Here is a 57,671-nt window from a genome sequence, read left to right on the forward strand (position 1 = left end):
GTTCCATCAAGCGGATTTCTGCGCCGTTTTTCAAACCCACGCGTGGGCAGCTGGGCGGCATGACCGGGCCCTGCTGGCAAGCCTGCAATACGGCCTCGGTGTTTGCAAAATCCGCCAAACGCTCCAAAGTGCGAATCGTTGGATAGACCAGCAGCAATTGGCCTTGCTGGTGTTGCTGCAAGGCGTCTTGCGGGCTGATCCACAAAGCATCGAATTGCTCAAACCCATCGGCTTGGGCATCTTGCTCAGCCGGTGCTCGCGCAATCAAAAACGGAACATCAAAGCGGCGCGGGTAGTCACGGTCGGTGGTCCAATGCGCAAAGGGCAACACCGCTTCCAGCGCCAGCTGCCAGCCCTGAGCCTGCAACTGCGCTGCCAATGGCGCGTGGCGCTGCATACCGGCAGCGGCAAGCATGGCTCCAGTGGGCATCTGGCCTTGCGCATCGCGCGCCAATAGCAAACCCAGCTCTTCATAACACTCGCGCAGCGCCGCCGCGGCCAGTTGTGCTTGCTGGGGCGTCTGGCCAGCTGCCTGCGTGGCCTGCTGCGCCAGCAGCGCATCATCGGGCTCCAAGCGACCGCCTGGAAACACATAGGCGTTGGGCACAAAGCGGGCTTGGGCGTTGCGGCGCGAGAGCAGCACCTGCAGGCCTTGCGCAGTATCGCGCACCACCAGCAAAGTCACAGCCGCGTCGGGCTCAGCGGGGGCAATTGCGGGGTAGACAAAAGAATCGGGGCGGATCATGGCTCATCTCCATACGCTCAAGCGGCGCTCTGGCTGGTTATACCAGCATTCATGCCGCGGCGCAGTCGCTGGCGTTGGCCGTTTTGCCCATACGGGCGTATGCGCTGCAACCGGCGTCTCGCACTGCGTCTTTTTTGTGCCTTGCGCAACTGCGCTGAGATGGTGAACAGGCTCTGAGGGCGCGGTGTTCGCACACCGCCAAACCGCGATTGTCAAACAGCGGGCATGCAGCTCTCATAGAATCATGGCATCTCTGCTTTTACACCTAGGGCCTCTGCATGACCGAACCCCTATTAATTGCCAAAAATGCCGACATCGATTGCCTGCTGCTACCAGCGCTGGCCAATCGCCATGGTTTGATAACAGGCGCCACCGGCACCGGAAAAACCGTGACATTGCAAGCCATGGCCGAGCAGTTCTCGCGCCTGGGCGTACCCGTGTTCTTGGCCGATGTGAAAGGCGATCTCGCTGGCATTAGCCAAACGGGCAGCATCGGTGAAAAGATGGCCGGCATCCTGGCCGGGCGTGGCATTGAGGCGCCCGAGCCCTTTGCCGCACCGACCATGCTCTGGGATGTGTTTGGCAAAAAAGGCCATCCGGTGCGCGCCACGGTCTCTGACATGGGCCCACTGCTGCTGGCGCGCATGATGGGTTTGAACGAAACCCAAAGCGGCATTCTCAATATTGTCTTCAAGGTCGCCGATGACAGCGGCTTGCTGATTCTGGACATGAAGGACTTGCGCGCCATGCTGCAGCATGTGGCCGACCACGCGTCCGAGTACCGCACCAGTTACGGCAATATCAGCGCCGCCAGTGTCGGCGCGATTCAGCGCGCCTTGCTGCAAATTGAGCAAGAAGGCGGCGACCAGTTTTTTGGCGAACCGATGCTCGATATCGCCGACTTCATGCAAACCGATGCCAAGGGCCACGGCTACATCAATATTCTGGCGGCCGACCAGCTGATGAATGCCCCGCGCCTGTATGCGACCTTCCTGCTGTGGATGTTGTCGGAATTGTTTGAACACTTGCCCGAGATTGGCGACCCAGAAAAACCCAAGCTGGTGTTCTTTTTTGACGAAGCGCACCTGCTGTTCAACGACGCACCCAAGGCCTTGCTCGAGCGCATTGAACTGGTTGTGCGTCTGATTCGCTCTAAAGGCGTGGGCGTATTCTTTGTGACGCAAAACCCCACTGATATTCCCGACACAGTGCTGGCGCAGCTGGGCAACCGTGTGCAGCATGCGCTGCGCGCCTTTACCCCACGAGACCAAAAAGCCGTCAAAGCCACGGCCCAGACCATGCGGCCTAAAGCGGGCCTGAATATTGAGCAGGCGATTACTGAGCTGGCCGTCGGTGAGGCGTTGGTGAGCTTGCTGGATGCCAAAGGCAGCCCCGGCATCACCGAGCGGGTTTTTGTGGTGCCGCCAGGCAGCCAGATTGGCCCAATTGACGATGCCCAGCGCCAGGCCTTGCTGCAGCAGTCGCTGGTCGCGGGCGTGTATGAGGCCACGGTCGACCGGGAGTCGGCCTATGAGGTGCTGGCACAACGCGCGCAAGAAACCATGGCACAAGCCGAAGCAGCCGCTCAGGCCAACAGCGGCGTGGGCGGTATGGTCAATGACTTTTTGTTTGGCAGCACCGGCCCACGCGGCGGCAAAAAAGACGGCTTGGTGCAATCGGTGCTCAAGTCCACCGTGCGCACCCAAGCCAACCGCATGGGGCGTGAGCTGCTCAGAGGCGTGCTCGGTGGGCTGTTCGGCGGTGGCAAGGGCCGCAAATAGCACTGACGCAGTCCAGCGAACATGGATTTTGCAGCCGATCTGTGGCCAAGGCCTATTTTTAAGAACGTGTTTACGATCTTAGGGATTTCAAAGCGCGGCAGGCCTGGTTCTTCTGTCATGATAATGGCCCTCGCAGCACGCACGTTCGAATCCCGGCCACCCCGGATCTTGACCGCTCCTGCAAGCCCATGCCTGCTGCGTCAACTCACAATATCCAAGGAGACTGTTCATGACCACATTCAATCGCCGCCAATGGCTTGGCGTCAGTTTGCAAGCGGCAGCCGCAACAGCAGCGGTTGCCCATTGGCCGGCCGCGCTGGCACAATCGGCGCGCCCCATTTATGTGCTGGTGGGTTTTCCACCAGGCGGCGGCTCCGATGCTTTGGCGCGTTTGCTCGCAGTGCATATGCAAAAAGAGCTGGGAGCCACTATGGTGGTTGACAACCGCCCTGGCGCTGGCGGGCAAATTGCCGCACAAAACCTGAAGGCGGCTGCGCCCGATGGCAATACCGTCTTCCTCAGCCACGACCACACAGTGACCATCGTGCCTAAAGTGGTCAAAACACCCGGTTTTGACACCGAGAAAGATTTCCAGGCCGTCGCTGGCGTGGCGAACTTCGTCAATGCCTTTGCCGTCACCGCCTCGCATCCGGCGAAGACCTTCGACGAATACGTGGCCTGGGTGAAAGAGCAGAAAAGCGCGCCGATGCGTGCCATTGGTGTGCCAGCGCCGGCCTCCACGCTGGAGTTCATTGCCAAATCGCTGGATAAACAATACGAACTCGATATTGAAACCGTGCCTTACCGCGGCAGCGGCCCGATGCTGGCCGACCTGATGGGCGCGCAAATCCAGGCCGGTTTTGCGACCTTGCCTGAATTGATCGAGCTGCACAAAGCAGGCCGCGTGCGCATTCTGAACGTGCTGGGCGACAAACGCCAGCCGATCGTGCCCGATGTGCCGACCTTTGCCGAAATTGGTGTGGCTGGTTTTGAGCAAGCGCCTTTTTATGGCTTTTTTGCCCCCAAAGGCATCAGCGCCGAGAAAATTGCCCAATGGGAGCAAGCCACGCAAAAAGTGCTGCAAGTGCCGGAAGTGCGCAAGCAGCTCGAAGACTGGGGCATGACCGTGGAGTACATGGACCACCAACAGCTGCAAGACGCCGAGGCGTCCTACAGCAAAACCTGGGCGCGCATCATCGATGATTTAGGCTACGAGCCTCAATAATGGTGATGGACGGCCCTTGCATTGGATTGTTTGACTTGAAAGAACAGGCTGGCTAGACATGTTGATGTATCCTGAAATCAACCCGATTGCCCTGCAAATCGGGCCATTGGCCGTCCACTGGTATGGGCTGACTTACTTGGTTGGCTTCATCCTCTTTGTGATTTTGGGCCGCCAACGGCTCAAGCACCCGCCCTACGACCGCTTAACGGCGCAAGGCATTTGGAATAAGCGCGACGTTGAAGACTTGCTGTTCATTGGCGTGATCTGCATTATTGTCGGCGGGCGGCTGGGCTATGTGCTGTTCTACAAGCCAGGCTACTACTTTGCCAATCCTTTGGAGATCGTGATGATCAACAAAGGCGGCATGGCCTTTCATGGCGCCTTGATTGGCTCGATTGTTGCGATGATCTGGTTTTGCGTCACGCGCAAGCGCCCATTCTGGCAGGTAGCCGATTTTGTCGCACCCTGCGTACCACTGGGCTTTGCGGCTGGGCGCATTGGCAACTTCATCAACGGCGAGTTGTGGGGCCGTTTTGCCCCGCCGGATTTGCCCTGGGGCATGGTATTTCCGCAAAGCGGCAGCATGCTGGCGCGCCATCCTTCGCAAATCTACCAGTTCTTGCTCGAAGGGGTTTTGCTGTTCATCCTCGTATGGATGTATGCCCGCAAGGAGCATGCACAGGGCCGTGTAGCTGCCGTTTTCCTGATGGGCTATGGCGCATTGCGCTTTATTGCCGAGTTCTTCCGCGAGCCCGACGACTTCCTCGGCCTGCTGTCGCTTGGCATGAGCATGGGCCAGTGGCTGTGTATTCCGATGATTGCCGCCGGGGCGATTATTTGGGTCTGGGCAGGTAAACGTACGGCTGCGGCGCACTGAACCAGACGCACCGGCCCATAGTACAAAAAAGCCCTCAGCGCGCTTCCTTCTGTTCAAGAAAATATATTGAACCATCAAAACCTGGGATCAAACACCTAGGCCACGAAAAACATTGGGCTACGAAACCCCTGCAGAGATCTTTTTAAAAGGCGTTACCTTGACCGGTTGAATCCAAGGCCGCCTTTTTTAAGATATTCCTCTCTTCGGTGACCCGTTTGAGCTCGGCTTTTAAACGGCGCAACTCCTCGCTTTGGCCGACCTGCGCGTGCCGCTATGCTGCGGGCACTTGCTGCAGCTTGATCCACTTGTAGAGGCTGTGGGTGCTCACGCCAATCGACGTGAAACATCGCCCACGCTGTGGCCATGTTCAAGAATTTGCTTGACTGCTTCAATCCTGAATTCTTCGGGGTAACGTTTTGCGTTCATATGGGCTCCTATTAAAACTGAAATAGGAGGCTGAGAACTATCTATAAAACCCTGGTCGATTCAAGGTGCGCCGCACAAGCCACTCGACTCTAACTCACCTCTTCAGCTGTTCGCGCGACAAAGCGCAAAAACAGGTCGGTTGAGAACCTTTGATCAAAATTCTCAACTGAAGAAGCTATGCTTTTTTGAATCAGCTCTTTCAACTGCTCGTGCGCCCGATTGCTGAAATCGAAAGAGATTCTTTCAGGGTGCTGCACATCCAATCGCCAGTAGGCAAAGCCTTGATCGAGCCGCAGCGTCAGCTCGCTTCCGTCACTGAAGGCGAGTTCAAGCTTTCTGTAATGCGGAATATCGCGATTGGTGCTGTGCGTGGTGAAAACGAGTTTGTTTTCTCCAACCAAGGTATCGAGCCATTGCTGGCAGACCGCTCGGTAATCGTGGGGATCTGCCCAATCGTGGCGAATCGTGGTGCCTTGAAACTTCTCCGCTTTAAACAAGGTTTCCACTTCCACTGTGGCATCGCTGCTCAATCTTTCGCGCAAGGCGCCGAGCGCCATGCCCAAAATCGCAATCACACTGGGGTTTTGCATATAGCGATCGCTGTAATGAATGGTCGTGATCTGTCCTTGCGTGAGGGCTGTTTTGATCTGCGGATCCAATGTGGCTATTTTGGCCCAGAGTCTATGACCGAAATCCTCGAGTTTGCCGTTGAACTCTTGCTTGATGGACAGAGCCGCATTGATATCTGCAGCATTGATCTTTTGCTCAGTTAGCGCAATTTCAGCCACCTTCCACTTCAATGCGGGCTCAGTCGCGGACTGCACGACCAAACTCCCCTCTTGATGCCAGTACTTTCCTGGTGTGAAGTGCGCGCTCTTGCCTGTGGCCAAGCTGAAAAGGCCTAGCGGCATCTGCACTTGCACTGTAGCACCACTTACGCTGCCGCCATCAGGGATACCAAAACGAACCCCCAAAGCAGCCAAGTGCCTTAGATCCACCAGTAATTCTGGCGATGCCATGGCTGCCTGGGGGATAAGCAAGACGACGTCCACTTTGTCAATAACTACGAGGTGCTCAACGGCCTTCTTAAATTGCGGTGCTAACAAGTCCCAGTCACTGAGACTCTCACTGGTTTTCAGAACCACGCTGCTTGCCCCTGCGTGAACTAGACTTCGAAGCGCTGTCTCCAAGCTACCGGGCACAAACTTGCCATCCACAAATCCCAGCTTTTCGTCTTCACTTAGCCCGACATGGCTGGTGAAGTCATCGCCAAGCCAAGTTTTGGCCAGACTGCGGTTTATACGCGGGTGATCCCGGCGCGTGAGGCTGTCATGCAAGCATTCGCTGCAACCTTTGGTGCAATGTTTGCAAGAAAGGATGTCATCTACACGAACCAGTAAACGCTCGATGTATTGCGGCGCGTTGGTGGCAAACCCAGCTCCGCCACTGATGACATCAAAAATCTGAATCAGCAAATACGCCTGCCCCCCAGCGGCCTTGCTTGGGCGGATCGCATAAGCCAACTCAGAGCGCGAGATACCTAAAGTCTCTGCCAGTGCGGCGCGCAAGGCGACTGCCAACGTCAGCGCAATACTGCGGCTGTCCTCGTTTTGGTCGAGTAAATACTCGCCAGTTGAAGGATGACGCAATGCCAACTCAAACACATCTGTTGGCGTGACCACGCCCAAATGAACGCCAGACACAAGGCTGCTGCTGCCGGGACAGGTTCTGTCTTTATCGTTTTTCTTTTCCCCTTTGCTGGGCCGCAAAGTGTTGTGCGCCGATTGTGGATTGAGCTCTGGTGGAAACTCGCCATTGGCATGCATCGACTCAGCACGTCCGCAATGCAAGCACAGTGCATAGCCCTGTCCCCACAGGCCTGATGAATGCTGAAAAATTTGTCCGTCCGCGCTTGCAGCCATGCTGCCGATCGCCGGGTTGGGAAGCGGAGTTTGAGCCCCGTTCTGGAACACCCATGGTTCCTGAACCGGCATGTAGCTGTGCTGTTCAATGTTGTTACGTGGCTCCTCATAGGCATCGGTAACGAAGCCAGTGGGCTGCAACACTTTGCGCGTGTTCTTCAGATTAATTTTAGCGCCGCAGGCTGGGTTCTTGCATGTCAAGGCCGCGGTGCTAAAAGCCCCTTCTGCATAACCCACATGCCCGCAGTGGTGACAGCGCCACGCCACATCCAATCGCTGCGCCTCTTTGCCATTGCTGTGCAGGTTGTGCCATTGCAGAGAAACGCCGCGAGAGCGGAACACGCGGCCATCGAGCACGATGTCTGCACCGGGCGCATATTCACGGATAGCCACGCCCAAATTGCGAGAGGGCAAACCTTTGTAGCGCGCGGCATTGTCTTCACGCTCGTTCTTCAAATTGTCGTTTTTGGCGTTAATGTAATCACCGATGCTGAAGTTATCAAACGTCACCACATCGGTGGGAAAGCCATAGCCCGGCAAGAATGCGCGTGCAGCCAAATCGCGCAGCAAGTACTCATTGCAGTGGCGTTTGAGTTCAAGCTGCAGGCGTTTGCCATAGGAGGAATCCGCTCTTTGCGAAGCCTGCTCAGCGCGTAAATAGGTATAGGTAGCCAACCAGCGCTCCTGCTGCTGTGCGAGATGGCTCAGTGTCGCTGCGCGCAACGTAGCCGCCGGCACAGCAGACAACGCGGTTGCGACCGTCATGGCCACGATCGAATCGTCCAGCGGCAGGCTGGGCAGACTCAAGCGATCTCTAAAACGCTGCGCGTGCGATGGCCCAGTGTCTTGGCTGAAGAACCACTCGGTGGTTAAGCTGGTACGCGTGGTTTGCGTCTCACCCACCACATTGCACAGATAGTCGGCGAGTACAAAGGCATTGATGTGCCGTTGGATCAAGCGCTCTGAGTTCAGCGCAACAGCAGGCGCTGGAATCTGCGTGATGAACGGCCAACTGGGGTTGGCAAACACCTGTTGATCGTGCGGGTTGTTCTTGCACAAGGTGTAGGCCAGTGCTCGCGACTCTCGGCTGCGGCCGGCACGGCCGGCACGCTGCAAGTAGTTGGCCGGGTGCGGCGGCACATTATTCATCACCACCGCGGAGATGCCACCGATGTCAACGCCCATCTCCATCGTTGTAGAACAATTCAAAACATTGATTTTGCCCTTCTCAAAGTCGGCTTCGTAGGCTTTGAGCCGCTCTGAGGACTGCTGCGCAGAGTGTTCAGCCGTGCGGTAGTAGTAGCCGCCTTCGAGCGTACGGTCGCTCACATCAGTCCACAAATTTTGCTCGCGCAACACTTGGATGCGGGCGTCTTGTGCGATCTGGCCGCGAATGTGTTCGACTCCGGGGGTGTAGTCCAACTGCGAGCGATCAAACTCCCACATCCTTGGTAGATCAACCGATGTGGTCTGCCACTGCTTGATGTCCTGCACATCCAGTGCCTCGAAATCAATGTGCGCAGGCAGATAAGGGCTGAGCCCTTTGAAGCTGGTATCGAGCAGCTTGTTGGTGATAGGGCAAATGTAGGCACGCTCGATCAGCGAAAAAGTCAATCTTTCGCGGCGCAGCGAAAACAGGTTGCCATCGGCTTTGAGTGGCATGCCCGGCGCGCTTAACTGGTTCCACGCAGCAGTCAGCCAGAGGTTGATGGTGTCTTGATCGCTGGGCTTTTTGGGGTCGAGCTTGGCGCCCAATGCCAAGAGTTTGATTAAGCGTTGCGAGTGCACGTTTTTGCGCAGCAGGGGCCAGCGGCGGATGCGGTTCTCATCCTCCTCCACCGAGCTGGGGTTGCGCAAAGTCTTAGGCGCAAACCTCGTGCCAATCCAGTTGCGCCAATCGTCACTGACCTGCACAAAGCTGTTTTCACGCACAAAGAAGTCGAGTGTGACTTTGAGAAAGTCACGCCAGTCTTGTAGGCTTAAATTGTGCTTTGTCCAGAGATCTGGCAGGCTGCTGTGCGTATCCACACCGGCGTAGCCCAGCTTGACCATGCCCAGCGTCTCTAAGCTGTTCAAGTACTTAGGCCGCCGCATGAACTCACGAAATAGCAGCATTTCTGCCACCGCATATATTCCATTGTCTCCCGAGAAAAGCTGCTTATTGAGGTAGGCGTGACTAAGGTGGATACCACCGCGAATGTCCGTGCGGGTGCACAGCTCTTTGATCATCTCTGGCCACGGCAGCGCCTGCAAAGGCAAATCGCGCGCACCACCTGATTGCGCCGCTTCTACAAGCGCCTGCACCTCGGCTAAACGGGACTTGGCCTCAGCAAAGCCGGGATCTTGGGGAAAGTCTTTGTAATCGGCGAAATCTTCTTGCGCACGTTTGAGTTTTTTAGCCAACAGCGCAGGATCTGTGTTGTGTGCCCGCATCCGGATCTCTCCCAAGGCGTCTTGATGCCTGCCTTTGAGGATTTCCACCACTAAGCCGCGCAAGATGCTGCGCTCGGCCTCTTGCTGCATGCGCACCGACATGCGCGCTGTGCCCTGGCGGCTATCGGTGAAGGTAATCAGGCGCCGCCCACGCCCAGGCAGCGAGTTAGGGCCTAAACCGCTGTCGTTGGATTTGGCATCAAAGTCAGGGCAATACTCCAGCACAGTAGGCACGGCGTTGGCCACGTAAAAAGGCCCGCCGAGCATCGCGCGGCGAAATGCGAACTGCGCCTGCTCTTTGCTGCCAGCCTTACAACGGGGATTGGCGCAAAGTTGCTGCGAGCTGTTTTGAACCAAGTCGACACCACTTTGGTCTCCAGCGACAAATGCACCGCTGGTTTTGTCAAAGTGCGCAGCCAAATAACCCTTGCTCCCATGCGCCGCGCTGGCCAAAGTTATCGCATTGGTACTAGGCTGCTGCTGGACTGTGGTTTTCTCTGGTTCATCTAACTCATCTGGATCACCAGCATCATCCAATGCAAACTCATCCGCGGCCTCACCAAGCCACTGGGTGAGCTTGCCGTTGACGTCACTGGCCAGCAAATGCGGCTCACCGCACTCTTTGCAAAACGCCAGCTCAAACACTGGGCTACCACAACTGCATTTTTCACGGTGGGCCACATACACTCGGCCAAAGGGCCAGTCAGGCTCCAAAGTCGTTTTCGCTTTGGCACCGCAGGCTTTGTCAAAGCAAGCCCACAGGCCATGGGTGGTGCGCTGAAAAATGTGTCCGCGCAGCATCAAAAATGCCGGCTCGCGCGCGGCGGCACGCGTGCCTGTGCACACATCCAGCCAACGCAGAATGTGAGCCTGACTCAAACCCTCGCCCGTACGCTCTTGCAAGCGATCCACCAACTCAGTGGCCATCAAAGGCTTGCCAGCAGACACCAAAATATCGCGTAACGCCCGTGCAATCGGTGAATGGATCAGGGCGTTAAACCGAGCTGGGTGGATACTGGGGTCTGACTCGGGCGTATCATTTGCCAACGCTTCAATGGCATCAAGGCTCTGTTCTTGATTAGCGCTTGGTGGCAAACCGGGCACCACGCGGCTACCGCCGAGCACATCAATTTGTGTAACTGGCACCCCCGAAATATCTGAGAGAAAGCGTTTGAGCTGGCTCTCACTGTCTTCGCCTGCGATTGTGGCCGACGTGGCGATGAACCGCACATCTTTTGGCGACACGCCAAAAGCAGTCATCACTCGGCGCAGCTGCATAGCCAGCTCGGCTGCTTGCGAGCCCACATAGCTGTGCGCCTCATCCAACACGATCCAGCGCAATGTCTTGTTCGTGCGCGACGTCTCAAGAATCGGTGCATCGGCCTGGCGCACCAGCATGTATTCGAGCATCGTGCCGTTGGTGATCAAGATCGGCGCAGGAGATTGCCGCATGCGCTCGCGCGAGAGTACTTCATTGGGTGTTTTGAGTTGCTCGGTAATCTTTGTGGCATGCAGTTCTTCCGTCATACCGTTGTATAAGCAGAAGCGGATGCCCTCGCCGAAATCAGCGGTCCACGCGTTGAGGCGATTGCGCTGTGAGTTGATCAGCGCGTTGAGCGGATAGAGAAACAGCGCCCGAACGCCCACAAGTGCCTCTTTTTTCGCATCCCGATACTCGCGGTACAAATCTTCCAAGATCGGCACCATGAAGCACTCGGTCTTGCCGGAACCCGTGCCTGAAGTCACGATAACAGAGTGCTTTTTCTCCAACACTGTCCGCCAAGCCGCTTGCTGATGCGTGAAGGGCTTGAAGTGGGGCTGAAAACGCAGGCGCTCCTCTTTTGACGCATTAAGTGCGCGCATTACCTCTGCACTGATCAAACCTTGTTCCACCAGCTCGGCCAAGGTTTCTTTCGATTCCGCCCAGCCAAAGGTCTGCTCAAACAGCGGCGGTGCCAGAAAAGAGCCAGTTTGCCCGCACTCTGCACGCATCTGTTCGCCCAAGTCGCGGCGCAAACCAGGGCGATTGATGCCCAAAATGCTCAAGGTGGATTCAGTCGTGCGGTTGAGCGATTGCTCTACCAACGATGAGAAAAAACCAGTCATGCAGCAGCCTCTTCCAATGCTTGTTCTTGTTCACTCAAAAATCGGCTCAAGCTGTATTCGTACATTGCGTTGAACCACTTGGTATCAAAGTCACGGATCTTGCGCAAAAAGAAAATCGTGTCGCCCGTATGGGAGAAGATATCGCCAAACTTTACCCGTCCCGCCGCCACCGCTGCCGAGAAAATGGGCAAATACATCACCGCATGGCGAAAACCAGATTGCTCACGGATGAGCAGCAGCGGCGTTGGCAACTGGCTATGCCAGCGTTCAAGATCAGGCCCAGCGTGTTCAGGCCAGCGGTCTTCAGCGTGATCGCGAATCAACTCTTGATACCAATCGTTGTGCGCAAAGGAGCACACCGCAGCGGGCAAACGGGTCTCTGCGCCCATGCTCTTGCCCGCAACAAAGGCTTGTGCATTGGCGCCAAACGCAGGAAAGCTCAGCGCAAGGCGGCTGAGCATTTGTTCCAGTTTGGATTGCGCGACCCCCGCTTCCACCTCCAAAGCCAACTGATATGCCAAGTACTGCTTAGCGGCATCCTTGAGCGCACTGATGAGCATCAACTCTTTGAAAACGCTAAATTCCTTCTCCAGCCGTGCTATCAAATTGGGCCTCATGCGGAATTTGAAAAAGGCGACTGCCAGTGCTTGCGGGTGGCGCACCAAGGCCTTCCACGCCTCAAAAATGGGCATTGGCAAGTACGAGAAGTTGCTATCAAGTTGCTGAAAAAAATCCCAGCCGCTGTGCTGCAAATTGCTGGCCATACTGTCGAGCACGGGCACGAACGGACAGCTTTTTTGGCCTGGATAAAAAGTCGTGCTGGCTTGCTCCAGTGTGGTGATCAGCTCAAGCGATTCGGATTCAGCTTCCTGCGGCTTTTGCCAATTGCCCAGCACCAAGCAGGGCCGAAAGCTCATGGCGGAGTCTTTTTGCGGCACCACCAACCAAGGGCCGTCCTTCGCTACCTCACTCAGAACTTCATACTCGCCTGTGATGACTCCCTCCGACAATAAAGGCTTCAAGGCCCGAGCAGGCAAGCTGGGGTTATGCAGCAACATCAGCGCCGGTTCTGGATAGGCTCCTTCGCGCAACGCAGAGCTCTCAAGCACCACACGTTCGCGATTCTGCTCGTATTTCATCACGGCGGAATGGCGGCGGATCAGGTACTGCACGCTGCGGCCATTGCCTTTGACGTTGAGCTGCACCTCCTGGTCAATGCCTGTTTGCAGTGACAGCAAATCCTCAATGTGATCGCGCAAGCTGAATACACTCACCTCAACCGGCTGGTTAAGCACCTTATGGCTCCACGCATAGTGGGCATTGCGCGCCGCATAGCCACTGAGTCGAAACTCAATATCAAACTGCTTTGGCACACTGGGGTGGCCAAACAAAAACAAACGGGTGCCCAGCAGCTGATCCAAGGAGAGGGTTTTCTCAACCGGATCGCCTTCTGCATCAAACAACATACAACCTAAAGCCGGGAACGGCAGCTCTAGATGAATAGGGTCTCCGAGCAAACTAGGTTCAAGCTGTAGCAGAAACGTTGGCGGCGGCACACCTTCGCAACTCAAATGCCACTTGGTCCAGCCTGACGCAGGCGGCGTTGCTTTGCGCGCATCAAGTCTTGCGCTGACAATCCTTGTCCCGCAAGCGCGTTGCGTGTGAATAGCGACAGTAGCTTGTCCAGCAGTCTCGCCTGCGGTGAACTCAATACGTAAATCGGTTGGCAAAATCCCTACCTTACGGCGCATCAAAGCATGGCCATCTCGGTCACGCACCACGGCATACTGGCTACCAAGCAACTCTTGTGGGTGCGCATCCTCAATGGCGACGCCACCAATGAACAACTTCGCTCCCGCTCGTTGCAACGCATCCGGCACACGAGGCAAGCCCAAGAACGTCAAACTGGGATTGCTATGCCAATCAACCACCTGCCCCTCTAATTCGATCGCCGCAGCTTGGAGCTGCTGCTGCCCAACCGCAATACGATAGCACTCATCCGAGCGAACCAGCGCCTGCCCCACACCTGACAACATCACGCTTTGCAAGCCCAAGCACAGTGGGCCCTGTCGAACTTCGGCAACAAGCTCACCTTCGATGGAGACCTGTGCTGGAGAGCAATCCGCCGGTAGCACCAGCATCACTTCTTGGCTTGCTGTACTAAATGATGCCTGCCCACACAACTGCCAGCGCCCACCGTCTCGTGCCAAGCTCATCGGCTGCTCCTCTACCAGCACAGGCGCATTGGCAATCGGCAGTCGAGCAATCACCGATCCCCCCACGCTCGCGGCCAAATACAGCCGCGCTTTGGGTCGCCTGCGCAGCACTTCACACTTGGTTTGCCGCAGCTTCACCTCTGCCACCAAACCATTAACGAACGCATAGCCTGGGCCCAAGTTGGCCAAGACCTCATCTCCCTCAACAATCGTCAGATCAAAGCGCATTGCAATGGGCGGCGTTTGCAGTATGAAGCGTACCTTCTCTGGCATCGATATCAAGGCCAACAAACGTTCGGGCCTGTGCTCGGACCAGAAGTGCGTGCAGTCCAAACGCATGACCGCATCCCGAGCACCCTGGTGTTTAAGCTCAATCGTTGCTGTTTTAAGCAAACCATTGAGCAAATCCTTGCCGGTTTGGTGATCCAGTGGCAGAGGAAACTGCTCACGCCAACGCGGCTGACTGTCTGTGAGCATTTGCACTGGGTCGCTCACGGCATCCAAGCCATAATCGCGCACCAAAGCAACCAGCTCATTCGTCATCTCAGCAAACATCTGCAAAGAAACGGGGCGGCTGAATGCTTGCGGCAAATTCAGCCGCTCGACTTCACCTTGCACCTGCTCGACCATACTGGCGCCGAGCTGCTGCGCTCGCTCATGGTTTTGCACCAACCGTTTAAGCAGCAATTGAAACGGGCTACCCGGTTCGCGCAACAATTGAAAAGGCAAGCCCCCTTCACCAAAGAGCGAGCCCAAAAAATCGCGCCGATCTGAGTCAAATCGGTGTACCGGGCGAGACCAATACTTCTGCAATCCGCTGGTGATCAAACGCTCGCGTGCCTGCGGGTCGGCATAAAAATTCACCCCAAAAAATACCGGATCCCAAGACCAGCCATCCGAGCGCTGATACTCCCGCCGATACCACTCCGCCGCAAACAAAGCCAAAGCTCCACACACCGGCGTACTACCCAAAGCGATATCAAGCGGCCCCGATCGTTTGAGCACATCACGTAACGCGTGATATTCCTCTTCTGTGCAGTGATACTTGTAAAGAGCACGCTGATCTGGATATTGCAAGCCACGCTGATTCAAAAATTTCATCAACCAGTCGGTACATATACGCATAATTCTTGAACATCCATCGAAGTCTCGCCGCTATTTTGGTACATGCAAAACGTGAATAGAGAGAATATAAACGATTTTTAACATATGTATCAGCCGACATCACTCGATGGCGATCGTGATCAAAGAAGTCCGTGTAAACGGTTAGCGCGCAGGGATACCATTTCTGAGTTTAAATTCGTTCACGCCACCAGCTACACCCAATCGGTCTTCTAACCTAAGTTCCAAGCCTTGGTGGTTCGCCGCGGCTTTAAACGCGCCGCATCGCCACCAGCCACAAAACTACTGCGAACGTTCCTTCTTCATGCTCAAACGTAGGCAGTACTACCCAAGGGAGTGCCGCTTACTATGAAGCCCTGATCATTCAATGCACCACGCTACTGTCCTGTCCCGCAGATACGTGAGCAAGGTCAATGAAGTTTTTCGGTTCTGTCGCAATACGCGCAGAAGCCAGAGAGAGGCCGAGCTGCGCAGTGCTGTATTTGCTGCGTACAGGCTGTCAATGGCGCTTTGTGCCTGCGGACTTTCCGAAGTGGCAAAGCGTCTAAGCGTACTGGAGCGAGTGGAGCCAGGCTGATGAGCGCGAAGTCAGCGCGCTTGATCGGGCCTTCAAAAACTCAGGTTAGCGCGGCCCGGACGAAACATGGGCCCAACGAATGCAGCACGTTCTTGATCGTGGACGCACAGAGCGTCAAGCACACTGATACGGCAGGCTTCAAAGGCTATGGCGCGGGTAAGAAGGTCAGTGGTATCAAACGCCATATGCCGTAGACAGCCTGGGCTTGCCGCCTGCCATTGCAGTGAACGAGGCCAATGTGACAGATCGACAAGGGGCCTTGCAAGCGCTTAAGAGATGCCCACACTCTCTGACGCGGGTCAAAAGTGTGCTTGTTGATGGCGGTTATACGGGTGAGCCTTTTGCCCAAGGGGTCAGGGACATGTTGGGTAGGCAAGTGACGGTACAGGTGGCCAAGCGTAGCGAGCTGCACACGTTCAAGATCATGCCTAAGAACGTGTTCAAAGTCTCTTGAGTAAGAGAACCAAGAACGCCAAGTGGACGAACTGCAAGCTGGTATTGAGCCAACGCTCGCAGTTCTTCCACAGCCTCCTGTTTTTCTCCAGCCAGGCAAAGCTGCGCTCGACTATCCAGCGTTTGGGCATGACTTTGAACGCGTGCAACTGGCTGCGTTTGGCGATCTGCACAGTGACGTGGGCGCCCAAAATCTCCTGCACGTCTTGCGCCAAAGGCTGGCCAACGTAGCCGCTGTCGCACAGCACACTCTGCACCTTGCCCAACGCCGGCTTGCAGCGCCGCAGGCGCCTCTAGGGTACCCTTGCGGTCTGTCACTTGGGCAGTGGTCACTGCTACTGCAAGTGACAGACCCTGTGTGTCCACCGCGATGTGGCGCTTGATGCCCGAGACCTTCTTGCCGGCGTCATAGCCCTTCAGCGCTGCCGTATCTGTGTTCTTCACGCTTTGCGCATCTACGATCAAGAACGCGCTGCATGCGTTGCGCCCCTGTTTCTCGCGGACTACGCCAACCTGATTTTTTTAATGCCAGCTCCAGCAGGCAGCCACCCTCGCGGGGCTCGCTCCAGATCGCAAAGTACGAGTGTACGGTGCGCCACTTGGGGAAGTCGATGGGCAGTGCTCGCCACTGGCAGCCCGTGCGCAGCAGGTACTGCACGGCGCAGAACACCTCGTACAGATCGCGTGGGGCCGTCTTCCTACGTGCACTCTCCTGCAATGGCTGGATCACTTCAAATTGCTCGCGCCTGATGTCGCTGGGGTAGCCTTTTCTCACCCAGCGAATTTCTCAGATAAATCGGGCAAGACTTTGAACAGACTCTTAGGGCTTTTTGTTGGCTAGCGCACCCGCATCAGTACTGGCGGCGCGGTTGCAGCTCGGTAATCGGCAACGGACGTGGACGGCCATTTTCATCAATCGCCACATAGGTCAGCGTGGCCTCAGTCACTTTGACATATTGGTTGCCCAGCACGCGACGCTCGGCAAATACCTCGACCAGCACCTGCACCGAGGTGCGGCCGATTTTGGTGACTTTGGAGTAGAACGACAGCAAATCGCCCACTTGCACAGGCTGCTTGAAGATGAACTCATTGACGGCCACCGTGGCCATGCGTCCACAGGTATAGCGCGCTGGCAACACCGCGCCAGCCAAATCGACTTGCGCCATCACCCAGCCACCAAAAATATCGCCATTGTTATTGCTGTCCTTGGGCATCGGAAACACCTTGAGCACCAGCTCCATATCGGTGGGTAAAGCAACTGTGGTGGGCGTGGACATGGGAGGCCTTGTAACAAATCAACAATAAGGCCGGTATTTTAGTGCGTTTGCCAAAACCCAGTCGCCAAGGCGACCAAGCATGACAGAATCGGCAGGCTTGCCCAACAGGCGCGAAGCACCTGCGGCACCCCTAGCCCCAGGCCGTAAGGGCACCCGACACAACAAGCAGGTGCACGGCACTAAAATGCCACACAGCTTCACCACCGACGCACAGGAGATACGCCATGGACCGCATTTTCAATCTCGTTCGCAACCAGTTGATTGAGGTCATCGAATGGACCGATGACTCACGCGATACGCTGTCGTTTCGCTGGCCCGATGAGGACAAGGAAATCAAAAACGGCGCGCAGCTGATTGTGCGTGAATCGCAGCAGGTGCAATTTGTGGCCGCCGGCCAGTTTGCCGACCTGTTCAATCCCGGCAAACACATGCTCACCACTGAGAACATTCCGGTGCTCTCGACCATTCTGGGCTGGAAATACGGTTTCCAGTCGCCATTCAAGTGCGATGTCTACTACCTCAACACCCGTTTGTTCACGGGCAATAAATGGGGTACATCGAATCCGGTGATGATGCGCGACCAGGATTTTGGCGTGGTGCGCCTGCGCGCTTTTGGCACCTACGATTTTCGGATTGTCGATGCCCCCAAGTTCTTGAAGGAAGTCGCGGGCACCGACCAGAACTTCCGCCTCGATGAATTCAACGACACGATGCGCTCGCGCATTGTCAGCGTCTTTACTGAAGCGCTGGCCAAAGCCCATGTGCCGGCACTCGACATCGCCCAGCGCTACAGCGAACTGGGTGATGCGCTGCTGCCCATCATCAACCCAGTGATCCAAGACAAATACGGCCTGGAGATCAGCAGTTTCATTCTGGAAAACGTCTCGGTACCGCCCGAGGTGGAGCAAGCGATTGACAAACGCGCCAGCATGAGCGTGATTGGCAACCTCAACGACTACGTCAAATACCAAATGGGCGTGGCGATGGGCGAAGGCGGCGAAGCAGGCGCTGCAGCGGCCATGCCGGCGCAAATGGCCATGGGCTTTGGCATGGCCCAGGAAATGATGAAGAGCATGCAGCAGCCAGCTGCGGCGCAGACGCCGGTCACCGGCGCTGGTGCCTCGCCAGCGACCACTGTTGCCAGTGCCGCGATTGACGTGCTCACACCCGAGCAGGTGGCACAAGCGCTTGGGGTGTCCGTAGAAGATGTGATGGCCTCGATTGAAGCCGGCGACTTGAAGGCTCGCAAAATTGGCAATGCATGGCGCATTGCCAAAAGTGCGCTGGAAGAGTTCTTGAGAGGCTAAACGCTGCGCCAAGAACGTGTTTACGATCCTTTTGCAGTCGCGCAAGGCACAAAAAAGAGGCAGTGCAAGGCGCCTGTTGCAACTCATACGTCGGTATGAGCACAACGGGCAACGCAGCAATGCGCTTTTTAGTGCCTTGCCCTTCGGGTTGGAGCCCAAAAAGCACGCTGCTTTGTTAAAAATCCTCGCCGGGCAGATAGCCCGACTGCGGTTTTTGCCGCGCATCGCATCCTTTTGGGCTCCAACGCGGTCTGTAAAAAGATCACAAACACGTTCTAAAGAGCATACGCATGAATAATGCCCCCCACGTCCCGGCTGAGCAAGCCAGCGCGCCCGTGTCCACCAAGCCTGCCACGGTTGGACTACATCCGTGCCCGGAATGCGGTGCCAACCTGGAGTGGAATGCGGCCAAACAAGCCTTGGTCTGCCCCTACTGCGGCACGACCGCCTCCTGGCAGCCTGGCAGCAGCGACGGCAGTGGTGCTGGTGAAGTGCTGGAGCAGGACCTGGAGGCGGCGCTGCGCGACCCGCGCAATCAGCGCGGCTGGTCTGCACAGCGCCGCGAGGTGCAGTGCCAAAACTGCCACGCAATCTCCGTCTTTACCGATGGTCGGGTTGCGCAGCGCTGCGATTTTTGCGGCTCACCGGCGATTGTCGCGCACGAAGCCTTTGACGATGCCATCACACCACAAAGCATTTTGCCCTTCAAGATCAGCCATGCCCAAGTGCGCGACCGGGTGCGGAAATGGTATGGCTCACGCTGGTTTGCACCCAATCAACTCAAGGCATCGGCCCTGACCGATACGCTCAAAGGCATTTATGTGCCGTATTGGACCTTTGATGCCCATGCCCAAGCGCGCTGGCGCGCCGACGCTGGGCATTATTACTACACCACACAAACCTACCGCGACGCCAATGGCCAAACGCAAACCCGCCAGGTACAACAAGTGCGCTGGGTGCCTGCGGCAGGTGAAGTACGGCATTTTTTTGATGACGATCTGGTGCCTGGCACGGTCGGTGTGCCACTAGCCCTGGTGCGCAAAATAGAGCCCTTCCCCACGACCACCAATCTGGTGCCTTACTCGCCCGAATATGTGCGCGGCTGGACCGTAGAGCGCTACCAGGTTGACTTGCGCCAGGCCGCAAGTGTCAGCGAGCAGCAAATGCAGCAGCAATTGCGCGCGCTGTGTGCGGCCCGTGTGCCCGGCGATACCTATCGCAACCTGGTGGTCGATGCCCAATACCAGGGCCGCACCTTCAAGCACATCCTCGTGCCCGTCTGGTTGATCAGTTACACATTTGGCAAGAAGAGCTTCCAAATCGTCGCCAATGGCTATACCGGGCAGATTGCAGGCAAGCAGCCGTATAGCTGGGTCAAAATCACACTCGCGGCTACCGCCGCTCTTGTGCTTGTGGGCGTGCTGCTAATGTACTGGGGACGTTGATATTGCGCTATTGGCAAGCGCGATCTACCAGCCTGCCGCCATGCGGTACGGATTGTTAACTAAGCGAATAGAACATGTAAGAGGCCGAGAAAACCACAGTTTTTCTCTCTCCCAGGCCGCGCTTGAGCTGATAATTGCTTTTAGCAGCTACTATAAAAAGACAGCAAAGTCATGCGCTTGCGTTCAATATCAGAGGTCACCAAAGCGCGCAGTAAAAACTGCTCAAAAGCGTGTAAAGAGTCTGGCTGCTAACAATGCTGCACTTCCCCACACTTGAATTTGATTGACCGCAAAGGCATGAAAAAGCGATCGTTTAGTTTGCAAACGCATCTGCTGGCTTTGCTAGCGGTCGTTTTATTGCCTATTTTTCTTGCTGGCACGATTGCGACTGTGCTGGGCGCGAGGCAGTTGCACCAAGCCGCTTTGCAGCAACTGCAAGACAATGCGAACGCATGGGCAGACATACTGGACCAACGGTTCATCAGTTATGCGCAAATTCTTCACCTGAAGGCCACCAACTTGCTGCAGGCAGGCAGCAGCGAGCTACCGCAGATCCAAACAAAGACACCAAACCCAGCAGATCTGATGCTCATAGATTTGCGTGACCCGCAGCAAAAAGCTGCATTGCCGCAAGACTTTCTGGCGCAATTGGCCAGCGGCTCAGACCTCACGGTGTCTGACTTGCAGCACAACGAAGTGACCGGTGCTTTCAATGTGGCCATCGGTTTGCCCAACAGTGCAGCACCGGCCATCGCCAACTTTGCACTGCTGGTGCCTGCAGCAGAAATCTTTGATTTCCCTCAATCCGAGCTGCCTGACAGCCCAAGAGGCAGCCTCATCGCCGTGCTCGATAGCCAAGGGCACATTGTGGCGCGCTCGCGCAACCAGGCCCAATGGATTGGACACATTGCGCCGGACTGGGACAAGTTGCAAGCCATGGACACCCAACAAGACTGGCTGCCCGTTGAGACGTTTGAAGGCGCGCATATGGTCATTGCATTCAAACGCCTCGATGTCGCCAAAGGCTGGGTGCTGGGAGTCGCCGAGAACCAACAAGCGCTGGAGGCGGCCTGGAGCCTGCCTTTATTAGGCATTGTGCTGAGCTTGCTGGCCACCGCAGCAGTGACGGTCTTATTGGTACGCTGGGCCAGTCAGCGCATCTTGCAGCCATTGCAGCGCGTGCAAAATGACAGCCGTGCGCTCTTGGATTGGCAAGCGCCACCATCGCCGCACCGCAGCGATATACGCATTCGGGAGTTTGATGAACTCAGCACCCATTTGATGCATGCGCACAGCCTGCTCAAAGGCCAAACCGAGCAGGCCCAAGACTTGGCACACCAGTTGCTACGCAATGAAGTACGCCACCGCACGATGGCAGAAGTAAGTGCATTGGTGTTCTGGCAGGCCACCCCCCAATGGGAGGTCCTGCACGTGATTGGCTGGCATGAGCTGACGGGCCAGCTGGACAGCCAGGCCCAAGGGCGCGGCTGGACCAGCCGCATCCATCCAGGTGATTTGCTGAGCATGGCTACCAACAAGCTCACTGAACACACCATTGATGCGGAGTTTCGCATTCTCAACGTGCATAAGCGCTGGCGGTGGGTGCGTGTGCGTGGAGCCAAAATCAGCAGTCCCCATGAAGTTCAGGAGGAATGGGCGGGTGTGCTCGAAGATGTGGATGCACGGCTGCAGGCGCAAGCACACATTGGCTATTTGGCCAAGTACGATGCCTTGACCGGACTGGTCAATCGCCGCCACTTTCACGAGCTGCTAGAGAGCACCATTGCGGCATCCAAGACACGTGCCACTGCGGTGCTCAGCATGGACCTGGACCGATTCATGCACATCAATGACAGCTTAGGCCATGCCGTTGGTGATGCCTTGCTGCAATGCGTGACGTCGCGCCTTTTGGCTTTGCTGCCGCACAACGGTTTGCTCGCACGTTTGGGTGGCGATGAGTTTGCAATCCTCTTTACCACAGACTCGCCGCAAGCAGACATTGAGCAGCTGGTCGCACGCATTCTGGGCGCATTTCAGGAGCCGTTCCTGATAGGCGCGCATCGCATCAATACCAATACCTGCATTGGCGCGGCCTGGAGCCAATCCAGCCAGGACCGGGCCGAACGTGTCATGCGGCACGCCGAGCTGGCCTTGCACCGCGCCAAAGCCGATGGCCGCAGGCCGATGCGCTTTTTTGATCCAGCAATGGAGCAACAAATGCAGCGGCGCAGGCAAATGGAGGTGGACTTGCGCATTGGACTTGAGAGCGCCCATTTTTACTTGGTCTACCAGCCCCTGGTGGATTTGCAAACGCTCAGCCTGGTCGGCTTTGAAGCCTTGCTGCGTTGGCAGCACCCGACATTGGGTGTATTGACACCGGGGCGCTTCATCCATATTGCCGAAGAGCTGGGCTTAATGGACAGACTGGGCGCATGGGTGCTGGAGCAAGCTTGCCAAGACGCCCGCGACTGGCCTGATGCGCGCTTGACAGTCGCGGTGAACATCGCGGCCAGCCAGCTCAATGACCAACTGGTGCAGTGCGTCACGCAAACCCTGATCGCCTCCGCGCTCGCCCCTGACCGCTTAGAGTTGGAAGTCACAGAAAACGCCTTGATGACCCATATCGAGGAGGCCGCGGACGGCCTGCTGCAACTGAAGGCTCAGGGCATCTCGATCGTATTGGATGACTTTGGCACAGGCTTTACCTCACTGAGCCATTTACGGGCCTTCCCGTTTAACAAAGTCAAAATTGACAAAGGCTTTGTCAATGACCTCTCGACCATTGGCCATGCCAATGACGGCGAGGCAATCATCTCCGCGATCTCGTTACTCTGCAAGCGCTTAGGTATTGTGGCGGTTGCCGAAGGCGTGGAGACAAGGCACCAAATGGACTCGGTCATCGGCTACGAATGCCAGCAAGGCCAAGGCTTTTTATTTGGTCATCCGCTCAGGCATGCCGAAACCTGCCAATTGATTGCACAATGGGCTCAGCACAAGCGGCGCTTACAAGACGTCTGAGAGCCTGGGCAAAGCGGCTTTCGTTCGTCTTGGCGCAAACTGAATTGTCGCCATAAGAATGTGCGGCCAACGCCTGCATGGCTGCCATGCAGGCGTTGACAAGTACGAGAACGCGATTGGTGCGCTCACGCCATTTAGCTGGCCAAGCGCCTGACAATCTGCCCAACCAAGTCAGTCTGCATGTCGGTAAACAGCAGCCTTTCTTCTGCTTCCTTGGCCAGTGCATAGGTCTCGTCGTAGGTCAAATCGCGGGTTTGCACAAGCTCAACCACTTCACCAGGTTTGTCGCCCTGGGTTGGCCGCAGTCGATAGCGCACACGCAAACGCAGTTGCAACTCGCGCACAGCACCAGTTGCAGACTGGCTGATCACCATCCGCTCATGCTGCTCTTGCAACAGCTCAAAGACCTGCTGGGCCAGCTCTGGGTTGCTCGGTGCGCGCAAAACAGTCACGCCCGAAGCCTCCAGAGCGCGTTGCAACTGGCGCGCCAATGGCGAAGTATCGGCCGCTTGGATAAAGACAGATTTGAAAGGAAAATTGGCAGAATTTCTTAAAGCAAATCCACAGCCCGTCAAAGCGGAAGCAGCGCTGGATACAGCCAAAAGTGAAAGAAGGCGGCGACGTTGCATGGAAGTAAATGGGGTGGGGTTAAAAAAAGCCGTACAACCTGGAACAAGCCTCTGTCAGAGAAGAAAATCATACAGGGGTTCGGGTTGTGCGAACAATGCACAATGGGTACGGCAAGGCATGCACACCAGGCAATAAGAAGCCAGTGTAGCGCGGGCGCTGTGGAGTCAGAGCACAAGCCCAATGACCTCAAAGCAATCGATGGCAAGTGCGTCTGCGCAAGTTCCAACGCAATACCACCTCTCGCCAGCCCTGCCTGTCGGCCTCGTGGCCTCTGAGAACGTGTTGACGATCTCCGTGCTGCGTGCATGAGCACGCAGCACAACCCAAACCACTTACACGACGATGTTCACGAGCTTCTTGGGCACCACAATGATTTTCTTGGGTGCAGCGCCATTGGCTTGCTTGATAAAGGCTTCCGTTGCAAGTGCTGCCGCTTCAATCGCTGCCTTGTCGGCACTGGCGGCAACGATGATAGAGCCGCGCAGCTTGCCGTTGATTTGCAGCATGTACTCCAGCTCGTCCTGCTCTAGTGCCTTGGCATCCACTTGGGGCCATGCCGCATCTAACAGATCGCCAAAGCCTTTGGCGTACCCCAGCTCTTGCCACAACGCATGGGTCAGGTGGGGCGTGGCGGGATACATCACGCGCAGCAAAATGCCAAAGCACTCGGCCAGCGCCAACTGGTCTTGAGCAGTTTCAGGCTTGAAGGCCTCGAGCGCATTGAGCATCTTCATCGCACCAGACACGACCGTGTTGAACTGCAGGCGCTGGTAATCAAAATCGACTTGCTTGAGCACGCTGTGCATTTCCAGGCGCAAGGCTTTGGCATTTTTGCCGAACTCGCCCTCTGGCGCAGCCGTGGCACTCAGCTGGGCAATGGCTGCTGCTGCCGGTGTTTGCGCCAGATTGGCGCCAAAATTCCACACGCGGCGCAAAAAGCGGTAGCTGCCTTCGACGGCCGAATCATTCCACTCCAGTGTCAGCTCCGGTGGTGCGGTGAACATGGTGTAGAGACGGGCTGTGTCTGCACCGTAGCGCTCAATCAGGTCTTGCGGATCAACGCCGTTGTTCTTGGACTTGGACATCGTGCCCACGCCCTCGTAGTCAATCGCCGTGCCCACTGGCAGCAAGCCGTCGGCGCTGTCAACAGCCACTTTGAGTTTAGCACCGGTGATTTTGCCGCCCTCATCAAAAGTGTTGTCCACATCTTTGGGCCAGAAGTATTCCTTACCACCATTGGCAGTGCGGCGGCTGTAGACGTGGTTGAGCACCATGCCCTGTGTCAGCAGCTTGGTAAAGGGCTCGTCAAACTTGACCAGACCCAGATCGCGCATCACCTTGGTCCAAAAGCGCGCATACAGCAAGTGCAAGATCGCGTGCTCGACGCCGCCAATGTACTGCTCCATCGGCATCCAGTAATCGGCGCCTACATCGACCATTTTCTCGGTATTGGTCGGGTCGCAATAGCGCATGAAGTACCAGGATGAATCGACAAAGGTGTCCATCGTGTCGGTTTCACGGCGGGCGGGCTTGCCGCAGCACGGGCAGACTACACCGGCGTGGAACACTTCACTCTTGACCAGCGGATTGCCTGATCCATCGGGGACCAGGTCCTCTGGCAAGACCACAGGCAGGTCTTTTTCTGGCACGGGTTGCGCACCGCAGTCCTCGCAGTGGATGATAGGAATTGGCGTGCCCCAGTAACGCTGGCGCGAGACGCCCCAGTCGCGCAAACGCCAGGTGGTTTTCTTCTCGCCCAGGCCTTTGCCTTCCAGCAAAGAAGCCACTTTTTCCAGTGCGTCTTTGTATGACAAGCCATCGAGCACGTCCGAGTTGACGCACACGCCTTTTTGCTTGTCGCCATACCATTCTTGCCAGGCCTCGGCGCTAAAGTGCTCGCCCTCAACCTGAACAACTTGCTTGAGCGCAATGCCGTATTTGTTGGCAAAGGCAAAGTCACGCTCGTCATGCGCAGGCACGCCCATCACGGCGCCATCGCCATAGCTCATCAGCACATAGTTGCCGACCCAGACTGGCACTTGCTCGCCAGTCAGTGGGTGGGTGACGAACAAACCGGTCGGCAGGCCTTCTTTTTCTTTGGTGGCCAGCTCCGCCTCGGTATTGCCGCCTTTTTTGCATTCTTCGATGAAAGCGGCCAACTGCGGATTGCCAGCCGCTGCGTGGGCCGCCAATGGGTGCTCGGGCGCTACGGCGCAGAAGGTCACACCAAAAATCGTGTCAGGGCGGGTTGTGAACACATACATCCGGCCGTCTTGGATCAACTGGCCATCGGCGCCTTGAATGTCGTGCGTGAACGCAAAGCGCACGCCGCTGGATTTGCCAATCCAGTTTTCTTGCATCAGCCGCACTTTGTCGGGCCAGCCGGTCAATGTCGCCTTGTCATTGCCGATTTGCACATGGTCCAGCAGCTCTTGGGCGTAATCGGTGATCTTCAGGTAATAGCCTGGAATCTCGCGTTTTTCGACCAAGGCACCGGTGCGCCAGCCGCGCCCGTCAATCACTTGCTCATTGGCCAGCACGGTTTGGTCAACCGGGTCCCAATTGACCACCTGGGTCTTGCGGTAGGCAATGCCTTTTTCCAGCATTTTCAAAAACAGCCACTGGTTCCAGCGGTAGTACTCAGGCTGGCAGGTCGCTATTTCGCGGCTCCAGTCAATCGCCAAGCCCATCGCCTGCATTTGCTGTTTCATGTAGGAGATGTTGTCGTAAGTCCACTTGGCAGGTGGCACCTTGTTTTTCAGCGCAGCGTTTTCAGCAGGCAGGCCAAACGCATCCCAGCCCATCGGCATCAACACGTTTTTGCCCTGCATGCGCAGGCTGCGCGTGATCATGTCATTGATCGTGTAGTTGCGCACATGGCCCATGTGCAGTTTGCCGCTGGGGTATGGCAGCATCGAGCAGGCGTAGTACTTGTCTTTGCCCGCGTCTTCGGTGACGCGGTAGGCGTCGGCAGCAATCCAGTGGGCGTGTGCGGTTTTCTCAACTGCGTGGTGGTCGTATTTGTCTTGCATGGCAGAAATAGAATGGGTGCGCCTGCCAGAGAAGGCGGCAGTCACGCACCGAATGGGGTATTTTAGGTCGATAGGGCAGATACAGGCTGGCGGCAGCACAGCCTGCTGCTGCGTTTAAAACGGCAACTTGGGCATGCCCCCGCCACCCAGCAAGGCCTTGGCGCCGCCGAGTTTCTTCATCATTTTCATCATGCCGCCGCCCTTCATTTTTTTCATCATGTCCTGCATTTGCTCAAACTCTTTGAGCAAGCGATTGACATCCTGAACCTGCACACCGGCACCAGTGGCAATGCGCTTTTTGCGCTGGGCTTTGATCAACGCAGGGTATTTGCGCTCTTTGGCGGTCATGCTGCAAATGATGCCTTCTTTGCGGCGCACGTCCTTCTCGACGCGGTTCATGTCAACCTGACCGGCTTTTTGTGCCAATTCGCCAGGCAATTTCTCCATCAGAGACGACAGCCCACCCATTTGCTTCATTTGCTGCAATTGCATCAGGAAGTCATTGAGGTCAAAACCATCACCGCTTTTGACCTTCTGGGCGAGCTTTTGCGCCGCTTGCATGTCGACACCGGCCGAGACCTGCTCCACCAGCGCCACAATATCGCCCATGCCCAAAATACGGCCTGCATGGCGTTCTGCATCGAATATCTCTATGCCATCGATCTTTTCGCTGACACCAGCGAATTTGATCGGCGCGCCAGTGATTTGCTTGACCGACAGCGCAGCCCCGCCGCGCGAGTCACCATCGAGCTTGGTCAGCACAATGCCGCTCAAAGGCAAGGCTTCCTTAAAGGCTTTGGCGGTGTTGATCGCGTCCTGGCCTTGCATCGCATCCACGACAAACAAGGTTTCTGCCGGTTTCAAGAAGGCGTGCAGGCTTTGGATCTCCTGCATCAACACCTCATCAATCGCCAAGCGACCGGCTGTATCAACAATCAGCACATCAAAGTAGTGCTTTTTGGCGTAATCGAGGGCAGCGCGGGCAATGTCCAGCGGCTTTTGGTCTGGCGTGCTGGGAAACCATTCTGCGCCCGCTTGCGCGGTGACGGTTTTGAGCTGCTCAATCGCCGCAGGCCGGTACACGTCGCCCGAGACCGTCAGCACTTTTTTCTTCAAGCGCTCTTTGAGCAGTTTGGCTATTTTGGCGCTGGTGGTGGTTTTACCAGCACCTTGCAGACCCGCCATCAAAATCACCGCTGGTGGCTGAACGTTCAGATTCAGCTCGGCCTGTCCCTCACCCATGGTCGCTGCCAGCTCTTTGCTGACAATGCCCACCAAGGCCTGACCAGGCTTGAGCGAACCAACCACGTCCTGGCCCAACGCTTTTTCCTTGACGCGGGCAATGAAGTCTCGCACCACGGGCAGCGCCACATCGGCCTCTAGTAGGGCCATACGCACTTCACGCAGCATGTCCTGGACGTTGGACTCGGTGATGCGGGCCTGGCCTCGCATTTCCTTGACTAGGCGCGAGAGTTTGTCGCTTAAGGCGGATGCCATGGGGTTTCTCCGTTCGAAATATCCGATGCGGCCGGCCTCAATAGGCCTTGGCTCGCATCTGGTTGTCGTCAATTCAAGTCAGTGGGCAGCTTGGCGCTCACCTCGGATGTGGCCTGAGACTGCGCTCAGACCGCCAATGAGAGCGGTGCAGAACATCTGTCAGCAAACACGCGATTGCGCCGATTATTTCACTGTTATCCACAGCACAGCGCATGTCTGGCGATCCTGCCATGCCAGAACAGGGCCGGGAGCCAGTACACTGCATGCATGATTGTACCTAGTGCATTTGATCCACCGATGCTGTTGGCCATCGCGGCTGCGCTGCTTTACGGCGTGGCGGCGTTTTTGCACACCCATCCCTCGCCCCACCCACCACGCCTGGCACTGCTGCTGGCGTGGTTGCTGCACATGTCGGCCATTGTCAGCGCCCTGGTGGTCGATGGCGCGCGATTTGGTTTTGGCCCGGCCTTGTCAGTGACCACTTGGCTGATGATCTCCGTCTACGGCATTGAATACCATATTTTGCCGCGCCTGCAGCCGCATTGGCCACTGGCGTTGATAGCCGCCGCCGCTGTCATCGGCGCTGTCTACCCTGGCCAGCCACTGGCAACCAATGCCGGCCCCTTGCTGGCGATTCATCTGGCCTTGGCAATTGCATGTTACGGTTTATTTGCTATGGCCGTGCTGCATGGCTGGTTGATGCAAAGGGCTGAGAAACAGATGCGCAATGCGTCGGCCTTGCAAGTCGATGGTTTGCCGCTGTTGTCTCTCGAACGTCTGACCTTTCGCTTTGCGGCTGCCGGCTTTGTACTGCTGACGGCAACCTTGGTCGCTGGCTTGTTCTTTGGCGAGGAGTTGTACGGCCGCGCTTGGACCTGGAGCCATAAAGAAGTGTTTTCGGTGCTGGCTTGGCTGACGTTTTCCGGCCTGCTGCTGGCGCGCTGGCAGCAAGGGCTTAGGGGGCGCAAGGCGGTACGGATTCTCAACATCGGTGCCATTTTCCTGCTGCTGGCTTATGTCGGCTCGCGTTTTGTCATGGAAGTGGTGCTGCGCACATGAGCAAGATCTTACTCACAGCCTTTGTGATTGCTGCCGCCATCAGCATCTGGTCCATGCTGCGCAAAGCCAACAAGCCGCCGACCCCGAAAAAAGGCCAGTCTGCGCCCCCTCGTCTGCGGCGGATGGTCCGCTGCACGGTGTGCGGCGCGCAAGTCGACGAACAGCTCACACTCAATCATGGCCGGGGCCCTGCATGTCTTGAGCACAGCCAACAGTCCCACAAGGCCAAACCATGAAGGCCCGGCTTTCGCAACTATGGGGGCTAAAAACCACGCGCGCAGCCGCTCTAGGGCCATTTCAGCGCTTATGGCGGGGCTTCTTGACCGGTCGGGTCATGCTGTCGTTTGCGATTCTTTTTTTATTGTTGATCGAGCGTTTCATCAGCAATAGCGTCAGTGAGCGCGCGCTGTGGCTGACCGCCGCTTATTTTTTCTTGGCAGTCGCAGCCAGACTGGTACTAGGCCCGCAAGAGCCCAAGCGCGCCCCAGCCATCCATTGGATTTTCACGCTGGGCATCGATATGCTGGTGTGCGGTTTGTTGATGCAATGGCATACCTCCGCCGACATCAGCCTGATCCCCTTGTTGGGATTGCCCGTACTGATGGCTGCAGCGCTGGGTAATTTTACGGTGCTGATAGGCACGGTGCTTGGCGCTTTTGGAACGCTGGCCTGGGTCACCTTGTGGCCGCACGGGATGAATGTCAATCCGCAGCAGGTGCTGCAATCGGTGCTCGCTGGCATGGGTTTTTTGGTGCTGGGTTTGCTGGTGCACCAAATGGCCTTGCGCTTGTCCGGCGAGGAACAAGAAGGCAAGAAAAGCCGCGCCGCCGCCATCATTCAAAGCCAGGTCAACGCCTTGGTGATCAGCAAGCTCAGCGACGGGGTTCTGGTACTGGACCAGGAAATGCTGGTGCATTCGGCCAACCCTGCCGCGCTGGACATCCTGGGGCTTGATGCGCGCAGCAGCCTGCCTTTTTCACTGGACAGCAATCCGATTTGGCAGCCCCTGTTGGTGATGGCCAAGATCACCCTCAGGCGCGGCCTGCCGCAGACTGCTGATTTGGCCCTGCTGCCACAAGGCGGCAGCCCAATGGGCGTGCATGTACGCTCCTGGTTGACCAATGCCGAGGCCGGACTGGCACTCGATCGTGGCAAGGGCCATTGCGTGATGTTTTTGCAAGACTTGCGCCAAGTCGAAGCCCAGATCCGCACCGAAAAACTGGCCTCAATGGGGCGCATGTCAGCAGCCGTCGCGCATGAAATCCGCAATCCACTGACTGCCATTATTCAAGCCAATGCCTTGCTGGCCGAGGACCTGACTGACCCACAGGCACAGCGGCTGACCGACATGGTCAAACACAATGCCGACCGACTGCGCCGCATTGCAGAGGACATCCTCGATGTCGCCCGGGTTCAGCGCCAAGCACAGGACAACGCGCTGGTCGAGACACTGCCGCTGGACGAATGGAGCGCCGAATGCGTGCACGACTGGCAGCAGCAAGACCGCAGCCTGCGGGTGCTCAAGCTGCAGTTGCAGGCCCAGGGGATACAGGTAGGCTTTGACCGCGACCATTTGCGCCGCATACTGGTGAACCTGCTGGACAATGCAATGCGCTACAAGGGCCCGCATACCGACTCATTGCAGATCACAACGCGCAGCGGCAGCAACGGCCAGGCTTCTTTGACCGTTTGGAGCGATGGCGCACCGCTGGAGCGCTCGGTCGAGCAGCACTTGTTTGAGCCGTTTTTTTCGTCCGAGAGCCGCTCGTCTGGCTTGGGGCTGTTTCTGTGCCGTGAGCTGTGCGAGCGCCACGGTGCCGTGATTGGCTACCAACGCGCTGAAATGCAAACAGCCAGAGGCCGTGTCAGTGGCAATGCGTTCACCGTTTTGTTCAAACGCCCAGTCAAAGACCGCAGCTCCCAGCTCGGCCAAGCCAATGCACTCGTGGTTTAAATCTGAGTGACAAGCATAGAATGCACTTGCAACACAACCATCATTCAACAGCTTGACTCCGACGCATCACAGTGACATCGATTTGACTTTACGGCCGAGAAGGGTAAATTCCGTTCGTCACGATACACCACGTCATCACCAAGTAAGGATCACGGATAGAGAACGGCTGTTGACTTCCCACAACGCTAGCTGTAGATGTTGTTGCTATCCCCCCAAGCTCCGTATCGGCTTGATCCGCTGCGATATAGCCTCCTGCATTCATGGTTTGTGCAGGAACGCGGTCAGGAGCGGGAGTGCTATGTGTCGCAGCCTTGGTACTGGCTGCTGCAGTCGCCAAAGAGTTGATCTGGTGGGTATGCGAAGGCAAATTGCTGTGCGTGAGTGAGGCATGCTCACTCCCGCCGTATTCGCCAACATAGTAACTACTAGATGCCCCTTGACCCGCGCCAATAGGGCTGCGGCCGCGCAAATCCGGCAACTTAAAGGTATGTTGCCCATCACCTCCAAATTGCGTGCCTAGAAGGGAATATAACGCGCTATTTGACGCAACACTGAGGGCTGCGCCATTGGCAGGCACAGACCCGCTTGGGCAAAAGTTCGATCCCATCAAAAACAATTGCCCCAAATACATCTCTGCCTGCGCCATAGCCTGACCACCAAAGAGCAGACCCAAGGAGCCAAAAGTGGCTAAAGCGGTTTTACGCACAGTGTGGAATTTCATACTGGATTCCTTCAAACAGATCGCTTTACAGCGCAGTGATAAAACAGACGCTTTGAATGGCTTCGCCTTCGGCTTGGGCCAGCCAACCAATCGTGACTTCAAAGCCTTGCTCGGTGGGATTGCTCACCAAAGCGGCCAGACTGCGGCCATTGTTGGAGCGTGCATCGACGACGCCGCTGTAATCGCCACTGGGCATCGCCACGGCAAAACGGATCGCGTATTGTTTCTCGTTGGTATTGGCCGTGACGTCGAAGCCACTCCCTGTAGTGCGCTGGCCCGTTGCATTAAAGCAGCCATGGCGCATGGCCGAGACACCTTGCACTGATGCGCCTGGAATCCCCTGGGGACCTGTCTCTCCTTGGGGTCCTTGCAGGCCTTGCTCGCCTTGAATGCCCCTCTCCCCTTGCAAGCCCTGCTCGCCTTGAGCGCCTCGCTCTCCAGGCTCGCCCTTATCACCTTGCGGCCCCGCTGGCCCTGTCTCTCCAGGCACAGCCAAGCTGTCAATGCTGCATTTCTGCAAGATGCCAGCTGTGTCTTGGCAAACAATGCTGTCTGCCTGGCCCGCTGACGGAAGATGGGGCATCTGCACCTGCGACTCCGGCGTGATCCGAATCGCGGTCTCGCCATTGGCCGACTTCAGGCTGATGCCGCCATTGGGGGGCGGTGTCAGTGTCATGTCGGCCGCAATAGCGCTCATGCTGCATGCAGCAGCCAACGTTGTGACCACCCACAGTACGGAGGTTTTCATGGTTCGTCCTATCAATAAATGCTGTTGCCGCTGTGTGTCAGACTGTTTGAGCTGGTTGGCCGTTGCGCGTAGAGCGTTGGCGCAAGCAGGCCCAGAGACCGAGAATGAAGCTCAAGGCCAGCAGCGGTCCGCCTGCAAGCCCTGGTACCGGCGTGACGCTTGTGGCTGCAGGGGGGGTGATAACGATAGGGCCTGGTGGGCCGACAATCGGATTGCCTGGGCCGCCATCGACACGCGTTATATGCCCTCCGCCATCGTTGATGACTTCGCCTTGGTTGGTGTATTGCTGCGATAGCTCAATGTCGCCACCGGAAATATCCAACTGCCCACCAGGAGCAATGATCAGGTTGCGGATGCCGGTAATGCGCCCGCCAGGCCCGAGCACCAGTACCCCTTCAACGACCAAGTCGGTCCCCATCATGTCCACTGTGCCCCCTGCCAAATCGAAACTCGATCCTGGCGGTGAGCTGATGAAAGCCCAGGCAGACGATAGAGGCAGACACAAGACCAACAACAACAAACGCAACGCATAACGCACGCGCAGGGTCGATAAATTCGGTAAAGCGCGATGAAAAATGCGCAACAGTGCTTGCATAGCAGCCTTCTAAAATGTCAATAAACACCAACAAGCATAATTATTAACAACATGATGCATTGTGTATATCCCTGAAACTAGGTAATTTCAAGTGCCGATGCAAGTTCAAAAATACCAACACAGCGGCATCTGTTGTGCCATTTGCCACATCGGACAGCAGGGCAGCTGGCCTAATGTCGGCTGACTCCAGCTGCATCACGTAAAGATAGCCAAGGCGCGCACGCATAAAAAAACGGGCGATGCCATCGCATCACCCGTTGCCTCGCTGACTTAGAACGTGTTTACGCTCTTAGAGGCTCTTAGCTCACCAGACAGTGTTTAGGCAAACTGGAATTGCCCAGGTGCCTTGACCGGATCCACGGTCACCTTAATCTCGCTATTAGGCGCAAACTGGCCTTGCAGCAGCGCTTTGGACAGCGGGTTTTCAATACGCTGCTGGATCGCACGCTTGAGCGGACGGGCCCCAAACACCGGATCAAAACCGACTTTGGCCAATTCAGCCAAGGCCGCTTCCGACACATCGAGGTGCAAATCCATTTTCTGCAGACGCGACTGCAAGGTCGCCAGCTGGATTCTGGCAATGGATTCGATGTTTTTCGCATCCAATGCATGGAACACCACGGTCTCATCAATGCGGTTGAGGAACTCGGGGCGGAAGTAGTTTTTCAACTCATCCCAAACCGCGTCCTTGACCTCGTCATAAGGCTGGCCTGTCATTTCCTGAATGCGGTGCGAGCCGATGTTGCTGGTCATGATGATGACGGTGTTTTTAAAGTCCACCGTGCGGCCCTGGCCATCGGTCAGGCGGCCATCATCGAGCACTTGCAGCAAGACGTTAAACACATCCGGGTGGGCTTTTTCCACCTCGTCAAGCAGCACGACGCTGTAAGGTTTGCGGCGCACGGCTTCCGTCAGGTAGCCGCCTTCGTCATAACCGACATAGCCCGGTGGCGCACCGATCAAACGGGCTACCGAGTGCTTCTCCATGAACTCGCTCATATCGATGCGAATCAGGTGGTCTTCGCTGTCAAACAGGAAGCCCGCCAAGGCTTTGGACAACTCGGTTTTACCCACGCCCGTTGGGCCCAGGAACAGGAACGAGCCCAGCGGCCGATTCGGGTCCGACAGGCCCGAGCGCGAGCGGCGAATTGCATCAGCGACCGCATCGACGGCCTCGTTCTGGCCGACGACGCGCTGGTGCAAGGCGTCTTCCATTTTCAGCAATTTTTCGCGCTCTCCGGCCATCATCTTGCTGACCGGAATACCGGTGGCGCGGCTGACGACCTCGGCAATTTCTTCCGCGCCGACATGGGTGCGCAGCAGCTTGTGCCCGCCGGCTTGGTCATCAGCGGCGCTCTCACGCTCCAGCGCATCGTTGAGTTGTTTCTCCAAGGCCGGCAGTTGGCCGTACTGCAACTCAGCGACCTTGTTGAAGTCGCCTTTGCGTGTGGCATCGTCGATCTGGATACGCAACTGCTCAATCTCCTCGCGCACCTGGCTCGTGCCTTGCACGCTGGCTTTTTCAGCCGTCCAGATTTCTTCGAGGTTTTTGTACTCACGCTCGAGTTCGGTGATCTCGTCCTCGATCAAGGCCAGGCGTTTTTGCGAGGCATCATCGGTTTCTTTTTTCACCGCTTCACGCTCAATCTTGAGCTGGATGATGCGGCGATCGAGCTTGTCCATCACCTCTGGCTTGGAGTCGATCTCGATCTTGATCTTGGCTGCAGCCTCATCAATCAAGTCAATTGCTTTATCAGGCAAGAAGCGGTCGGTGATGTAGCGCGCCGACAATTCAGCGGCCGCGACAATGGCCGGGTCGGTGATCTCAACGCCGTGGTGGGCTTCGTACTTGTCTTGCAGACCGCGCAAAATCGCAATCGTGTCTTCGACTGACGGCTCTTCGACCAGCACTTTCTGGAAGCGGCGCTCCAGCGCAGCGTCTTTCTCAATGTACTTGCGGTACTCGTCCAAAGTGGTCGCGCCAATGCAGTGCAACTCGCCGCGCGCCAGCGCGGGCTTGAGCATATTGCCCGCGTCCATCGCGCCATCGGCTTTGCCCGCGCCCACCATGGTGTGCAGCTCGTCGATGAACAAGATGATGCGGCCATCTTCCTGCGCGACTTCCTTCAGCACGGATTTGAGGCGCTCCTCAAATTCGCCGCGGTATTTCGCGCCCGCAAGCAAGCCTGCCATGTCCAAGGACAGCACTTGTTTGTCGCGCAAGGTATCAGGCACCTCACCGTTGACGATGCGCTGCGCCAGGCCTTCCACAATCGCGGTCTTGCCCACGCCTGGCTCGCCAATCAGCACTGGGTTGTTTTTGCTGCGGCGTTGCAGCACCTGGATCGCACGGCGAATTTCATCGTCGCGGCCAATCACCGGATCGACCTTGCCCAGGCGGGCGCGCTCGGTCAAGTCCAGGGTGTATTTTTTCAGGGCTTCGCGCTGGCCTTCGGCATCGGCGCTGTCCACGCCCTGGCCGCCGCGCACAGTCTCAATCGCCGCCTCCAGGGCTTTGCGGCTTAAGCCATGTTCTTTGGCAATGCGGCCCGCCTCGTCCTTGCTGTCTGTAAGTGCGAGTAAAAATAGCTCGCTGGCAATGAATTGGTCACCGCGCTTGATCGCTTCCTTTTCAGTCGCCTGCAAGGCTTTGGTCAGTTCGGGGCCGACTTGGACCTGGTCTTGCCCGCTCACTTGGGGCAAGCGCTTCACGGCCGCATCGGCGGCCTGACTCAGCGCATTGACGTTGACGCCAGCGCGCTGCAACAGCGCGCGCGGGCCATCGTCTTGGCGCAGCATCGCAGCGAGCACATGCACCGGCGCAATGTATTGGTTGTCATTGCCCAAGGCCAGCGATTGCGCATCGCCCAGGGCTTCTTGAAATTTTGTGGTGAGTTTGTCGAGTCTCATGGATGTAAATCCTCCTATAACTGAAAACAAAAATAGGGTCAGACTCGACTTGATTCAAGTGCAACAACAAAAAAAATCATGCCGAGCACTCACGCCAACCTCGGCGCAAATGGACCGATCCCACTCAATCGCCCCTGTCGACCAACGCTCAACGCCTTTGCGAAAGGATTCTAAGCATCGAGGCTGGCTTGTACAGGCTGCTGCATTTCTTATTAGCGCACAGTGCGCTGTGCTTTGCAGTGTTCTACCACGTTCCGGTTAATAGAAGGGCTGTAGCACAGCTATCTGTTAGATCGTGATTTTTAAAAAACCATCGCCAACCTGATGTGTTGAAACCGAGGCAAAAAACCTCAGCAACAGATATTAAAAAGAATACAAAAAATAGCAGCTCTAATGGTTTTTTGCCGATCAAAGCTCTCGCAGTGACGCAAAGATTGGCACAAATCCCGATTTGTTACAAAATTTAACAATTAAATTCTTGCCACAGACTGGACGCTGATTTTTATTGCAATCAAAATGCCAAAATACAACCGAATATGGCAACTAAACCTAAAGACATAATCATTGCCGTGTTGATTATGTCTGATCTCAGGCCACACCATTGCATTAATGGAGCCGCGTTTCTAGGTTTTGTCCTTGCCTTTCGTGTTTTGCATCATCTTGATGGATTACCTCATTTATTCAGCTTAGGAGAGTTAAATGGCAACCGCGAAAAAACCAGCTGCCAAGTCTGCAACAACCAAAAAGGTCGCGGCCACCACTGAAGCAGCCCCTAAGAGCCCTGCCAAGGCAGCTGTTAAAGCGCCGGCTAAAAAAGCAGTGGCCGAGAAAAAGGCCGCTCCAGCCAAGACTTCAGCAGCGAAAAAACCTGCATCTACGACCGCGACCAAAGCGCCAGCGGCTAAAAAAACAGCAGCCAAGCCGGTAGCCGCCAAAGCAGCACCAGCGAAAAAAGCCCCTGTTGCCAAAAAAGCGACTGCCACCAAAGCCGTAGCTAAAGCCGCGCCTGCTGCCAAACCCGCAGCCAAGCCTGCAGCAGCCAAAAAAACCACCGCTACTGCCAAAACAGCAGCCCCCAAAACCACTGCAGCTAAAACACCAGCAACCAAAGCAAGCAGCGCGCAAGCTGCCAAGCCGGTAGCCAAGAAAGCGGCAACAAAAGCCCCAGCAGCCAAGGCTCCTGCGAAGAAAAGCACCGCCAATGCAGCCAAACCTGCAGCTCCAGCTCCAGCAGCGAAACCTGCAGCCAAAGCCGCCGCTGTGAAAAAGCCTGTTCCAGCCAAAAAACCAGCTGCAGCAGCTAAAAAGCCAGCACCAACGAAAACGGCCGCACCGAAAGCCAGCAAGCCTGTTGCAAAAACAACGCTGGCAAGCCAAGCGGCTTGGCCCTTCCCGACCAGCAGCAAACCTTGATATTGTTCGAGGCAAACTCTGAATCAGCGCCCTCGCATTAATATCCCCAAACAGCCACCTGCAGGTGGCTGTTTTTTTGTGCCGACTGCATGGCGCTAAGCCCGCCAACCTGCCCAAGCCCCTTGATAGGGATTTTTTTTATCTGCAGGTCTTGAAACTCTGCAATCAGCCCGTATCATTAGCACTCAAGGCACCCGAGTGCTAACAGCGATCCTGCTGGTGCTTTCGGGGCTATCTGATGGAGACACACTCCATCCAGTAGCAGCCCACCCATCATTAACTTTTACTTTGTTCTCAGGAGAGAAAAATGGCATTGCGTCCTCTGCACGATCGCGTGATCGTTAAGCGTCTGGAAAATGAAACGACCACTGCTTCTGGCATTGTGATTCCCGATAACGCCGCTGAAAAGCCTGATCAAGGCGAAGTCTTGGCCGTTGGCCCAGGTAAAAAGAACGACAAAGGCGAAGTAATCGCTTTGGGCGTCTCGGTTGGTGACCGTGTTCTGTTTGGCAAATACAGTGGCCAAGCAGTCAAAGTGGACGGCAAAGAAGTGCTGGTTCTCAAAGAAGACGATATCTTCGCTGTGGTCGAGAAGTAATTCCCACTGCTCTCTTTTCAATATGGCGCGTCGTTGCGTACAGGGCTTCACCCCAGCAATCAGACAACGGCGACCAGATCTAAACTTTTTCGGAGCTATTCAAAATGGCAGCTAAAGACGTAATTTTCGGTATCGATGCACGCACACGCATCGTTGAAGGCGTAAACATCCTGGCCAACGCAGTGAAAACCACTTTGGGCCCTAAAGGCCGTAACGTGGTGCTCGAGCGCTCGTTTGGCGCTCCTACCGTGACTAAAGACGGTGTGTCGGTCGCCAAAGAAATCGAATTGAAAGACAAGTTGCAAAACATCGGTGCGCAACTGGTCAAAGAAGTCGCCTCCAAAACCAACGACATCGCTGGTGACGGTACTACGACAGCGACTGTGCTGGCCCAAGCCATCGTGCGCGAAGGTCTGAAATACGTGGCCGCTGGCCACAGCCCAATCGAAGTCAAGCGCGGCATCGACAAGGCCGTGGTTGCTTTGGTTGAACAACTGAAATCGCAATCCAAAGCGATCACTACGTCCAAAGAAATCGCTCAAGTGGGCTCCATCTCCGCTAACAGCGACACCGATGTGGGCACCATCATTGCCGAAGCCATGGACAAAGTGGGCAAAGAGGGCGTGATCACTGTGGAAGAAGGCAAGTCGCTGCAAAACGAACTCGACGTCGTCGAAGGCATGCAGTTTGACCGCGGCTACCTGTCGCCTTACTTCATCAACAACCAAGAAAAACAAGTGGCTGTCCTGGACAACCCATTTGTGTTGTTGTTCGACAAGAAAATCAGCAACATCCGTGACCTGCTGCCAACTTTGGAACAAGTGGCCAAAGCCAGCCGCCCATTGCTGATCATTGCTGAAGACGTCGAAGGCGAAGCCCTGGCAACTTTGGTGGTCAACACTATCCGCGGCATCTTGAAAGTCGTGGCTGTTAAAGCGCCTGGCTTCGGTGACCGTCGCAAAGCCATCCTGGAAGACATCGCGATTCTGACTGGCGGTAAAGTGATCGCTGAAGAAGTCGGCCTGTCTTTGGAAAAAGTGACTCTGGCTGACCTGGGTCAAGCCAAAACCATCGAAATCGGCAAAGAAAACACCACCATCATCGATGGCGCCGGTGCTGCTGCTGACATCGAGGCACGCGTCAAACAAGTGCGTATCCAAATCGAAGAAGCGACTTCTGACTACGACCGCGAAAAACTGCAAGAGCGCGTGGCCAAACTGGCCGGCGGTGTTGCCGTGATCAAAGTGGGCGCTGCCACTGAAGTCGAAATGAAAGAGAAAAAAGCCCGCGTGGAAGATGCTCTGCACGCCACTCGCGCTGCTGTGGAAGAAGGCGTTGTAGCCGGTGGTGGCGTGGCTTTGCTGCGTGCCAAGGCTGCTGTGGCTGGCTCCATCAAAGGCGACAACGCCGAGCAAGATGCCGGTATCAAACTGATCTTGAAAGCCATCGAAGCGCCTCTGCGTGAAATCGTGGCCAACGCCGGTGGCGAGCCATCCGTGGTCGTGAACAAAGTGCTGGAAGGCTCTGGCAACTTCGGCTTCAACGCTGCCAACGACACATACGGCGACATGCTGGAACTGGGCATTTTGGATCCAACCAAAGTGACTCGCACTGCACTGCAAAACGCTGCATCCGTCGCTTCGCTGTTGTTGACCACTGAAGCCGTGATTGCTGAAGCACCAAAAGACGAAGCAGCAGCTCCTGCAATGCCTGACATGGGCGGCATGGGCGGCATGGGCGGCTTCTAAGCCGTCTGCCTGGCTCACAATCCAGCACCCTCATCGGTGCTGGATTGATTACAAGACAATTGCCAGCAATGGCCATTGCCGTTCACTGGCAACAGTGAACGGCATTTTTTTGCCTAAAAATAAGCCTTCACTAAGAACCTGTTTACCGGGCGGATTAACCACACACCATTGACCATGGAGTTAGCATTGCTCAGCGGCACGCCCCTACCAACCTTGTCCAATTCAGCCCATTCAGATAGCCACAGTGCCCAACTCAAGTGGCAACAACCTTGGTTAAAGCCCTATGCGCAGCCGATCGGCGAATCCTTGCAAACAGCCATGGCGGAGCAACCCAGTATTGCGGCAGCACTGACAAAGGTAGCGCAACAGTATGGCGAGCAGGTCCCACAGTACCAGCACAGCAATGGGCTCGCACGCAGACACTACCCCACTTTTGTGCCCCAAGCACAACTACCCAAAGGGGAAAGCTACGAGCGATTCATTCGCCAGCATGGGGCTGTGCCCACCCGCGAGCACTTGCATGACTTATTCAACGGCTTGATTTGGCTGCATTGGCCACAAGCGAAACAGCAGCTCAATGCAATCCAATCGGCCGAAATCGAGCGCCTGGGCGTGCAAGGCCAACGCGGCAAGGTTCGTGATGCCTGCACGCTGTTTGATGAAAACGGTGCTATTTTGCTGGCCCCATCGCTCTTGCACGAGGCGTTGCTCGCCAAAGATTGGCTGCGCTTATTTTGGACCGAGCGGCATCTGTGGGCCCATGCCCAACTGCTGGTATTTGGCCACGCACTGCTAGAGCAGTTATGCCAGCCACGCAAACCGATTTGCGCGCATGTACTCACGCTGCGCCTGCCAGGCGGCGATCACACCAGCGCTAAAGACGCGGATATCGAACAGCTTGATGCCGATTTAGCGCAATTATTAACAGCCAAAAACTTGGCCGATAAACCACTGACCCCCATGCCTGTTCTGGGCATTCCTGGCTGGTGCCACGCCAATACAGAGCGCAGTTTTTATGAAGACACCAGCGTATTCAGACCGCCACGGCATTCACCACTATAGGCCAATCCCAATCGCAACAAAACAGACGAAACAACGAAATGCATCTTGAAATTGCGCGCCGCAGCAATACATGAGAAAAATCACATGTGAAGAGCATATGGGCCTGTAAAGAAACCTTAAACGGACAAGGCTGGTCGATGGTCACAGGCTAAACACGGACATTCACCACGGTTTTTTTGCAGTTTGCTTTAATGAGCACCATCTGTGCGCATGCGCTGTCACAAGGGCTAAGATAACAATTCAAGGATTCCTCACATGCAACGTATTTTTTTATTTGTAGCAACCAATATGGCTGTATTGGTTGTACTCGGCTTGGTCACCAGTATTTTGGGCATTGACCGAGGCAGCCAAACAGGCCTGTTGGTAATGGCCTTGATCATGGGCTTTGGTGGCTCAACCATCTCTTTGCTGCTGTCTAAAACCATGGCCATTCGCAGCATGGGCGTGCGCCTGATCAACCAACCCAGCAACCAAGACGAGGCCTGGATTGTCGATACAGTGCGCAAATTCTCGGACAAAGCCGGTATTCAAATGCCCGATGTGGGCATTTACAATGGTCCAGCCAATGCCTTTGCCACTGGTGCGCGTAAAAATGCCGCCTTGGTGGCTGTCTCAACAGGTTTGCTGCAAAGCATGACGCATGAAGAGATCGAGGCCGTGATTGGCCACGAAGTCGCCCACGTGGCCAATGGCGATATGGTCACCATGACCTTGATTCAAGGCGTGATGAACACTTTTGTGATTTACATCTCACGCGTGGTTGGCGGCATTGTCGACAGCTTCCTGCGCGGCAATAACAACAACGACAACCAGGGCGGCGTGGGGATTGGCTACTATGTCACGGTGTTTGTGATGGACATGCTGCTGGGAGTGCTCGCGGCCATCATCGTGGCCTGGTTTAGCCGCCAGCGCGAATTCCGCGCCGATGCAGGCGCGGCGCACATGATGGGCCAAGCCGGCTCGATGCAACGCGCTCTGGCCCGCTTGGGCGGCATCAACACACAGGACTTGCCTAAAGGCCTGGCCTCGATGGGCATTTCTGGGGCCGTGGGCGCTTTGTTCAGCTCACACCCGCCACTTGAGACCCGTATTGCTGCTTTGCAACAATTAGAGCAGCAACCACGCTCATAACAGTTTTCAATAAAAAGCAAAAAAACACACAACAACCGGCCATACCTTGGCCGGTTTTTTAATTTTTGTTGATTCGACCTGGCTAAAGCCCAAAGTGCCATAGTCTTATAGGTGACTTGTAGGAGACAAGCTCCTACAATCCAAACAAGAATTTAGCGGCATCTTCGTTGAAAAAGCCGCCTCGTCAGCGCCCCTTCACTCACGTGTGCTCCAAGTGGACCTCTTTGCCGCAGCCCCTTGCGGCCTCGAACTCTGGTTGTTCTGCATCGTGTCAGGAGCAGAAACCGAGCCTCGACCACTTCCTTCGCAGGACAACGGAGACAGCCACCGTCCCATGCCTACTCTGAGCACAGTCCCAGCACTGGCCAAGTAAGGCATGCCACAACAATGAGACCCAAGCGTATAGGAAAGTCCGATGTCAGATAACAATTCCCCCGAGTCCATCAATAAACGTGCGCAATTGCGTGAAGCCGCACTGGACTACCACGAGTTCCCCACCGCAGGCAAGATCTCGGTCACGCCTACCAAGCAATTGATGAACCAGTACGACCTCTCACTGGCTTACTCGCCTGGCGTGGCCGCACCGTGTGAGGAAATTCAAAAAGACCCATCGACTGCCGCGCGCTATACCAGCCGCGCCAACTTGGTGGGTGTGATCAGCAACGGCACGGCTGTGCTGGGTCTGGGTGATATTGGCGCGCTGGCATCCAAGCCCGTGATGGAAGGCAAGGGTGTTCTATTCAAAAAATTCTCCGGGATCGATGTGTTTGACATCGAAATTGACGAGAAAGACCCACAAAAACTGGTCGAGATCATTGCTTCGCTGGAGCCCACTTTCGGTGGCATCAACTTGGAAGACATCAAAGCACCAGAGTGCTTTTATGTCGAGCGCGAATTGCGCAAGCGCATGAAGATTCCGGTCTTCCATGATGACCAGCACGGCACTGCGATTGTGGTTGGCGCAGCAGTTGTTGGCGGCTTGCGCGTGGTGGGCAAGAATATTGCAGATGTAAAACTGGTGGCTTCAGGCGCAGGCGCTGCAGCGCTGGCTTGCCTGGGTTTGCTGCTCAAGTTGGGGCTTAAGCGCGAGAACGTCTGGGTCACCGACTTGGAAGGCGTGGTCTACGAAGGCCGCACGGCCCTGATGGACGAGCTCAAAGCCACATTTGCACAAAAGACCGACAAGCGCACACTGGCCGAGGTCATTGACGGTGCCGATGTATTTTTGGGTCTGTCCGCTGGCGGCGTGCTCAAGGCAGAGATGGTGCAGCGCATGGCCGCCAAGCCGCTGATTTTGGCGCTGGCCAACCCAACACCCGAAATTTCGCCCGATGTGGTCAAAGCCGTGCGCTCGGATGCGGTGATTGCCACCGGCCGCAGCGACTACCCCAACCAGGTCAACAACGTCCTGTGCTTTCCGTACCTGTTCCGTGGGGCGCTCGACTGCGGCGCCACGACCATCAACGATGAGATGGAAATTGCCACCGTCAATGCGATTGTCGAGCTGGCCCAGGCTGAGCAAAGCGAGGAAGTCGCACGCGCTTATGTCGGCGAGAAGCTGATGTTTGGCCCTGAGTATGTGATTCCTAAGCCGTTCGATCCGCGCTTGATGATGAAGATTGCGCCTGCGGTGGCCAAAGCTGCTGAAGCCAGCGGTGTGGCCACGCGCCCCATCGCGGACATGGATGCCTACGTGCAGAAGCTGCAAAACTTCGTGTATGCCTCAGGCACCATCATGAAGCCGATTATTCTGGCGGCCAAATCGGCCAAAGCCAAACGCATTGCGTACTGCGAAGGCGAAGAAGAGCGCGTTTTGCGCGCAGCGCAAATCGTCGTAGATGAAGGCATCGCCCGCCCAACCCTGATTGGCCGCCCAGCCATCATTGCCCAGCGCATTGCCAAATTCGGCTTGCGTTTGCGTGAAGGCGAGGACTACGACGTCGTCAACACTGAGCAAGATGAGCGCTACCAGGATTTTTGGAAAACCTACCACCAGTTGACCGAGCGCAAAGGCATCACTGTATCGATTGCCAAAATTGAGATGCGCCGCCGCCTGTCCCTGATTGGCGCCATGCTGCTGCACAAAGGCGAGGTCGATGGCCTGATCACCGGCACATGGGGCGGCTATAGCCACCACCTGAACTACATTGACCAGGTCATTGGCATCAAGCCTGGCGCACGCACCTACGGCGCTATGAACGGTTTGATTCTGCCAGGCCGCCAAGTGTTCTTGGTTGACACCCATGTCAACTATGACCCCACGGCTGAGCAGTTGACCGAGCTGACGATTGCGGCCGCCGCAGAGGTCCAGCGTTTTGGCATCAAGCCCAAAGTGGCCTTGCTGTCACACTCCAGCTTTGGCAGCAGCTCGCAGCCAAGCGCGGAAAAAATGCGCCGCACTTTGGCGCTGCTGAAAGAGCAAGCACCTTGGCTGGAAGTCGATGGTGAAATGCACGGAGATGCAGCGCTTGACCATGCGATGCGCAAAGCCGTAATGCCCAACAGCACCCTGGAAGGCGATGCGAATTTGCTGGTGCTTCCCAACATCGATGCGGCCAATATTTCGTACAACCTGCTCAAAACAGCAGCGGGTCAAAACATTGCAATCGGCCCGATTTTGCTGGGTTGCGACAAAGCCGTGCACATTCTCACGCCAAGTACAACAGTGCGCCGCATTGTGAATATGACAGCGTTGGCGGTGGTTGATGCCAATTCCGCCATTCAGCAAAAAGAAAAAGCATAAGCGCTCGCGCACGCACGCAGCGTTGCCTGCATACAGCGGCTTGCAGCACGCTCGCCAGCAAAGTCACGGATTGACTGCATAATAAGCCGTTGAACCGTGACTCGCCCATTGCCCAAGGCAAGAAGCTGTGCATGTGTGATTGTGGGCTCAAGCCCTGTTTTTATTGAAATAGACCTCCTAAGAAAGTAGTGCAACATGGCTGATGAAGTGAACAACAATCCGGTTTTCCAAATCCAACGCGTCTACCTCAAAGACCTGTCGCTGGAGCAGCCGAACTCGCCTGGCATCTTGCTGGAGCAAAAACAGCCGAATGTGGACATCCAGCTGGCCGTGGCCGCCAACACCGTGGCCGATGGCGTCTACGAAGTGACCGTGACCGGCACGGTCACCACCAAAGTCGAAGACAAAACCCTGTTCTTGGTTGAAGCCAAACAAGCCGGTATTTTTGAAATCCGCAATATTCCTCAAGAACAAATGGGTGCAGTGGTTGGCGTCGCTTGCCCACAAATCGTCTACCCGTACCTGCGCTCCAATATTTCCGACGTCATCAACCGCGCAGGCTTCCCACCAGTGCACTTGGCTGAGATCAATTTCCAAGCCATGTACGAGCAGCAACAAGCTGCAGCGGCAGCTGACACCGGCTCGGTGCAATAAGTCGCACGCCCGCAACATCGTCACTGGGCTTGCGCTGAGTGACGATGTCGCTAAGCTCTGCTTGCGCCCGCGCAGCACAGGCATAGATGGCCTCTTAGAATCTGCTCAGAGAGCCGCTTCTTCGAGGCTATTTTTTTAAAGACATGCTGCGGCCCAAGCGCTGCAGCGCATGTCCATTGATCAGTCACCATCGTGCAACCGCAAGACGTGAGGCGGTTGCTCAGGAGAAACTATTGAGCACAGCCAACCGCTTGTCCATTGCCATCCTCGGAGCAGGTGCCTGGGGCACTGCCGTGGCGATCGCTGCGGCCAGGCACCCAGCGCAGCACCAAGTGACTTTATGGGTGCGCGATGCAACCCAAGCGCAGCACATGCGCACGCATAGAAGCAACCAGCGCTACCTAGACGGCGTGTTGTTGCCACAGAATGTTCACATTGTCGATGGCGCACTGAGCGATGCCGTTGGCAATGCCGACCTGGTCATACTCGGCACCCCCGTCGCAGCCCTGCGCCCGATGCTGACGACGCTTGACAAGATGGGCTTGCAAGTCCCTGTCGTGTGGCTGTGCAAAGGGATTGAGCCTGCCCAGGCATCGACTGCGATTGGCCTGCTGCCTCACGAGGTACAACGCCAGGCAGCGCCCAACATCGTCAGTGGCGTGCTCAGTGGCCCCAGCTTTGCGCTGGAAGTCGCACAAAACCTGCCTACGGCCCTGGTCGCTGCATCAGAGCACCAACACGTGCAAGACATGTTGATTGGGGCCTTTCATGGCAAGCACATACGCGTGTATGGCAACAACGACATGATCGGGGTCGAAGTCGGGGGGGCCATTAAAAACGTCCTAGCGATTGCCACCGGCATTTGCGATGGACTGCAACTGGGCTTGAATGCACGTGCAGCCCTGATTACACGCGGCTTGGCCGAAATGAGCCGCTTTGGCGTGGCCCTTGGCGGCCAGGCCAGTACTTTCATGGGCTTGTCCGGTGTGGGCGATTTGGTTCTGACCGCCACAGGCGGCCTGTCACGCAACCGCAAAGTCGGCCTATTGCTCGCAGAAGGCCACCCACTTGGTGACATTCTGGCCAAACTTGGCCATGTTGCAGAAGGCGTGTACTGCGCGCGCAGTGTTGAACAACGGGCTCAGCAAATTGGTGTGGAAATGCCCATTACCTCGGCGGTCGTGCGTTTGCTCGAAGGCCGAACCAGCGCCCAAGAGCTGGTGCTGCAATTGCTAGAGCGCGACCCCGGCTCGGAATCCTTGCGCTAAACACCTCTGCGAGCAGTTTGGCTGCAGTCATTGCCCTAATCTATCGAACTTCTCATGCCATCACACGATACGCTCATTGCCTTTTTTGGCGTAGCCATAGTGCTTGGGCTGACGCCTGGCCCCGATAATCTATTTGTCTTAATGCAGTCGGCCCAACACGGTTGGCGCACCGGCTTGCAAGTTGTCATTGGCCTGTGTTTGGGCATCACCGTGCACACATGCGCTGTGGCATTGGGCCTGGCAGCCATCATTGTGGCATCCCCCACAGCATTCACTGCGCTCAAATGGGTGGGCGCGCTGTATTTGCTGTGGCTTGCTTGGGGCGCTTGGCGCTCGCCTGCGAACGTGGCACCAGGCAACGCGCATGAAACCTCTACTCCTTTGCCACAGAACAAGCCTCGACAGCATCCGCTGGCAATGATCGGACGTGGCTTTGTGATGAATCTCAGCAACCCCAAAGTGTTGATGTTTTTCCTCGCATTCCTGCCTCAATTTGCGAATCCGGCTCTGGGGCCTGTCGCACCGCAAATTGGCCTATTAGGCTTGCTATTCACGCTGGCTACTTTACTGGTGTTTGGCACAATTGCCTGTTGCTCTGGTTTTTTTGGCAGCCTATTGCAAAAATCTGCTACAGCTCAGCGCATTCTCAATCGCATCGCCAGCGTCGTATTTGCAGGACTTGCCATTCGTTTGCTGACAATGCAGCGGCTCGTTTAAACGCCAAAATGCAAAAGGCACTGCCCTTTCGGGCAGTGCCTTGTAACAGCATACCTGTGCATACCAGCGCCCAGCATGCTATCTGCACTCGTTTTTAGTTGACCTCGGGAAATTCCAATCCTGAGGACTCCAAACGGTAGCCAACACCATAGACGGCGTTCACCACATAACCATTCTCAGGAGTGAGCTCCAGCTTGGTTCGCAGTCGTGAGACATGGGTGTCCAGCGAGCGTGAAGGCACTTGGTAGAGTTGGCCCCAAACCATCTCGCGCACATGGTCTCGAGACAGTAAGCGCCCTACATTTTGAAACATAAACAGCGCCAAATTGAACTCGCGCGTTTTCATTTCTACCGGCACGCCACGTACTTCCAGGCTGCGCTTGTCGGTATTAAAACGGTAAATACCGAACTCCAAATTGCCCGTTTGCGTAGCTGGGTAAGCACGGCGCAATAAAGCATTCAGCCTGGCCGTTAACTCACCAATCCGTACAGGTTTGGTCATGAAGTCATCTGCGCCACAGCTGAGACCTTCAACAACATCTTCTTCAGTACCACGGCGCGTCACAAAGAGAATCGGAATATTCGAACCAATGCTTTTGCGCACCGACTCGACAACGCGCGGGCCATCCATGTCTGGCAAATGCCAGTCCACGATCAGTAGATCAAAGGTTTGTCTGCGCAGGTCTTTGAGCAGACTCACGCCATCGGAGTAGGTATAACAACTGTGTCCAAGTTGCTCAATGGCTGCGCGCTCTAGCTCTTGAACCAGCGGATCATCATCAAGTACAGCAATTCTCATTTGTTAAAATTCGTAAAATTTAAGATTATGTTTAGCAAAGATTATAGAGAGTATTCTTTTTTGTACAAATAGAGATTGTTTAATTGGGATTGAGTGAAAAACGCCGCCGTGCCGCACATGTTTAACATACGGAACCGATCTGGCTAGATCAAAGCGTCGTAAAGGCTATAAGTTTGAAAAAATAGAAAACTTATCGAGCTAGAGTAGCCCTTGCTTATTCTTTACTCAAGCACTTTTTTTGTATCAATCGTTGCAAAATACAGCCTCTGTGTCTGCTGGCAGAGTGCCTCGTTGAGCATTCACAGTCTTGCACCACCAGTTCGTTGCAGTGCGTGGTTCAGCAATGCACAGCGGCAATTTCTTTACATCATCAATTCATGCCTGCGAGGCTGCCAATGGTTGATCCGGGCGATTGGCTAGACAAGCAATGCAGTACCCTATGCACTATGAAGCAGACCACCAAAGAGGACAGCATGAGCAACACCGTCAGCGCGCAGGCAGTATTTGATGAATTCACCGCGGCCTTGCAGTGGCAATGGATTGCTGGACGCGATGCATTTGCACGGCGCTTTGACGAACGCGCCGTGCAATCAGCCCGCGCCAGTGCCGACTTGGTTGGCTATTTGAATTACATCCACCCCTTTCGGGCACAGGTGCTGGGCGAGAAAGAAATCCAATACCTGACCAATTCGACGCAAGCCGACTGCGTCAGGCGCGTCACGCGTATCACCGAGTTAGAACCCCCTGTATTGATCCTGGCCGATGGCCAGCGCGCTCCTCAGGCCTTACTGGATTTGTGCGAACAAGCACAAATTCCAATGTTCGCAACACACGAGCCGGCCTCCTATGTCATCGATGTGATGCGCAGCTACCTGTTCAAGCTATTTGCTGCCAGCACCACCTTGCATGGCGTCTTCATGGATATTTTGGGGGTGGGCGTATTGATCACCGGCGAGTCCGGTCTGGGCAAGAGCGAGCTGGGCCTGGAGCTGATCACACGCGGCCACGGCTTAGTCGCCGATGATGTCGTGGATGTCGTGCAGATCAACCAAAATGCGCTGGAAGGCAAATGCCCGCCGCTGTTGCAAAACCTGTTAGAAGTGCGTGGCATCGGCCTGCTGGATATTTGCACCATCTTTGGTGAAACTGCTGTACGCAGACGCATGCGACTGCGCATGATTGTGCATTTGGTGCGCCAAGAGACCATGGAGCGCAATTACGACCGGCTTCCACACGAGCCATTGACCGTGAATGTTTTGGGAGTGCCTGTGCGCAAAGCCATTATCCAAGTGCTGGCTGGCCGCAACATTGCGGTCCTTGTGGAAGCAGCGGTGCGCAACTACATCTTGCAGCTGCGCGGCATCAATACCTATGAGGCGTTCACCCAGCGTCAGCGCATAGCGATGGACAGCTAAGAATCGCTCAACCTATCGCCAGGCTCGACTCAAAAGGGCTTGGTAAATGCCAAGTACAGCAGTACAAAGCCCACGATCAGGGTCAATGGAACCAGCAGTCCCAGTTGGGCAGAAGGCAAGGCCATTGGGTTCTGGCGCCAGCGCCGCGCTGCGCGCGCCTGCAAGACGGCAAACAACACCAGCAAGGCCGCTCCCGCCAGTTTGGCAAACACCCAGTGCATCTGCCACCAACCAGCCACCACCGTCATATACAAGGCCGCCAAGAGGGTTGTAGCCATGCAAGGCATCACCCACCAGTGGCTGATGTTCTGTGCGATCGTGGCCATGCGGGAGTTAAAAATACGCTGCTGCTCATGCGAGGCGTCCCGGTCTCTGGTCCTGAGCAATACGCCGCATACCATCAAGCCCATTACCCAGGCGATGGCGACAAAAATATGCAGCGATTTGAAAAATATGTAGAGCATTGCAGGCATCTTACGCGACAAAATAACGGCTTATTGACAATATGAGCAACGCAAGGACATCAGCAATGCAAACCGTGGCTTTGAATCTTTACCCCGTCAAGTCGATGCGCGGCGTTGCTGTGCAGCAAGCAGAAGTCGGCATGCAAGGCTTTGTCGGTGATCGCGAATGGCTGGTCGCCGACGAGCAAGGGCGATTTATCACAGCACGAGAAGTGGAGCGTATGCTGCTGTGGCAGCCGGAAATCATCGCTGGTGGCATCCGCTTATGGGCGCCAGATGGGGCGAGTCTTGAGGTGCATCGAGCGCATTACCAAGAAGCGGCAGACGTTACGGTCTGGAGAGACCATTTTCAGGCGTATCGCGGCCCCGCAGAGGTTGACGCCTGGTTAAGCGCGCATCTGGGCCTGGCTTGCCGTCTGTTTTATCTTGGCTCACAGCCACACCGCAGCCTGGCAGCCAATGGGGGCGGCGCTTTGTCTTTTGCCGACGGTGCGCCCTATTTGCTGACCACTCAAGCCTCACTGGCGGCACTCAACAGTTTGCTCAATACACCGATTACTATGCGCCGCTTTCGCGCCAATATCGTCGTCGATGGCCACACCCCCTATGCAGAAGATGGCTGGAAAACGCTGCGCATTGGCAAGATTGCCTTCACTGGCTTCAAGCCATGCGGGCGCTGCAAAATTGTCAATCTTGACCCCGATACCGCGCAATTGTCTGCAACAAAAGAGCCGCTGAAAACTCTGGCAAAAAGCCACCAATTGCCCCAAGGCGCCTGCTTCGGCATGAACCTTTACGCCAACACTGCTTCAGGCCACATTCAGATCGGCGACGAAGTGGTCTGCCAAACCACTTGAAACGGACACGCATCGACTCCAACAGCTAAAAGGGGTAACAAGCGTTACCCCTTTTAGCTCCCTTTAAGACATTGCGCGGCCGCTCTTGCCACTGCGCGATGGTTTAGCGGTTATTACCAGCGCCTGGACTAAAGCCATAAACAGTAATCGCGTGGTCGTGTACTGTCCAACCACGCTCAGCAGCAATTTCTTTCAGACGGCGCTCAATCTCCGCATCATAAAACTCTTCAACTTTGCCAGTGGCCGTGCAGACCATGTGGTCATGTGGCTGGCCTTCATTGAGCTCATAAACGGCCTTGCCACTCTCAAAGTTGCGGCGATCAAGAATTCCCGCTTGCTCAAACTGAGTCAGTACGCGGTATACGGTGGCCAAACCAATATCTGAGCGTTCGTCCAGCAAAATCCGATACACGTCTTCAGCCGTCATATGCCGCTGTTTCGCCTTCTGAAAAATCTCCAGAATCTTCAATCTTGGCAGAGTCGCTTTCAAGCCCGTGCTTTTGAGTTCCTCGATATTGTTTGTCATTTCAGTTCAGTCCCCGTCCAGGATACGAGCCAGAAGGCCCGGTAAGGCAGTCACGCTACAGCTACAATGCCCCGATCATAACTTTTTATCGTGGGGCTTTTGCAAGCAATGTACCAAAGATCCATTTGCAGTTGGCTGACCGGGGTTGCAGTGCTATCCGTAGGCATACTCGCCGGATGCAGCAGTATTGACCGCACCAGCCATCAGCTCGTCAACGCCATCACGCCCTATCAGATCGAGGTGGTCCAGGGTAATTTTGTCTCCAAAGAGCAAGTTGAAGCGCTCAAGCCAGGCATGTCGCACGAACAAGTGCGCGATATTCTTGGCTCTCCCTTGCTCGTGAGTGTGTTCCACTCCGACCGCTGGGACTATGTCTTTACAATCAAGCGCAAAGGCTTGGCGTTTGAAGAGAAGAAGCTCACTGTGTACTTCAGCGGTTATGTGATGGAGCGTGCTGAAGGCGACGAAATGCCTTCCGAGAGCGAATTCGTCGCCCTATTGGGTGAACAAAACAGCAAGCCGAAAATTCCTAATCTTGAAGCCACTCCAGCGCAGCTCGAGCGCTTTGCTCCTAGCAAGCAAAGTCAAGAAGCTGCCGCTAACAATGCAGCCAACAGCCCAAGCAATGCGCAGCCACGCAGCATATACCCCTCTCTAGAGTAAGGGTTTTGCAGACCAATGGCCTGTCCCTCGCGTCCCAGTGAACGCGGTATATGCCGTGATGGGTGCATTTTTTTGACGATGAAAAGTAAGTGAAATGAGCACAGCAGCTTCAGTAAATATTGCCATTGCCGGCGCCAGTGGCCGTATGGGACAGATGTTGATCGAGACCATTCTGCAAGATGGCAAACACCGCCTCAGCGGGGCTTTTGACCGTGCAGGAAGCAGTCAGATTGGCATCGATGCAGGCGCTTTTCTGGGCCAGAAAACAGGTGTTTTAGTGACCGATTCGGTTGAGCAAGGCCTCACAGGTGCTGACGTCTTGATCGATTTCACGCGCCCAGAAGGCACACTTGCGCATTTGCAGGTATGTGAGCGCTTGGGGGTCAAAGCGGTCATCGGCACCACCGGTTTTGATGACGCGCAAAAACAGCAATTGACGGGCTTGGCCCAGCGCCTCGCGATCGTGTTCTCGCCTAATATGAGTGTGGGTGTCAATGTCACCTTCAAATTATTAGAGATGGCCGCCAAAGCCCTCTCCACAGGCTATGACATTGAAGTGGTGGAAGCCCACCACCGCCACAAAGTCGATGCGCCTTCGGGCACTGCTCTGAAAATGGGCGAGGTAATTGCCGATGCATTGGGGCGTGATCTGAAGGATTGCGCCGTCTATGAGCGCTATGGCCATACCGGTGCGCGTGATCCTTCCAGCATTGGCTTTGCCACAATTCGAGGCGGCGATATTGTTGGCGATCACACGGTGTTGTTTGCTGGTATTGGCGAGCGTATAGAAATCAGCCACAAATCCTCAAGCCGAGCAGGCTATGCCCAAGGCAGTTTGCGTGCAGCAGAGTTTCTCGCAGCCCAGCCACACGGTTTATTCGATATGTTCGACGTACTCGGATTGCGTTGAGCACACGCCACCGTCGGTGCATGTGTAGATGAACAAAGCCCCAAACCATCGCACGCCCGTCTGAGAGCCAGCTCACAATCTACACGCAGTCGCGCAAGGCACAAAAGGCGCACTGCTTTATTAAAAATCCTCGCCGGGCAACCCGCACGACTGCGGTTTTTGCCGCGCATTGCATCTTCTGGACTTCATACGCGGCTGAATGGAAATTGTGAACTGGCTCCGACCAGGCTTTGCCCAGCTGCTTGCAGGGCAATTGCGCCTCGCAATGTCTGCCAAAGGTGATTGCAAGCAAACGGCTTCACACCACCCAACGTGGCCAGGTAATCCCCCGCGTCGACTAAAAGCATCCGACTTCTTGCATCGGCATGCAATTTATTGAATGCCTTATTGATAGTTATTAACAATCAATAAATATTGCTTTCATAAAAAAATATTATTGTTTGAGCCAGCTTGGCTTCTGGCCGGTTGATGTGTTTGGAATATGCGATAGCTGGCCAATCATCAAGCTCCATGTTTAACTGCAAGGAGAGTGCAATGTTCAAACGATTCGCATCGTTAATCTCGCTGTGTCTGGGGCTTGTTACAGCAGCAGCTGCTGTAGAAGTCAATACCTCTACTGCGCAAGAGCTCACGCAAGTCAAAGGCATTGGCGAAGCGATTGCTGAGCGCATAGTGGTTGAGCGCAGCAATCAACCCTATCGCGATTGGAATGACTTTATCAAGCGCGTACGGGGTGTGGGTGAAAAACAAGCAGAGCGACTTTCTGACAATGGACTCACCGTTGACGGGGCCAAATACAAAAGTTCAGCAGCAAGCCCAGAAGCGGCCACAACGCCATAAGAGCAGCAAATTCCACCCAACAAACCACAGGCAGTACAACAGGTACGACCAGGTTTTACAGCAACGTATCAAGGGTGGTGTAAGCAGCTCTAAGCCATGTTCACCGGTTGCGGCCCATGGGCATAAAGCCACGATTTATCCATGGCCGCTCCCGGAAACCATTGCATAGCGCGATCACGGGCAAATGCAGGCAGGCCAGTCATATGGAAAATCTTTCCGTTGCGTAGCGATTGGCGCTGCACTTTTGCGCAACGCGCTGCGCGCATTTGCGCAAAATGTGCCAACGCAGCCTGTAGCTCCTTGTCATGCAAGGCCAGGCTGTTTTTGAGTTGCTCCGCATCTTCAATGGCCATACCCGCGCCTTGTGCGAGAAACGGCACCATCGGATGCGCAGCATCGCCAATCAGGACAGCGCGATCGGCCACCAGTTCTGCCGGCGATCGCACGGGCTTGCGGCCACTGAGAGGCCACTCAGTCCACTTCGTGCCTTGCATCGATTGGCCATGTGCTTCAATCGCCAAAAACACATCATGCAGTTCCTGGTAAATTGGGCTTGTGCGTGTGAGGCTTTGCAGCGTTGCGGGCATATCGGCTGGACCACGCTGACTAGGGCGCATTAGCAGCCTGTCTTGCACGATCATCACGACATTCAACCACTCACCTCGCAACACCGGATACGTGACCACATGCATCTGTTTACCAAGCCATGCACATATGGTGTTGCTGCGCAATTGCTCTGGAAGAGCCGATTGCTTGACCATGCCGCGAAAGGCCGTCATGCCAGTAGGCATAGCAGGTGCATGGGCAAATAATTGCGCACTGAGGCGGCTATGTACCCCATCTGCAGCAATCAACGCATCGGCTTGCGCCTGGCCTTTCCAGTCAAGTGGGCCGTGCACGTCTGCCACAACCATGCCCTCTTGCACCGTGGCAGAGACCGCCTCAAACCCTGTTGCGCATGTGAACAAGCTGGACTGCTCGGCACGCTCCAACAGGATGCGGTGCAGGTCGGCGCGTTGCAGCGTGGCATACGGAGCGCCATAGCGCTCAATGCATCTGGCCCCCAGCGGAATCTGCGCTAGTTTGCGGCCTGTTTGCAGGCGTCTGGCCACCAATGCGCTGGGCAAGCTGCAGTACTCCTTCAGCTGCTCTTCCAGCCCCCAGGCGCGCAGGCAACGCCACGCATTAGGGCTGATTTGCAGACCCGCGCCCACTTCAGTGAATTGGGCCTGGCGTTCCACCAATTTGATCGTGTGTCCTTGCATGGACAGCGCAATACTGGCACTTAAACCAGCGATTCCGCCGCCAGCAATCAAAAAAGAATAGGCTTGGGCCATGGGAAATGGTTGCTTGCACCTAGCGTCGCGTCCGCGCAGCACTCTTGATTTTGTAAAGCTTGCACTATACGCGCTCTAGGCACCTGTTCATCATCTTCACGCAGTCGCGCGAAGCTCAAATAAGAAACTAGTTCCAAGCGCCTGTTACATCCGATCTGCCTGTCTCAGAGCTTGTTCAAAATCTCGACGCAGTCGTGCAAGGCACAAAAAAGTGGCAGTGCAATGCGCTTGTGTGTGCCTTGCCCTTTGGGGCTGCCATTCGGACTTCGCCGAGATGAATTAACAAGCGGTCAGCCGCAAATGGCGTCCCGCGGCCTGGGTTGTGCTTTGCAATTGCGCCAGAGACAGCCCGGCGTTGTAAATCACTGTATCTGCGCACGCAAGTCGTGTCGCACGGGAGGCCTGGCTAAGAATAATCCGCTCTATCTGCGCACGTGGCAATTGCGAACGCTGCTCTACACGTTGAATTTGCAACTCGACAGGACAATCGACAACGAGAATGCGATCCAGCCTGGTGCGCCAATGCACCGACTCCACCAAGAGTGGAATGTCCACGACCACTGCCTGTGCGCCCTGTGCGAATGCTTGCTGCTGCGCGGCATCAATCGCGTGAAAAATCAACGGATGGACAATGCCTTCAAGCTTGGCCTTTTGGCTGGGCTGCTCAAAGACCAGTTGACGCATGCGATCGCGATCCATCCCCCCGTTGGCATCAATGAACTCTTGGCCAAATGCTGCTGCAATGGCTGCAATCGCAGCGCCATTGGGAGCCGTTAAGCCACGAGAAATATGGTCGGCATCCACCAGCTTCAGCTCAAAATGCTGGGCCAAGAAGGCAGCAACGGTGCTTTTGCCACTGCCAATGCCGCCTGTCAGGCCAATCAAGAGCTTGGGTGCAGAGTTCAAAGGCGTCATACCTAATGCATTGCAGTTAATAGATTCCGATCAAGGCATTGATCCAGCCATTGATGGTGTTGGTGCCAACGACGAGCACAACAATGCCGGCGCCACCTAAAAAAGGGCCGTAGGGCATATAGCCGCCCTCTCGCAAACGCTTGCTGAACTTCAGGCCCAGCCCAATGATGGCCCCCAGAATCGATGACAGTAAAACAATCGGCAAGATCGCCCCCAGGCCCAGCCAAGCCCCCAATGCCGCCAAGAGCTTGAAGTCACCATGCCCCATGCCATCTTTGCCCGTGACCAGCTTGAATAAAACGCACACCGACCACAGCGATATATAGCCGACCATCGCTCCTGCCAGCGCATCGCTCAGCGCTGTCCCAATGGTGCCTGACCAAGCCATCAACAGCCCTGCCCATAGCAAGGGCAGCGTCATATCATCGGGCAACAAGGTCGTGTCCCAGTCAATCATCACCAAAGCGATCATCACGGCGCAAAAACCGGCCCAGGCCGCTGCGGTGTAGCCTAGGCCCCAGCGGTAGCCACAATAGCCAAATGCCAAACCCGTCACCAACTCAATCAACGGGTAGCGGATCCCTATCGAAGTGCCACAGCCACGGCATCGGCCTCGCAAGGCAAGATAACTCACAATCGGGATATTCTCTAGCGCCGTAATCGCATGGCCGCACTGCCGACAGCGCGAACGCGGCAGCATCAGGTTAAAGCGCGGCTCATCAGGCTCAGGAATTTCTTTGAGCTCATAGCCTTGCTCACGCAAATAAGCGACGCTGTCACGCTTCCAGGCGCGCTGCATCATCACCGGCAAACGGTAAATGACCACGTTCAAAAAACTGCCCACCAACAAACCCAGCACGCCAAATAGCGCCGGCACTGACCATGTTTCGAGCATCATTAAACCACTTGTCCCAGTTTGAAGATCGGCAAATACATGGAGATCACAATGCCACCAATCAGGGTGCCCAATACAACAATGATGATTGGCTCCATCAATGAAGAGAGGCCTTCGACCTTGGTATTGACTTCAGCTTCATAGTAATCGGCCGCTTTGGACAACATATGGTCTAGCGAGCCCGACTCTTCTCCAATCGCCGCCATTTGCAGCACCATCGAGGGGAAGGCATTAGTACTGCCCATAGCAGCAGTCAAACTCGTTCCCGTTGCCACTTCTCGTTGAATTTCATCCGTCGCTTTTTTGAATTTGTAATTGCCTGAAGCCCCACCAACAGCATCCAGTGACTCAACCAAAGGCACACCAGCTGCAAACATTGTCGCAAGCGTGCGAGTCCAGCGCGCTACACTGGCCATTTCCACCAATTCGCCAAAAATAGGGAGCTTCAACATCACTTTATCGACAAAAATTTGGACCTTTTCATTGCGTCGCCACGCTTGTATAAAAAAGTAGCTTCCTGCAGCTAGCACAATCGCTATTAGCCAGAACCATTGCACGACAAAATCGCTCATGCCCATCACAATCAATGTAGGGGCCGGAAGTTCAGCGCCAAAACCCGAAAATACTTCCTTGAACGCAG

At 55.7% G+C, this 57,671-nt stretch carries 41 protein-coding genes and 3 pseudogenes (2 of these 44 cut by a window edge); 24 read left to right on the top strand and 20 right to left on the bottom strand.

Annotated features, from left to right (window positions below; translation table 11 throughout):
• A protein-coding gene (locus E8K88_RS07910) for an MBL fold metallo-hydrolase (RefSeq protein ID WP_136406119.1) crosses the window boundary here: on the bottom strand, nt 1–745 show its 5' portion. The gene continues 968 nt to the left of window position 1, outside the view; the window shows 745 of its 1,713 coding nt (coding positions 1–745); the start codon lies at nt 743–745; the stop codon falls past the left edge of the window.
• Between the two features lie 278 nt (nt 746–1,023).
• Here E8K88_RS07910 and E8K88_RS07915 point away from each other — a divergent pair, with 278 nt between their 5' ends.
• The 3 genes from E8K88_RS07915 (at nt 1,024) to lgt (ending at nt 4,628) form a co-directional block, all read left to right on the top strand.
• Entirely contained in the window at nt 1,024–2,526 is a 1,503-nt protein-coding gene (locus E8K88_RS07915) for a helicase HerA-like domain-containing protein (RefSeq protein WP_136406120.1), read from the top strand.
• Between the two features lie 229 nt (nt 2,527–2,755).
• The gene (locus E8K88_RS07920; protein ID WP_136406121.1) at nt 2,756–3,751 is read left to right on the top strand and encodes a Bug family tripartite tricarboxylate transporter substrate binding protein; all 996 of its coding nucleotides are present in this window, start codon (nt 2,756–2,758) and stop codon (nt 3,749–3,751) included.
• Nucleotides 3,752–3,809: 58 nt separating this feature from the next.
• On the top strand, nt 3,810–4,628 hold the full coding sequence (gene lgt / locus E8K88_RS07925; RefSeq protein WP_136406122.1) for a prolipoprotein diacylglyceryl transferase: 819 nt from the start codon (nt 3,810–3,812) through the stop codon (nt 4,626–4,628).
• Between the two features lie 181 nt (nt 4,629–4,809).
• Here lgt and E8K88_RS07930 read toward each other — a convergent pair.
• From E8K88_RS07930 to E8K88_RS07940, 3 genes and pseudogenes are all read right to left on the bottom strand, one after another.
• A pseudogene (locus E8K88_RS07930) lies at nt 4,810–5,054 on the bottom strand (transposase); the annotation flags it as partial.
• Between the two features lie 89 nt (nt 5,055–5,143).
• Complete coding sequence (locus tag E8K88_RS07935; protein ID WP_136406123.1) at nt 5,144–11,515, bottom strand: DEAD/DEAH box helicase; 6,372 nt, start codon at nt 11,513–11,515, stop codon at nt 5,144–5,146.
• Nucleotides 11,512–14,856, bottom strand: coding sequence for an STY4851/ECs_5259 family protein (locus E8K88_RS07940; protein ID WP_338092871.1), 3,345 nt, complete (start codon nt 14,854–14,856; stop codon nt 11,512–11,514). The genes E8K88_RS07935 and E8K88_RS07940 overlap by 4 nt, the downstream gene beginning before the upstream one ends.
• Nucleotides 14,857–15,323: 467 nt before the next feature.
• Here E8K88_RS07940 and E8K88_RS18315 point away from each other — a divergent pair.
• Nucleotides 15,324–15,863 (top strand): annotated as a pseudogene (locus tag E8K88_RS18315) (IS5 family transposase); the annotation flags it as partial.
• 7 nt (nt 15,864–15,870) lie between these two features.
• Here E8K88_RS18315 and E8K88_RS07955 read toward each other — a convergent pair.
• A pseudogene (locus E8K88_RS07955) lies at nt 15,871–16,658 on the bottom strand (IS5 family transposase).
• A 76-nt stretch (nt 16,659–16,734) separates the two neighbouring features.
• On the bottom strand, nt 16,735–17,160 hold the full coding sequence (locus tag E8K88_RS07960; protein ID WP_136406126.1) for an acyl-CoA thioesterase: 426 nt from the start codon (nt 17,158–17,160) through the stop codon (nt 16,735–16,737).
• A 224-nt stretch (nt 17,161–17,384) separates the two neighbouring features.
• Here E8K88_RS07960 and E8K88_RS07965 point away from each other — a divergent pair, with 224 nt between their 5' ends.
• The 3 genes from E8K88_RS07965 (at nt 17,385) to E8K88_RS07975 (ending at nt 22,930) form a co-directional block, all read left to right on the top strand.
• Nucleotides 17,385–18,467, top strand: a complete 1,083-nt coding sequence (locus tag E8K88_RS07965; protein ID WP_136406127.1) for an SPFH and helix-turn-helix domain-containing protein — start codon at nt 17,385–17,387, stop codon at nt 18,465–18,467.
• A gap of 290 nt (nt 18,468–18,757) precedes the next feature.
• Nucleotides 18,758–19,912 (top strand): TFIIB-type zinc ribbon-containing protein, encoded by a 1,155-nt coding sequence (locus tag E8K88_RS07970; protein WP_240754406.1) that lies wholly within the window; start codon nt 18,758–18,760, stop codon nt 19,910–19,912.
• Between the two features lie 297 nt (nt 19,913–20,209).
• Nucleotides 20,210–22,930 carry a putative bifunctional diguanylate cyclase/phosphodiesterase gene (locus E8K88_RS07975; RefSeq protein WP_136406128.1) on the top strand — a complete coding sequence of 907 codons (2,721 nt, stop codon included), beginning with the start codon at nt 20,210–20,212 and terminating at the stop codon, nt 22,928–22,930.
• 134 nt (nt 22,931–23,064) lie between these two features.
• On the opposite strand, the gene E8K88_RS07980 is transcribed toward E8K88_RS07975, so the two are convergent.
• From E8K88_RS07980 to ffh, 3 genes are all read right to left on the bottom strand, one after another.
• Nucleotides 23,065–23,559 (bottom strand): LPS-assembly lipoprotein LptE, encoded by a 495-nt coding sequence (locus tag E8K88_RS07980; protein ID WP_136406129.1) that lies wholly within the window; start codon nt 23,557–23,559, stop codon nt 23,065–23,067.
• Nucleotides 23,560–23,892: 333 nt separating this feature from the next.
• Nucleotides 23,893–26,592, bottom strand: a complete 2,700-nt coding sequence (gene leuS / locus E8K88_RS07985; protein ID WP_136406130.1) for a leucine--tRNA ligase — start codon at nt 26,590–26,592, stop codon at nt 23,893–23,895.
• Between the two features lie 114 nt (nt 26,593–26,706).
• Nucleotides 26,707–28,089, bottom strand: coding sequence for a signal recognition particle protein (gene ffh, locus E8K88_RS07990; RefSeq protein ID WP_136406131.1), 1,383 nt, complete (start codon nt 28,087–28,089; stop codon nt 26,707–26,709).
• A 267-nt stretch (nt 28,090–28,356) separates the two neighbouring features.
• On the opposite strand from ffh, the gene E8K88_RS07995 reads away from it, so the two are divergent.
• The 3 genes from E8K88_RS07995 to E8K88_RS08005 all read left to right on the top strand — a co-directional run bounded on the left by E8K88_RS07995 (nt 28,357) and on the right by E8K88_RS08005 (nt 31,102).
• A complete protein-coding gene (locus tag E8K88_RS07995; protein WP_136406132.1) occupies nt 28,357–29,148 on the top strand; it encodes a cytochrome C assembly family protein in 792 nt (263 codons plus the stop codon).
• Complete coding sequence (locus E8K88_RS08000; RefSeq protein WP_136406133.1) at nt 29,145–29,384, top strand: hypothetical protein; 240 nt, start codon at nt 29,145–29,147, stop codon at nt 29,382–29,384. Before E8K88_RS07995 ends, E8K88_RS08000 begins: the two co-directional genes overlap by 4 nt.
• Nucleotides 29,385–29,467: 83 nt before the next feature.
• On the top strand, nt 29,468–31,102 hold the full coding sequence (locus tag E8K88_RS08005) for an ATP-binding protein (protein ID WP_338092872.1): 1,635 nt from the start codon (nt 29,468–29,470) through the stop codon (nt 31,100–31,102).
• An 88-nt stretch (nt 31,103–31,190) separates the two neighbouring features.
• Here the strand turns inward: E8K88_RS08005 and E8K88_RS08010 are convergent, their stop codons facing one another.
• The 4 genes from E8K88_RS08010 to clpB form a co-directional block, all read right to left on the bottom strand.
• A complete protein-coding gene (locus E8K88_RS08010; RefSeq protein WP_136406135.1) occupies nt 31,191–31,823 on the bottom strand; it encodes a phage tail protein in 633 nt (210 codons plus the stop codon).
• A gap of 25 nt (nt 31,824–31,848) precedes the next feature.
• A complete protein-coding gene (locus E8K88_RS18480; protein ID WP_136406136.1) occupies nt 31,849–32,571 on the bottom strand; it encodes a collagen-like triple helix repeat-containing protein in 723 nt (240 codons plus the stop codon).
• Nucleotides 32,572–32,608: 37 nt separating this feature from the next.
• Entirely contained in the window at nt 32,609–33,166 is a 558-nt protein-coding gene (locus E8K88_RS08020; RefSeq protein WP_136406137.1) for a hypothetical protein, read from the bottom strand.
• Nucleotides 33,167–33,484: 318 nt separating this feature from the next.
• Entirely contained in the window at nt 33,485–36,076 is a 2,592-nt protein-coding gene (gene clpB / locus E8K88_RS08025) for an ATP-dependent chaperone ClpB (RefSeq protein ID WP_136406138.1), read from the bottom strand.
• Between the two features lie 699 nt (nt 36,077–36,775).
• Here clpB and E8K88_RS08030 point away from each other — a divergent pair.
• The 9 genes from E8K88_RS08030 (at nt 36,776) to E8K88_RS08070 (ending at nt 47,410) form a co-directional block, all read left to right on the top strand.
• Nucleotides 36,776–37,489, top strand: coding sequence for a histone H1 (locus tag E8K88_RS08030; RefSeq protein ID WP_205880048.1), 714 nt, complete (start codon nt 36,776–36,778; stop codon nt 37,487–37,489).
• A 307-nt stretch (nt 37,490–37,796) separates the two neighbouring features.
• Nucleotides 37,797–38,087: a co-chaperone GroES gene (locus E8K88_RS08035; protein WP_136406139.1), complete on the top strand. Its 291-nt coding sequence runs from the start codon at nt 37,797–37,799 to the stop codon at nt 38,085–38,087.
• 104 nt (nt 38,088–38,191) lie between these two features.
• Nucleotides 38,192–39,835: a chaperonin GroEL gene (groL, locus tag E8K88_RS08040; protein WP_136406140.1), complete on the top strand. Its 1,644-nt coding sequence runs from the start codon at nt 38,192–38,194 to the stop codon at nt 39,833–39,835.
• A 174-nt stretch (nt 39,836–40,009) separates the two neighbouring features.
• Nucleotides 40,010–40,897: a DUF3025 domain-containing protein gene (locus tag E8K88_RS08045; protein ID WP_136406141.1), complete on the top strand. Its 888-nt coding sequence runs from the start codon at nt 40,010–40,012 to the stop codon at nt 40,895–40,897.
• Nucleotides 40,898–41,152: 255 nt separating this feature from the next.
• Nucleotides 41,153–42,028: a protease HtpX gene (gene htpX, locus E8K88_RS08050; protein WP_136406142.1), complete on the top strand. Its 876-nt coding sequence runs from the start codon at nt 41,153–41,155 to the stop codon at nt 42,026–42,028.
• Nucleotides 42,029–42,443: 415 nt separating this feature from the next.
• A complete protein-coding gene (locus E8K88_RS08055) occupies nt 42,444–44,771 on the top strand; it encodes an NADP-dependent malic enzyme (RefSeq protein WP_136406143.1) in 2,328 nt (775 codons plus the stop codon).
• Nucleotides 44,772–44,966: 195 nt separating this feature from the next.
• Nucleotides 44,967–45,425, top strand: a complete 459-nt coding sequence (gene secB, locus E8K88_RS08060) for a protein-export chaperone SecB (protein WP_136406144.1) — start codon at nt 44,967–44,969, stop codon at nt 45,423–45,425.
• Nucleotides 45,426–45,676: 251 nt separating this feature from the next.
• The gene (locus tag E8K88_RS08065; RefSeq protein WP_136406174.1) at nt 45,677–46,693 is read left to right on the top strand and encodes an NAD(P)H-dependent glycerol-3-phosphate dehydrogenase; all 1,017 of its coding nucleotides are present in this window, start codon (nt 45,677–45,679) and stop codon (nt 46,691–46,693) included.
• Nucleotides 46,694–46,747: 54 nt separating this feature from the next.
• Complete coding sequence (locus tag E8K88_RS08070) at nt 46,748–47,410, top strand: LysE family translocator (RefSeq protein ID WP_136406145.1); 663 nt, start codon at nt 46,748–46,750, stop codon at nt 47,408–47,410.
• A 94-nt stretch (nt 47,411–47,504) separates the two neighbouring features.
• On the opposite strand, the gene E8K88_RS08075 is transcribed toward E8K88_RS08070, so the two are convergent.
• Nucleotides 47,505–48,209, bottom strand: coding sequence for a response regulator transcription factor (locus tag E8K88_RS08075; RefSeq protein WP_136406146.1), 705 nt, complete (start codon nt 48,207–48,209; stop codon nt 47,505–47,507).
• Nucleotides 48,210–48,682: 473 nt separating this feature from the next.
• Between E8K88_RS08075 and hprK the strand changes: the two genes are divergently transcribed.
• Entirely contained in the window at nt 48,683–49,624 is a 942-nt protein-coding gene (gene hprK, locus E8K88_RS08080) for an HPr(Ser) kinase/phosphatase (protein ID WP_136406147.1), read from the top strand.
• 29 nt (nt 49,625–49,653) lie between these two features.
• On the opposite strand, the gene E8K88_RS08085 is transcribed toward hprK, so the two are convergent.
• A complete protein-coding gene (locus E8K88_RS08085; protein WP_168797279.1) occupies nt 49,654–50,088 on the bottom strand; it encodes a CopD family protein in 435 nt (144 codons plus the stop codon).
• A gap of 65 nt (nt 50,089–50,153) precedes the next feature.
• Between E8K88_RS08085 and E8K88_RS08090 the strand changes: the two genes are divergently transcribed.
• A complete protein-coding gene (locus tag E8K88_RS08090; RefSeq protein ID WP_168797280.1) occupies nt 50,154–50,945 on the top strand; it encodes an MOSC domain-containing protein in 792 nt (263 codons plus the stop codon).
• 103 nt (nt 50,946–51,048) lie between these two features.
• Here E8K88_RS08090 and fur read toward each other — a convergent pair whose 3' ends face one another.
• A complete protein-coding gene (fur, locus tag E8K88_RS08095) occupies nt 51,049–51,471 on the bottom strand; it encodes a ferric iron uptake transcriptional regulator (RefSeq protein ID WP_136406150.1) in 423 nt (140 codons plus the stop codon).
• A gap of 108 nt (nt 51,472–51,579) precedes the next feature.
• Here fur and E8K88_RS08100 point away from each other — a divergent pair, with 108 nt between their 5' ends.
• The 3 genes from E8K88_RS08100 (at nt 51,580) to E8K88_RS08110 (ending at nt 53,884) form a co-directional block, all read left to right on the top strand.
• Nucleotides 51,580–52,134 carry an outer membrane protein assembly factor BamE gene (locus E8K88_RS08100; protein WP_136406175.1) on the top strand — a complete coding sequence of 185 codons (555 nt, stop codon included), beginning with the start codon at nt 51,580–51,582 and terminating at the stop codon, nt 52,132–52,134.
• A 94-nt stretch (nt 52,135–52,228) separates the two neighbouring features.
• A complete protein-coding gene (gene dapB, locus E8K88_RS08105) occupies nt 52,229–53,044 on the top strand; it encodes a 4-hydroxy-tetrahydrodipicolinate reductase (protein WP_136406151.1) in 816 nt (271 codons plus the stop codon).
• 534 nt (nt 53,045–53,578) lie between these two features.
• Nucleotides 53,579–53,884 carry a ComEA family DNA-binding protein gene (locus E8K88_RS08110; RefSeq protein WP_136406152.1) on the top strand — a complete coding sequence of 102 codons (306 nt, stop codon included), beginning with the start codon at nt 53,579–53,581 and terminating at the stop codon, nt 53,882–53,884.
• Nucleotides 53,885–53,973: 89 nt separating this feature from the next.
• Here the strand turns inward: E8K88_RS08110 and E8K88_RS08115 are convergent, their stop codons facing one another.
• The 4 genes from E8K88_RS08115 to E8K88_RS08130 all read right to left on the bottom strand — a co-directional run.
• A complete protein-coding gene (locus E8K88_RS08115) occupies nt 53,974–55,221 on the bottom strand; it encodes an FAD-dependent monooxygenase (protein WP_136406153.1) in 1,248 nt (415 codons plus the stop codon).
• Nucleotides 55,222–55,500: 279 nt separating this feature from the next.
• Entirely contained in the window at nt 55,501–56,136 is a 636-nt protein-coding gene (gene coaE / locus E8K88_RS08120) for a dephospho-CoA kinase (protein ID WP_136406154.1), read from the bottom strand.
• 16 nt (nt 56,137–56,152) lie between these two features.
• A complete protein-coding gene (locus E8K88_RS08125) occupies nt 56,153–57,034 on the bottom strand; it encodes a prepilin peptidase (protein ID WP_136406155.1) in 882 nt (293 codons plus the stop codon).
• Nucleotides 57,034–57,671, bottom strand: partial view of a type II secretion system F family protein gene (locus tag E8K88_RS08130; RefSeq protein ID WP_136406156.1) — the 3' portion only. The gene runs 589 nt beyond the window's last position; the window shows 638 of its 1,227 coding nt (coding positions 590–1,227); the start codon falls outside the window, past its right edge; the stop codon is at nt 57,034–57,036. Before E8K88_RS08130 ends, E8K88_RS08125 begins: the two co-directional genes overlap by 1 nt.

This window comes from Lampropedia aestuarii (assembly GCF_004803635.1).
Taxonomy (GTDB): domain Bacteria; phylum Pseudomonadota; class Gammaproteobacteria; order Burkholderiales; family Burkholderiaceae_C; genus Lampropedia; species Lampropedia aestuarii.

Coding starts and splice junctions, on each gene's coding strand:
- E8K88_RS07970 (WP_240754406.1), top strand. CDS start 18,758: ATGAATAATGCCCCCCACGTCCCGGCTGAGCAAGCCAGCGCGCCCGTG.
- E8K88_RS07920 (WP_136406121.1), top strand. CDS start 2,756: ATGACCACATTCAATCGCCGCCAATGGCTTGGCGTCAGTTTGCAAGCG.
- dapB (WP_136406151.1), top strand. CDS start 52,229: ATGAGCACAGCAGCTTCAGTAAATATTGCCATTGCCGGCGCCAGTGGC.
- E8K88_RS08070 (WP_136406145.1), top strand. CDS start 46,748: ATGCCATCACACGATACGCTCATTGCCTTTTTTGGCGTAGCCATAGTG.
- ffh (WP_136406131.1), bottom strand. CDS start 28,089: ATGGCATCCGCCTTAAGCGACAAACTCTCGCGCCTAGTCAAGGAAATG.
- E8K88_RS08110 (WP_136406152.1), top strand. CDS start 53,579: ATGTTCAAACGATTCGCATCGTTAATCTCGCTGTGTCTGGGGCTTGTT.
- E8K88_RS08085 (WP_168797279.1), bottom strand. CDS start 50,088: ATGCTCTACATATTTTTCAAATCGCTGCATATTTTTGTCGCCATCGCC.
- E8K88_RS08000 (WP_136406133.1), top strand. CDS start 29,145: ATGAGCAAGATCTTACTCACAGCCTTTGTGATTGCTGCCGCCATCAGC.
- E8K88_RS07960 (WP_136406126.1), bottom strand. CDS start 17,160: ATGTCCACGCCCACCACAGTTGCTTTACCCACCGATATGGAGCTGGTG.
- hprK (WP_136406147.1), top strand. CDS start 48,683: ATGAGCAACACCGTCAGCGCGCAGGCAGTATTTGATGAATTCACCGCG.
- groL (WP_136406140.1), top strand. CDS start 38,192: ATGGCAGCTAAAGACGTAATTTTCGGTATCGATGCACGCACACGCATC.
- coaE (WP_136406154.1), bottom strand. CDS start 56,136: ATGACGCCTTTGAACTCTGCACCCAAGCTCTTGATTGGCCTGACAGGC.
- E8K88_RS07980 (WP_136406129.1), bottom strand. CDS start 23,559: ATGCAACGTCGCCGCCTTCTTTCACTTTTGGCTGTATCCAGCGCTGCT.
- leuS (WP_136406130.1), bottom strand. CDS start 26,592: ATGCAAGACAAATACGACCACCACGCAGTTGAGAAAACCGCACACGCC.
- E8K88_RS08090 (WP_168797280.1), top strand. CDS start 50,154: ATGCAAACCGTGGCTTTGAATCTTTACCCCGTCAAGTCGATGCGCGGC.
- E8K88_RS07940 (WP_338092871.1), bottom strand. CDS start 14,856: ATGCGTATATGTACCGACTGGTTGATGAAATTTTTGAATCAGCGTGGC.
- htpX (WP_136406142.1), top strand. CDS start 41,153: ATGCAACGTATTTTTTTATTTGTAGCAACCAATATGGCTGTATTGGTT.
- E8K88_RS07915 (WP_136406120.1), top strand. CDS start 1,024: ATGACCGAACCCCTATTAATTGCCAAAAATGCCGACATCGATTGCCTG.
- E8K88_RS08100 (WP_136406175.1), top strand. CDS start 51,580: ATGTACCAAAGATCCATTTGCAGTTGGCTGACCGGGGTTGCAGTGCTA.
- E8K88_RS07965 (WP_136406127.1), top strand. CDS start 17,385: ATGGACCGCATTTTCAATCTCGTTCGCAACCAGTTGATTGAGGTCATC.
- E8K88_RS08125 (WP_136406155.1), bottom strand. CDS start 57,034: ATGATGCTCGAAACATGGTCAGTGCCGGCGCTATTTGGCGTGCTGGGT.
- E8K88_RS08030 (WP_205880048.1), top strand. CDS start 36,776: ATGGCAACCGCGAAAAAACCAGCTGCCAAGTCTGCAACAACCAAAAAG.
- lgt (WP_136406122.1), top strand. CDS start 3,810: ATGTTGATGTATCCTGAAATCAACCCGATTGCCCTGCAAATCGGGCCA.
- E8K88_RS08045 (WP_136406141.1), top strand. CDS start 40,010: ATGGAGTTAGCATTGCTCAGCGGCACGCCCCTACCAACCTTGTCCAAT.
- secB (WP_136406144.1), top strand. CDS start 44,967: ATGGCTGATGAAGTGAACAACAATCCGGTTTTCCAAATCCAACGCGTC.
- clpB (WP_136406138.1), bottom strand. CDS start 36,076: ATGAGACTCGACAAACTCACCACAAAATTTCAAGAAGCCCTGGGCGAT.
- fur (WP_136406150.1), bottom strand. CDS start 51,471: ATGACAAACAATATCGAGGAACTCAAAAGCACGGGCTTGAAAGCGACT.
- E8K88_RS18480 (WP_136406136.1), bottom strand. CDS start 32,571: ATGAAAACCTCCGTACTGTGGGTGGTCACAACGTTGGCTGCTGCATGC.
- E8K88_RS07975 (WP_136406128.1), top strand. CDS start 20,210: ATGAAAAAGCGATCGTTTAGTTTGCAAACGCATCTGCTGGCTTTGCTA.
- E8K88_RS07995 (WP_136406132.1), top strand. CDS start 28,357: ATGATTGTACCTAGTGCATTTGATCCACCGATGCTGTTGGCCATCGCG.
- E8K88_RS08020 (WP_136406137.1), bottom strand. CDS start 33,166: ATGCAAGCACTGTTGCGCATTTTTCATCGCGCTTTACCGAATTTATCG.
- E8K88_RS08075 (WP_136406146.1), bottom strand. CDS start 48,209: ATGAGAATTGCTGTACTTGATGATGATCCGCTGGTTCAAGAGCTAGAG.
- E8K88_RS07935 (WP_136406123.1), bottom strand. CDS start 11,515: ATGACTGGTTTTTTCTCATCGTTGGTAGAGCAATCGCTCAACCGCACG.
- E8K88_RS08035 (WP_136406139.1), top strand. CDS start 37,797: ATGGCATTGCGTCCTCTGCACGATCGCGTGATCGTTAAGCGTCTGGAA.
- E8K88_RS08115 (WP_136406153.1), bottom strand. CDS start 55,221: ATGGCCCAAGCCTATTCTTTTTTGATTGCTGGCGGCGGAATCGCTGGT.
- E8K88_RS08055 (WP_136406143.1), top strand. CDS start 42,444: ATGTCAGATAACAATTCCCCCGAGTCCATCAATAAACGTGCGCAATTG.
- E8K88_RS08010 (WP_136406135.1), bottom strand. CDS start 31,823: ATGAAATTCCACACTGTGCGTAAAACCGCTTTAGCCACTTTTGGCTCC.